Annotated in this window: 40 protein-coding genes, 5 tRNA genes and 1 pseudogene; 27 read left to right on the forward strand and 19 right to left on the reverse strand. The window is 58.2% G+C overall.

The genetic code is table 11. The annotated features are described in order from the left end of the window. The first annotated feature begins 53 nt into the window (after positions 1–53). Both QP934_RS08390 and QP934_RS08395 read left to right on the forward strand, forming a co-directional pair. On the forward strand, positions 54–2,177 hold the full coding sequence (locus QP934_RS08390; RefSeq protein WP_419127294.1) for a S9 family peptidase: 2,124 nt from the start codon (positions 54–56) through the stop codon (positions 2,175–2,177). A 56-nt stretch (positions 2,178–2,233) separates the two neighbouring features. Further along, positions 2,234–2,917 carry a DUF2334 domain-containing protein gene (locus QP934_RS08395; RefSeq protein WP_337888646.1) on the forward strand — a complete coding sequence of 228 codons (684 nt, stop codon included), beginning with the start codon at positions 2,234–2,236 and terminating at the stop codon, positions 2,915–2,917. 184 nt (positions 2,918–3,101) lie between these two features. Here the strand turns inward: QP934_RS08395 and QP934_RS08400 are convergent, their stop codons facing one another. Next, the gene (locus tag QP934_RS08400) at positions 3,102–5,864 is read right to left on the reverse strand and encodes an ExeM/NucH family extracellular endonuclease (RefSeq protein WP_419127295.1); all 2,763 of its coding nucleotides are present in this window, start codon (positions 5,862–5,864) and stop codon (positions 3,102–3,104) included. 232 nt (positions 5,865–6,096) lie between these two features. Between QP934_RS08400 and purS the strand changes: the two genes are divergently transcribed. Genes purS through purL form a run of 3 tightly spaced genes read left to right on the forward strand, consistent with a single transcriptional unit; the run spans position 6,097 to position 9,346 of the window. After that, a complete protein-coding gene (purS, locus tag QP934_RS08405) occupies positions 6,097–6,339 on the forward strand; it encodes a phosphoribosylformylglycinamidine synthase subunit PurS (protein WP_049360085.1) in 243 nt (80 codons plus the stop codon). Further along, positions 6,340–7,023: a phosphoribosylformylglycinamidine synthase subunit PurQ gene (gene purQ / locus QP934_RS08410; RefSeq protein WP_005325791.1), complete on the forward strand. Its 684-nt coding sequence runs from the start codon at positions 6,340–6,342 to the stop codon at positions 7,021–7,023. A 13-nt stretch (positions 7,024–7,036) separates the two neighbouring features. After that, the gene (gene purL / locus QP934_RS08415; RefSeq protein ID WP_419127296.1) at positions 7,037–9,346 is read left to right on the forward strand and encodes a phosphoribosylformylglycinamidine synthase subunit PurL; all 2,310 of its coding nucleotides are present in this window, start codon (positions 7,037–7,039) and stop codon (positions 9,344–9,346) included. An 82-nt stretch (positions 9,347–9,428) separates the two neighbouring features. On the opposite strand, the gene QP934_RS08420 is transcribed toward purL, so the two are convergent. The 7 genes and pseudogenes from QP934_RS08420 to QP934_RS08450 all read right to left on the reverse strand — a co-directional run bounded on the left by QP934_RS08420 (position 9,429) and on the right by QP934_RS08450 (position 23,272). Then, positions 9,429–10,082 (reverse strand): hypothetical protein, encoded by a 654-nt coding sequence (locus QP934_RS08420; RefSeq protein WP_419127297.1) that lies wholly within the window; start codon positions 10,080–10,082, stop codon positions 9,429–9,431. Between the two features lie 121 nt (positions 10,083–10,203). After that, positions 10,204–11,042, reverse strand: a pseudogene (locus QP934_RS08425) (IS256 family transposase); the annotation flags it as partial. Between the two features lie 748 nt (positions 11,043–11,790). Then, the gene (locus tag QP934_RS08430; RefSeq protein ID WP_408926719.1) at positions 11,791–13,563 is read right to left on the reverse strand and encodes a UvrD-helicase domain-containing protein; all 1,773 of its coding nucleotides are present in this window, start codon (positions 13,561–13,563) and stop codon (positions 11,791–11,793) included. Between the two features lie 2 nt (positions 13,564–13,565). Beyond that, complete coding sequence (locus QP934_RS08435) at positions 13,566–15,380, reverse strand: ATP-dependent nuclease (RefSeq protein WP_408926720.1); 1,815 nt, start codon at positions 15,378–15,380, stop codon at positions 13,566–13,568. Between the two features lie 73 nt (positions 15,381–15,453). Beyond that, positions 15,454–18,387: a DEAD/DEAH box helicase family protein gene (locus tag QP934_RS08440; protein ID WP_408926721.1), complete on the reverse strand. Its 2,934-nt coding sequence runs from the start codon at positions 18,385–18,387 to the stop codon at positions 15,454–15,456. A gap of 9 nt (positions 18,388–18,396) precedes the next feature. Further along, entirely contained in the window at positions 18,397–20,304 is a 1,908-nt protein-coding gene (locus QP934_RS08445) for a site-specific DNA-methyltransferase (RefSeq protein ID WP_419127298.1), read from the reverse strand. A gap of 22 nt (positions 20,305–20,326) precedes the next feature. Beyond that, on the reverse strand, positions 20,327–23,272 hold the full coding sequence (locus tag QP934_RS08450; protein ID WP_419127299.1) for an SNF2-related protein: 2,946 nt from the start codon (positions 23,270–23,272) through the stop codon (positions 20,327–20,329). 31 nt (positions 23,273–23,303) lie between these two features. On the opposite strand from QP934_RS08450, the gene QP934_RS08455 reads away from it, so the two are divergent. Together QP934_RS08455 and trhA are read left to right on the forward strand one after the other, a co-directional pair. After that, on the forward strand, positions 23,304–23,693 hold the full coding sequence (locus QP934_RS08455) for a hypothetical protein (RefSeq protein ID WP_408926724.1): 390 nt from the start codon (positions 23,304–23,306) through the stop codon (positions 23,691–23,693). A 381-nt stretch (positions 23,694–24,074) separates the two neighbouring features. After that, a complete protein-coding gene (gene trhA / locus QP934_RS08460) occupies positions 24,075–24,797 on the forward strand; it encodes a PAQR family membrane homeostasis protein TrhA (protein ID WP_419127300.1) in 723 nt (240 codons plus the stop codon). Here the strand turns inward: trhA and QP934_RS08465 are convergent. Together QP934_RS08465 and QP934_RS08470 are read right to left on the reverse strand one after the other, a co-directional pair. After that, positions 24,794–25,957: an asparaginase gene (locus tag QP934_RS08465; RefSeq protein WP_408926726.1), complete on the reverse strand. Its 1,164-nt coding sequence runs from the start codon at positions 25,955–25,957 to the stop codon at positions 24,794–24,796. The genes trhA and QP934_RS08465 overlap by 4 nt on opposite strands. A 136-nt stretch (positions 25,958–26,093) precedes the next feature. After that, on the reverse strand, positions 26,094–27,104 hold the full coding sequence (locus QP934_RS08470) for an acyl-CoA thioesterase (RefSeq protein ID WP_419127301.1): 1,011 nt from the start codon (positions 27,102–27,104) through the stop codon (positions 26,094–26,096). Positions 27,105–27,137: 33 nt separating this feature from the next. On the opposite strand from QP934_RS08470, the gene QP934_RS08475 reads away from it, so the two are divergent. The 3 genes from QP934_RS08475 to purM are packed head-to-tail and all read left to right on the forward strand — an operon-like array spanning position 27,138 to position 30,120. Continuing rightward, the gene (locus QP934_RS08475) at positions 27,138–27,542 is read left to right on the forward strand and encodes a sterol carrier family protein (protein WP_198492024.1); all 405 of its coding nucleotides are present in this window, start codon (positions 27,138–27,140) and stop codon (positions 27,540–27,542) included. 10 nt (positions 27,543–27,552) lie between these two features. Continuing rightward, positions 27,553–29,049: an amidophosphoribosyltransferase gene (gene purF / locus QP934_RS08480; RefSeq protein WP_198492023.1), complete on the forward strand. Its 1,497-nt coding sequence runs from the start codon at positions 27,553–27,555 to the stop codon at positions 29,047–29,049. 18 nt (positions 29,050–29,067) lie between these two features. After that, positions 29,068–30,120, forward strand: coding sequence for a phosphoribosylformylglycinamidine cyclo-ligase (gene purM, locus QP934_RS08485; RefSeq protein ID WP_419127302.1), 1,053 nt, complete (start codon positions 29,068–29,070; stop codon positions 30,118–30,120). Positions 30,121–30,209: 89 nt separating this feature from the next. On the opposite strand, the gene QP934_RS08490 is transcribed toward purM, so the two are convergent. Both QP934_RS08490 and QP934_RS08495 read right to left on the reverse strand, forming a co-directional pair. Further along, positions 30,210–30,407, reverse strand: a complete 198-nt coding sequence (locus QP934_RS08490; RefSeq protein WP_193387586.1) for a DUF3073 domain-containing protein — start codon at positions 30,405–30,407, stop codon at positions 30,210–30,212. A 140-nt stretch (positions 30,408–30,547) separates the two neighbouring features. Continuing rightward, positions 30,548–31,612: a YgfZ/GcvT domain-containing protein gene (locus QP934_RS08495; protein WP_419127303.1), complete on the reverse strand. Its 1,065-nt coding sequence runs from the start codon at positions 31,610–31,612 to the stop codon at positions 30,548–30,550. A 30-nt stretch (positions 31,613–31,642) separates the two neighbouring features. Here QP934_RS08495 and QP934_RS08500 point away from each other — a divergent pair, with 30 nt between their 5' ends. Next, positions 31,643–32,506 (forward strand): aminodeoxychorismate lyase, encoded by an 864-nt coding sequence (locus QP934_RS08500; RefSeq protein ID WP_198492020.1) that lies wholly within the window; start codon positions 31,643–31,645, stop codon positions 32,504–32,506. On the opposite strand, the gene QP934_RS08505 is transcribed toward QP934_RS08500, so the two are convergent. Then, positions 32,503–33,198 (reverse strand): FABP family protein, encoded by a 696-nt coding sequence (locus QP934_RS08505; protein WP_005325810.1) that lies wholly within the window; start codon positions 33,196–33,198, stop codon positions 32,503–32,505. The two genes, QP934_RS08500 and QP934_RS08505, sit on opposite strands and share 4 nt — an antisense overlap. Before the next feature lie 65 nt (positions 33,199–33,263). Here QP934_RS08505 and QP934_RS08510 point away from each other — a divergent pair, with 65 nt between their 5' ends. Then, positions 33,264–34,289, forward strand: a complete 1,026-nt coding sequence (locus tag QP934_RS08510) for a diacylglycerol/lipid kinase family protein (protein WP_419127310.1) — start codon at positions 33,264–33,266, stop codon at positions 34,287–34,289. Here QP934_RS08510 and QP934_RS08515 read toward each other — a convergent pair. Beyond that, on the reverse strand, positions 34,273–35,100 hold the full coding sequence (locus tag QP934_RS08515) for a DUF2993 domain-containing protein (protein ID WP_419127304.1): 828 nt from the start codon (positions 35,098–35,100) through the stop codon (positions 34,273–34,275). The two genes, QP934_RS08510 and QP934_RS08515, sit on opposite strands and share 17 nt — an antisense overlap. Before the next feature lie 33 nt (positions 35,101–35,133). Here QP934_RS08515 and mshD point away from each other — a divergent pair, with 33 nt between their 5' ends. The 5 genes from mshD (at position 35,134) to pstB (ending at position 40,290) form a co-directional block, all read left to right on the forward strand. Beyond that, entirely contained in the window at positions 35,134–36,051 is a 918-nt protein-coding gene (gene mshD, locus QP934_RS08520; RefSeq protein WP_419127305.1) for a mycothiol synthase, read from the forward strand. 212 nt (positions 36,052–36,263) lie between these two features. Then, positions 36,264–37,367: a phosphate ABC transporter substrate-binding protein PstS gene (pstS, locus tag QP934_RS08525; protein ID WP_198492017.1), complete on the forward strand. Its 1,104-nt coding sequence runs from the start codon at positions 36,264–36,266 to the stop codon at positions 37,365–37,367. A 122-nt stretch (positions 37,368–37,489) separates the two neighbouring features. Next, positions 37,490–38,536 carry a phosphate ABC transporter permease subunit PstC gene (pstC, locus tag QP934_RS08530; protein WP_239273291.1) on the forward strand — a complete coding sequence of 349 codons (1,047 nt, stop codon included), beginning with the start codon at positions 37,490–37,492 and terminating at the stop codon, positions 38,534–38,536. Positions 38,537–38,550: 14 nt separating this feature from the next. Then, positions 38,551–39,465: a phosphate ABC transporter permease PstA gene (pstA, locus tag QP934_RS08535; RefSeq protein ID WP_284791266.1), complete on the forward strand. Its 915-nt coding sequence runs from the start codon at positions 38,551–38,553 to the stop codon at positions 39,463–39,465. Between the two features lie 51 nt (positions 39,466–39,516). After that, positions 39,517–40,290 carry a phosphate ABC transporter ATP-binding protein PstB gene (gene pstB, locus QP934_RS08540; protein ID WP_023019857.1) on the forward strand — a complete coding sequence of 258 codons (774 nt, stop codon included), beginning with the start codon at positions 39,517–39,519 and terminating at the stop codon, positions 40,288–40,290. Between the two features lie 75 nt (positions 40,291–40,365). Here the strand turns inward: pstB and phoU are convergent, their stop codons facing one another. Next, positions 40,366–41,094 carry a phosphate signaling complex protein PhoU gene (gene phoU, locus QP934_RS08545; RefSeq protein ID WP_419127306.1) on the reverse strand — a complete coding sequence of 243 codons (729 nt, stop codon included), beginning with the start codon at positions 41,092–41,094 and terminating at the stop codon, positions 40,366–40,368. A gap of 101 nt (positions 41,095–41,195) precedes the next feature. Beyond that, positions 41,196–42,341 (reverse strand): tRNA dihydrouridine synthase DusB, encoded by a 1,146-nt coding sequence (gene dusB / locus QP934_RS08550; RefSeq protein ID WP_239273288.1) that lies wholly within the window; start codon positions 42,339–42,341, stop codon positions 41,196–41,198. A gap of 191 nt (positions 42,342–42,532) precedes the next feature. Here dusB and QP934_RS08555 point away from each other — a divergent pair, with 191 nt between their 5' ends. Further along, entirely contained in the window at positions 42,533–44,035 is a 1,503-nt protein-coding gene (locus QP934_RS08555) for an acetyl-CoA hydrolase/transferase family protein (protein ID WP_419127307.1), read from the forward strand. A 109-nt stretch (positions 44,036–44,144) separates the two neighbouring features. Next, positions 44,145–44,217: transfer RNA gene (locus QP934_RS08560), tRNA-Lys, on the forward strand. 31 nt (positions 44,218–44,248) lie between these two features. Here the strand turns inward: QP934_RS08560 and QP934_RS08565 are convergent. Continuing rightward, the gene (locus QP934_RS08565) at positions 44,249–44,581 is read right to left on the reverse strand and encodes a metal-sensitive transcriptional regulator (RefSeq protein ID WP_005325826.1); all 333 of its coding nucleotides are present in this window, start codon (positions 44,579–44,581) and stop codon (positions 44,249–44,251) included. 82 nt (positions 44,582–44,663) lie between these two features. On the opposite strand from QP934_RS08565, the gene QP934_RS08570 reads away from it, so the two are divergent. The 6 genes from QP934_RS08570 (at position 44,664) to QP934_RS08595 (ending at position 45,811) form a co-directional block, all read left to right on the forward strand. Then, positions 44,664–44,739, forward strand: a tRNA-Glu gene (locus QP934_RS08570). A gap of 35 nt (positions 44,740–44,774) precedes the next feature. Continuing rightward, positions 44,775–44,848, forward strand: a tRNA-Asp gene (locus QP934_RS08575). A gap of 58 nt (positions 44,849–44,906) precedes the next feature. Beyond that, positions 44,907–45,221, forward strand: coding sequence for a DUF4288 domain-containing protein (locus QP934_RS08580; RefSeq protein WP_239273286.1), 315 nt, complete (start codon positions 44,907–44,909; stop codon positions 45,219–45,221). An 85-nt stretch (positions 45,222–45,306) separates the two neighbouring features. Further along, a tRNA-Asp gene (locus tag QP934_RS08585) sits at positions 45,307–45,380 on the forward strand. A 19-nt stretch (positions 45,381–45,399) separates the two neighbouring features. Further along, positions 45,400–45,472, forward strand: a tRNA-Phe gene (locus QP934_RS08590). Between the two features lie 48 nt (positions 45,473–45,520). Then, positions 45,521–45,811 carry a GNAT family N-acetyltransferase gene (locus tag QP934_RS08595; protein WP_419127308.1) on the forward strand — a complete coding sequence of 97 codons (291 nt, stop codon included), beginning with the start codon at positions 45,521–45,523 and terminating at the stop codon, positions 45,809–45,811. Positions 45,812–45,851: 40 nt separating this feature from the next. Here QP934_RS08595 and epsC read toward each other — a convergent pair whose 3' ends face one another. After that, entirely contained in the window at positions 45,852–46,415 is a 564-nt protein-coding gene (gene epsC / locus QP934_RS08600) for a serine O-acetyltransferase EpsC (RefSeq protein ID WP_225746468.1), read from the reverse strand. A gap of 70 nt (positions 46,416–46,485) precedes the next feature. Then, positions 46,486–47,421, reverse strand: coding sequence for a cysteine synthase A (gene cysK / locus QP934_RS08605; protein ID WP_419127309.1), 936 nt, complete (start codon positions 47,419–47,421; stop codon positions 46,486–46,488). A 265-nt stretch (positions 47,422–47,686) separates the two neighbouring features. Between cysK and ramA the strand changes: the two genes are divergently transcribed. Next, complete coding sequence (gene ramA, locus QP934_RS08610) at positions 47,687–48,526, forward strand: acetate metabolism transcriptional regulator RamA (protein WP_005325834.1); 840 nt, start codon at positions 47,687–47,689, stop codon at positions 48,524–48,526. A 21-nt stretch (positions 48,527–48,547) separates the two neighbouring features. Continuing rightward, positions 48,548–49,816, forward strand: coding sequence for a UDP-N-acetylglucosamine 1-carboxyvinyltransferase (gene murA / locus QP934_RS08615; RefSeq protein ID WP_005325837.1), 1,269 nt, complete (start codon positions 48,548–48,550; stop codon positions 49,814–49,816). Positions 49,817–50,127 lie beyond the last annotated feature (311 nt).

Genomic DNA, 50,127 nt, shown 5'->3' on the forward strand with positions numbered 1-50,127 from the left:
GTAGATGTGTATAAGAGACAGGCCCTAGGGCGCCACGCGTACAGTGGGGCGGCATGAGCAACGAGAATCTTTCCGCCCCCGTGGCCGCCGTCCACCCCGTGACCCGTTCCTTCCACGGACGCGAGTTCGTGGACAACTACGAGTGGATGCGCGATAAGGAATCCCAGGAAACCCTGGATTACCTCAACGCAGAAAATGATTACACCAAGGCGAAGACCGCGCACTTGGATGAGATGACGGAGAACATCTTCCAGGAGATTAAGTCCCGCATCAAGCAAACCGATATGTCCGTGCCTTCTCGCCGCGGCGATTACTGGTACTACGGCCGTACCGAGGAGGGCAAGAGCTACGAATACTCTTGCCGGCTCCCGGTAGAGGAGGGGGCTGACCCATGGACTGCCCCGGTTATCCCAGAGGAGGGCACCCCGGAAGGCGAGGAGATTATCCTTGACGCCAACGCGCTGGCGGAGGGCAAGGACTTCTTTGCCCTCGGCGCGGCCTCCATCTCTGATTCCGGCCGCTACCTGGCCTATTCCGTGGACTTCGCCGGCGACGAGCGCTTTGAACTCTATATTAAGGACTTGGAAAGCGGCGCGCTTCTCGACGACCATCTCAAGGGCATCTTCTACGGCGCCACCTGGGCCGGCGACGGCTATATCTTTTACACGACCGTCGACGAGGCATGGCGCCCTGACGCCATCTGGCGCCACAAGGTCGGTACCGCGCAGTCCGAAGACGTGCAGGTGTTCAAGGAAGAAGACGAGCACTTCAACGTCGGCATCGGCAGCGCTCGCTCCGATAAATACCTCTTCCTTGGCGTGAGCTCCAAGGTGACTTCTGAGGTGTGGGTCCTCGAAGAAGACAACCCCGAGGGTGAATTCCGCCTGCTGTGGGAGCGCGAATCTGGCGTGGACTACGACGTCGATCACGCCGTCGTTAAGGGCGAGGATTACTGGATCGTCACCCACAACGCCACCGGCCCCAACTTCGACGTCGGATATACCAAGGCCAAGGATGAGCTGCCCACCCTACGTGACCTGCCGGCGCTCTTGCCGCACGAGGAGACCACCCGCATCGAGGGCGTGGACACCTACCGCGATCAGATTGTGGTGGGCTACCGCCGCGGCGGCATCGGCCGCGCCGCCATCATGCGTGTGAATGACGGCTTTAGCGAATTCGAAGAGCTCAACTTCGACGAAGAACTCTTCACCGTGTCCGTATCCGGCAACCCCGAGTGGGACGCACCGGTGCTGCGCGTGAGCTACGTGTCTTTCACCCAGCCCTCCCAGCTCTTTGATTACCGCGTGGATACCGGCGAATTTACTCTCCTCAAGGAGCAGGAGGTTCCCGGCGGTTATAACCCGGATGACTATGTGGCCTACCGACTGTGGACCACGGCTGCCGACGGCACCGATATCCCCGTATCCATTGTCCACCGCGCCGACCTCGACCGCACTCAGCCGAATCCGACCCTGCTCTATGGTTACGGTTCCTATGAGGTCAGCGTGGATCCGGCATTCTCCGTTACCCGCCTGTCCCTCATGGACCGCGGCATGATCTTCGCCGTGGCCCATGTCCGTGGCGGCGGCGAGATGGGACGCACCTGGTACGACGACGGCAAGATGCTCAAGAAGAAAAACACCTTCACTGACTTCATCGATGTCGCCGATGGCCTCATTGCCCGCGGGGTGACCACCGCTGACCAGATGGTGGCCGAGGGCGGTTCGGCCGGTGGCATGCTCATGGGCGCGATTGCCAATATGGCCCCGGATCGCTTCACCGCCATCCAGGCCGTCGTGCCGTTCGTCGATCCGCTGACCTCTATTCTCATGCCGGAGCTTCCACTTACGGTGCCTGAATGGGAAGAGTGGGGCGACCCGTACCACGACCCAGAGGTTTATGACTACATGAAGTCCTACTCGCCGTACGAAAACATCGAGGCTAAGGACTACCCGGACATCCTGGCCATTACCTCGCTCAATGACACCCGCGTGCTCTATGTTGAGCCGGCCAAGTGGATCGCCCAGCTGCGAACGACGGCCACCGGCGGCGAGTTCTTGCTCAAAACCGAAATGGCCGCAGGCCATGGCGGCGTGTCCGGTCGCTACGAAAAGTGGCGCCAGAATGCCTTCGAGTACGCGTGGACCATCAACAAGGCCACCGGCTTGGAGAAGTAAAACCCGGATAGGGGGCCAACGCGCGAATCCTAAATTCCTGTGCGATAATTTTCCTTATGAATGGCCACCTTCTGGTATCTATCTCCAGCATCTTTGATGACACACGGAAGCAGGCTAGCCGGCTCCTCTCGATCCTTGATCGGGAGGAGATTCCTGTTTCCCTGCTGATTGCCCCGCATATCGACGGCAACTGGCACCTCGCCAAAGACAAAGACACCAAAAAGTGGCTCCAAGACCAAGCCGATGCCGGCCGCGTTCTTATCCTGAACGGTTTCGATCGCTCGGTGCAGGGCCGCCGCGCGGAATTCGCCAACCTCGATTCACACGAGGCGAAGCTACGCCTCACCGGAGCTACCCGCCAGATGGCCAAGATCGGCTTCGAGCCCACCATCTTTGCGCCCCCTCGCTGGCGCATGTCGCCCGGTACCTTGCAGGTCTTGCCGCAGTTCAAGTTTGAGGTAGCCGCCTCCACCCGCGGCATCCTCCAGATTAATTCCGGTAAGTTCCACCAAGCCCGCAACCTTTCTTTCGGTGAAGGCTTTGGTTCCGCCAAGTGGTGGCGCAAGAACATTATTCGCGCTGCTGAGCGCTCCGCCCAGCGTGGCAATACGGTCCGCCTTTCGGTTTCCGGCCGCAACCTGGATGACCGCAAAGTAATCAATGACTTCGTCAAAGCTGCCGACCGGGCCATCAACGCCGGCGCGACCCCTGCCGATTACGGCGCTTATCTTCCAAAATAGACCGCGCATTCCCTCGTCAGAGGCTCCGCGGAGCAATAAGCACAGCTTCGCGATTTTCGTCCATAAAAACTCCCATTTCCGTCGACGGTTGCGGTGGTTTGATGGACGAAAGTCGTGAAATGACCAAAGGCCCCGCCGCTAGGGAGTCTTCCTCCGAAGTTGCGGAGCTAGGGCTAATGGGTGATTAGCGCTGCAGGCTAGTGATGAAGTTCTTCACTTCCTTTGGCAGCATGGCCCAGATGGGGGCCGGGATGGCCTTGTGGAGGTTTCCGGTCACAGCGAGGAAACCAGGGACGGCGACAAGGCCGACGATGGCCGCGATGGCGGCGGCGATGCCTGCGCCGACGGAGCTGGTGCTGGAGCTAGAGCCGGAGGCAGGCTTATTCGGCTTTTCAGAAGGATTATCGGAGGGCTTGTCTTCTGGCTTACCTGGCTCATCGGAAGGCTTGTCCGCCGGATCGTCCGGCTGGCCGGCGGAGTCGTCCGCGCCGAGGGTGAAGCCGACCTTGACCGGGTCGTGGTCAGAGGCGCGGAATGGGGAGTCATCGTAGAAGTCCACAATGTTGTAGTTGCGGCGGGAGTATTCGAAGGCGACGGGTTCGTCGGCGTTGATGTTCCACACTTGGGCGTCGTCAAGCGTGCCGGTGGCAACCTTATTGGCTAGCACGTGGTCGAGGGTGCCAAGCAAGCCCGAGAACTGGTAGGAAGGGTCAGCCTCGTACTTTTCGGCAGGGAGGGTGAAGCCATCGTTGCGGAAGACATCGAGCGCGGTCTCGTGGGTGTAGGTATTGAAATCACCCAGGGCGAATAGCGGCTTATCCTTCCAGTCCTCCTGCTTGTGCAGGGCATCGAGGACAGCCTGGGCCTGCGCGTTGCGGACGTTCGGGTTATTGCCCTGGCCGTCGCCGGAGTCGGCGTCGCCCTTGGCTACCGAGCCCTTGGACTTGAAGTGGTTGGCCACGGCAACGAAGGATTCCTCGCCCTCCTTCAGCGGTTGGAATTCTTGGGCGAGCGGTTCGCGGGCGGTGCCGGTGAAGCGATCATCCTGGAAGATGCGGGATTCGCCGACGGGCTTGACCACATCCTTGTGGTAGATGAACGCGGTACGGATGACATCCGGGGAGCTCGGTACGGCGTCCTGGGAAGGAGAGGGGACGAAGGCCCACTTCTCGGAACCGGCGGCCTCGTTGAGCTTTTCCGTCAGGTGCTTGAGGGCCTTATCGCGCTGGGCGAAGTCACCGGTGACGGCGTAGCCATCTTCGATTTCGGAAAGGCCGATGACGTCGGCATCGAGGCCGTTGATGGCGGCGACGATCTTGCGTTCTTGGTCCTCGAGTGCGGATTGGGTATAGGCGCCGCGGGTCTTACCGCGATTGACGGTGACCTTATTGCCCTCGCGGTCGGTGTAGGCGCTGCCGCCGAATTCCTCGCCCAGGGAGGTGAAGTAGTTCAGCACGTTGAAGGCGCCGATGGTGTACTCGCCCTTGACGTCATCGATGGCGTGGAGCTCGGCCGCGCGGGAATCCTCCCAAGAGATGGGCAGGTCTGCGCCCTTAGTGTTGCCGGTGACTGGGGTGGTGGGCTGGAAGCGCCACTGCTCATGAGAGAAGCCCACGATGACGGGGTGCTGGAAAGTCACGGTATCGGTGGTGCGCAGGGACTTGATGGTCTGGGCATCATCCTGGGCGATGTATGGCAGCGGGGTATTCTGGTCCGTCTTGAGATAGTCGCGGGTGCGGCCATCGTCCAGGGTGACCAGCTTATCGGCGTTGTCCTTGGTTAGCTTCTGGATATCGGAGTTGGGATCCGTGGAGGGGGAAAAGACATCGGAAGGCTGGCGCAGGGCTTCCTTGCCCGGGACGAGGCCGACCTCGCCGTACTGGTTGAGCGAGTAGTTATTGGTCACGGTGTGCTCGCCTGGCTGGATGAGCATGTGCTCGAAGGGTTCGCGGGCCTCGTTGCCATCGGGAAGCTGGTCCACCTTGAGTGGGGTGACCTCCTCCAGCGGGGTATCGAGCTGCGTGACCGTGGAGGCGGTGAGCTGGGTGGAGCCATAGTACTCGGAGACCTTGCCGGTGACCTCGACGGAATCCTCGAGGGCCGGGTACTGGTCGGCCGGCTTATCGCCCATGTAGACAAAGATGGCCTGGGAGGCGTCGGTGGACTCGGCGCCGGTGCCACCGGTCTGGATGGTGAAGCCATTGAGTCCGCCTTCGGTCCACACGCCGGTGACGACGCCCTCGGTGGCAACGGTCTGGTCCTTGAGCGGGGATTCGTCGCCGGTGCCCTGGATATCCGCGATGGCGGTTATTCCCTCGGGAGCAGGTTGCTCGGGCTCGGCCGGATTCTCCGGCTGCGGGGCGGGGGCCCCGTTACCGGAATTGGTTGGGGTAGGGGTGTCGGTGGTGAAGTCGGCGGCGTTGTCATCGGTATCGGTGCCATCGGCGTCGCGAGAGGCGGACTTGGCATTGGACAGCCCCGCGGCGGCGGTGCCTTCCTTGATGGAGGCGGCGCCGTAGCCGATGGCATCGATGGGGGTACCGGTGGCGTCGGCAAGCTGCACGGAGCCCTTAGAACCGGACATGTTGAGGCTGCCCTCGGCATCTGGGGCAGGCAGAACATCGCCCGCGCCATTGCCGGCCGCGCCCTGCACCAGGAAGTAGCCGTGCGGGGCGATGGTGCCGGAAAGCTCCACCTTGCCGCCGGTATTGCCGGAGGCGGAGAAGTACTCCACGGTGTATCCGGTCAGGTCAATTGGGGCATCGGTGGGGTTATAGAGCTCGATGAAGTCATGGGTGAAGGCAGCGCCCTTATTGCCGCCTCCCCCGTAGACCTCGGAGATGACGGCAGCGGAGCCATCGGTTGCGGCCGTGGCAGTAGGAACGGCAAGGGCGGCAGAAGACAAGGCGGTGGCAAGTGCCAGCGCGCCGAGGCGGCGAGAAGACATAGATTCAACCTTAAAAAGAGAGCGACAGTGTGCGTCGTCTATTAGTAGAGTGCCGCGCCGGGCCAGGCTGGAGGGCACGCCGAAGTTTGCCAGAGCGTCGTTTGGGGTTCACGTAGAGTTTGCTCAACCGGGGTGAAACCCACACTGCGGGGGTGAGTCTAGGTAAAAGGCGGGGGTGCCAACTAAACTAAGCCGCGCAGACCAAAGCCCCATACAGTAAGGCAAATATTTCATGGCTCGTGTAGTTGTCAATGTCATGCCCAAGGCGGAGATTCTGGATCCGCAGGGCCAAGCCGTCGTCCGCGCGCTCGGTCGCATCGGGGTATCCGGTGTGAGCGATGTGCGCCAGGGAAAGCGCTTCGAAATCGAGGTCGATGACTCCGTCACCGCAGAGGACCTAGATAAGGTGGCCGCCACGCTGCTGGCCAATACCGTCATCGAGGACTACGAGGTTGTTGGGCTGGAGGTCAAGTAAGTGACCGCCACAATCGGAGTAATCACTTTCCCCGGAACCCTGGATGATGTGGATGCTGCTCGCGCTGCCCGCACCGCCGGCGCAGAGGTAAAAAGCCTCTGGCACGCAGATACCGATCTGCACGGCGTGGATGCGGTAGTAGTGCCGGGCGGTTTTTCTTATGGTGACTACCTGCGCTCGGGCGCGATTTCCGCGCTCGCGCCGGTGATGCAGTCCGTTATCGATCGTGCGAAGCAGGGCATGCCGGTGCTCGGCATCTGCAATGGCTTCCAGATCCTTACCGAGGCGGGCCTGCTGCCAGGCGCGCTGACCCGCAATAAGGGACTGCACTTCCACTGCACCGATACCTACCTCGAGGTGGCCAATTCCACCACCGCATGGACCAGCGAGTTTGAGCAGGGCCAGAAGATCCTGGTGCCGGCCAAGCACGGCGAGGGCCGCTTCCAGGCTGGTGATGATGATATCGCCCGCATCGAGGGTGAGGGCCGCGTGGTCTTCCGCTATACCGATAATTACAACGGTTCCGTCAACGGCATTGCCGGTGTGAGCGACGAGTCCGGCCGCATCGTCGGCCTTATGCCGCACCCCGAGCACGCCATTGACACGCTAACCGGCCCATCCACCGACGGACTGGGACTTTTCGTATCCGCCATCAAGGCCGTCGCCCAGGCGCCGGCGGTTTAAGGAGGCCACTTTTATGACCGTTCATAATGACACCGTAGAAAAGGCGCAGTCCACCCCAGACGAGCAGCAGCCCTACGCGGAGCTCGGCCTGAAGGACGACGAGTACCAGCGCATCCACGACATCCTGGGCCGCCGCCCCACCGATGCGGAGCTGACCATGTACTCCGTCATGTGGTCCGAGCACTGCTCCTATAAGTCTTCCAAGACGCACCTGCGTTACTTTGGCGAGACCATGACCGAGGAGATGGGGGAGAAGATCCTCGCCGGCATCGGTGAGAACGCCGGCGTGGTGGATATCGGAGACGGCAACGCGGTGACCTTCCGCGTGGAGTCCCACAACCACCCCTCCTACGTGGAGCCTTACCAGGGTGCGGCCACCGGCGTGGGCGGCATCGTCCGCGACATTATGGCCATGGGTGCTCGCCCGATTGCCGTGATGGACCAGCTGCGCTTTGGGCCTGCCGACGCCCCCGATACCAAGCGCGTCCTTCCCGGCGTGGTCTCCGGTGTGGGTGGCTACGGCAACTCCCTGGGCCTGCCCAATATTGGAGGCGAGACCGTCTTTGATGAGACCTATGCCGGTAACCCGCTGGTCAATGCCCTGTGCGTGGGTACCCTCAAGGTCGATGACCTGAAGCTGGCCTTTGCATCTGGCAAGGGCAATAAGGTCATGCTCTTCGGCTCCCGCACCGGCCTGGATGGCATCGGCGGCGTGTCCGTGCTGGCCTCCGATACCTTCGAGGACGGCGCCGAGCGCAAGCTGCCGGCCGTGCAGGTGGGCGACCCCTTCGCAGAGAAGGTCCTCATCGAGTGCTGCCTGGACCTCTACCACGCCGGCGTGGTCGTAGGCATTCAGGACTTGGGCGGCGCGGGTCTGGCCTGCGCCACCTCGGAGCTGGCAGCCTCCGGCGATGGTGGCATGGAGGTCAACCTCGATAACGTGCCGCTGCGCGCGCAGAATATGACCGCGGCCGAGATCCTCGCCTCTGAGTCCCAGGAGCGCATGTGCGCCGTTGTGGCTCCGGAGAACGTGGCGAAGTTCCGCGAAATCTGCGAGCACTGGGACGTCACCTGTGCTGAGATTGGCGAGGTCACCGAGGGCAACCACCTGGTCATCCGCCACCAGGGCGAGGTCGTCGTGGATGCCCCGGCCGGCACCATTGCGGATGAGGCTCCGGAGTATGACCGCCCGTATGCCCGCCCGGAGTGGCAGGATGAGCTGCAGAAGTACCAGGGCACCGACAAGCGCGGCCTGGTTGAGGCCTTGCAGAAGCTCGTGTCCTCCCCGGCGCTGTGCTCGCGCGATTTCATCATGAACCAGTATGACCGCTACGTGCGCGGCAATACCGTCCAGTCCCACCATGCGGATGCCGGCGTGTTGCGCATCGATGAGGAGACCGGCCGCGGCGTGGCTGTTTCTGCCGATGCATCCGGCCGCTACACCAAGCTGGATCCGAACATGGGCGCCCGCCTCGCGCTGGCTGAGGCCTACCGCAACGTGGCCGTCACCGGTGCCAAGCCCGTCGCGATTACCAACTGCCTAAACTACGGCTCCCCGGAGAACCCCGACGTTATGTGGCAGTTCCGCGAGTCTGTGCATGGGCTTGCCGACGCCGCCGTGGAGCTTTCCATCCCCGTCTCCGGCGGCAACGTCTCCTTCTACAACCAGACCGGCGAGGAGCCGATCCTGCCTACCCCGGTGGTGGGTGTGCTGGGCGTTATTGATGACGTGCACAAGGCCATCGGCAACGAGCTTGGCACCGTAGACGAAAAGGAAGTGCTCATCGCCCTGGGTGAGACCAAGGACGAATTCGGCGGCTCCATCTGGCAACAGGTAAGCGCCGATACCTCCGGTGCTTCCTCCCTCAATGGTCTGCCGCCGCAGGTAGACATGGCCAACGAGAAGCGTTTGGCTGAGTTCTTCCACGGCAATGAGCTGCTCACCGCCGCACACGATATCTCCGAGGGTGGCCTTGCCGTCACCGCCTTTGAGATGGCTAAGCGCGCCGGTGCGACTGCCGACGGCGCCGGCCTCGGCCTCAACTTGGACCTCACCGCGGTCCACGAGGACGAGTTCGTCGCCGCCTTCTCCGAGTCCGCCTCCCGCGTGCTTGTGGCAACCACCGCCGACCGCGCCGATCAGGTCCTTGCCCGCGCCGGCGAGCTGGGCATCCCAGCCGCCATTGTTGGCGAGACCACCGAAACCGGCGCCCTCACCCTCGGCGGCGAGTCCGTCGCCATCTCTCAGCTGGTCGCCGCCTGGTCCGCCACCCTGCCGGACCTCTTCGACCACGCTGTGGGCGCTAACTCCGTGGTGGAGTAGGCCCTGCGGCATCGCTGAAAACTAATGGCGTAAGTACCGAATAAGCCCAGCTTCGGCTGGGCTTTTCTTCTGCGCAAATCCCTTAGTGCAGGCCTTTATTCTCATTAATCCACTGTTCAATGCGCTTAAAGATGGCGTCTGAGAGCGCATCATTGTGGTACTTCGAAAACATCGTGGTTCCCTTGCGCATCTGGCCCAAAGCAAGCTCGCGTGCCGCGAGCAAGATGGCATCATCCATCAAGAATTCCTTGATGAGGAATTCCTCCATGACTATGGCCTTGACGGGACCAGCTGAGCGATAGCTACCCCGGTAAACAAAATCACGCATATATCGGGGTGGCTGGTAAGAATCGGCCACATTGAGAGTGGCCACGGGCGCCCATTCTCCGTCCTGGTAACCACGCACGAGCCTTAGGTACATCATTTCCACGTTATTGACGCTAAGGGCGGCCACGCGTTTGTCCGTTGGGCGCCGGTTGGTTGAAGGCATGGCGGTGACAGTCCAGGTTTTCTTTTCGGTCAGGTGCGGGTAGGGAATGACATAGGCTACGTACGCAGCAAGGGAATTGAGCGCTTCTTCGAAGTGAGGTTGCTGCTGTAGCTCAGCAAATTTTTTATTGGATAGGGTGCGTCCGCGAGCCACTTCGGCCCTGTCTCCGATGTGGATTTCTTCGTCATCGGTTGCTGCAACGCCGAGCCATGCCGCTTGCTCTTGCTGATCGATGAGATCGTCCAAAGGAGAATCGCCCAAAGGCTGCGCGGGTCAAGTCCGTGGAAGTGGTGTATCTGTTCTTTCTGAATCGAAGGTCCGTGTCATCGGTGATGTTGGGGTCCGGCTCGGGGTTGAGGTCGGTTCATTAGACTGCTTCTTCGGTGGTCTTCGTGTTGCTGGCATTAAAGGTGTTGGCGGCTATGAGGTTTCGGGTTTGTCCAAGCTCGCCAGCGACATGTAGCGCTTTTGTTGGATCCAATCATCATGTTGCTCGGCTAGTACAGAGCCGACCAGGCGGATCACAGACCTGCGGTTAGGGAAGGTCCCTACAACCTCGGTGCGCCGCCGGATTTCACGATTCAATCGTTCTGTCGTATTGTTCGACCACACCTTCGTCCACACAGGCTTAGGCGTTTGTGTAAATGCAAGGATTTCATCTAATGACTCCTCTAGGTAGTCGGCGACCTCAGGGAAACGCTCATGGCAAAACTCAACAACCTCACGTGCTTGGTCCCACGTGGCTTGAGCGTCGGCTTGCTGGAAGATGGAATGAAACATACCAGATAGTGTGGTCCACTGGCGTTTGGACACCTTGGATGAGAGGTTCTTAGCAAAATACGTGCGGCAGCGCTGCCAGCTGGCTATCGGCAGTACTTGGCCAACAGCGGCCTGGATTCCCAAATGCGCATCACTGGTAACTAGATAGACCTGCCCAAGTCCGCGTACTTTAAGATCTTGGAAGAACCCGGTCCGTGATTCCACGGATTCCGATGTGGCGATCTGCATGCCCAACAGTTCTCGGTACCCGTCGTTGTTGACACCGGTAGCGATAAGCACACTGGTTTTGACGACTCTTGCGCCTTCGCGAACTTTCATCGTCAGCGCGTCACACGACAGGTAGAAATAAGGGCCGCTATCTAAAGGGCGGGTGCGGAAGTCAGCGACCATGTCGTCGAGTCCTTTGGCCATATCAGATACCTGTGATGCAGCCTTTCATGGGGCGAAATTCGCTTGACATTGTGGTGATGGCGTATGAGGGCCTTGCGGTGCTGCGCCAGTAGGTTCCTTCATCAGATAGCATTCACGCGATCATCACGAATGGCGGCCCCCGCCATTCGATCATTACTGAGGAATCGGAGATGAAGTTTGAAGCGTCCGTTCCAAGTATTCAGATACGTTGAAGGACCTTTCACAACGTGTTGAGAACGTAGTGTAGGGTGCCGCGCAGATGACCGATTGTGGCGTCGATATCGAATGGGATTACAGCCCTGCAACCCCCGGCGTTCGCGCGAACGATTAACTGGTTTCCCGCTGGGTCGAGGCACAGCGTTGCCGTGAGGCATGCTGCATCAACGGACTTTAGCAACGTGTCGTACCGAGTTCCGGGTATCCATTCGCTAATTAAAATCTCGAATGAGGATTGGGCCCTACATTCCCGCGAGTTCGAGGCATCCGTCGGCGCATACGGCCCGGCTTAAGTCGCCTTGGACTTCATAGCCGACACTGACCTCCGCAAGGCAGTGAAGGACAAATTCTAAGCTTCCAGCGGCTCCATCGTCGTTGAGCACTATTTCGACTAACCGTTAGAACCTCGAAGGGTGACATCCAAGAGATTGGGTGTGACCCTTCTTGTGGTTCGTGGGTGGGGCATTGACTGAAGTTCAATTGCTCTGATGCCGACAGCTAGAGCACTACCTAGAAACCACTTGCATACGGCTTAGTTTTGTCACTACTAGTGGTCAATTGGCAAATTGATATGCTCAAACTCTATGGCGTTGTATGAAAGGAAACTCTCCAAACTTTCTTTCAATCTATGGTCAACAGCGAGAACTAGCTCATTACGCGCACGAGACGCTGCGACGTAGAACAGTCGTTGGGCCGTGGCGTAATCTTCCTTGTCCTTTAATGGCGTGAGCAAGTTTTCTGCACGGGTCTGATAGTTTTTCCTTGCTCTCTTTGTATCTAGGACCAAGATTACGCGGTTGTACTGCATGCCCTTAGAGCCGTGGATAGTCTCTGTACTTGTTTTAGGGGAACTGCGCGTTTGGGAGAACGATCCATCCCAATCATTCGTTCTTGGGACGATTTGGGCCCGCTTCTTTAGGGATATTCCCCACTTTCCTAGCGTCTTTATGATTTGATCCTTTACTGCAACTCGAGGGTTTTCAGTCTTCAAAAGATCTTTTACAGCAAAAGCGATATCAAGTGCGACCAGGTTTAGGGAGCCACCATGAGCTGCGAAATGCTCTTCGAGCATTTGACGATTCTGAATCTCGTTTCCATTATCTAACGTGCAGTTCTCTACGATTCCTCTTTCGATATGATTGACAGCCTTCTTTCTCTGGCTTGGTTCACTGTAGGAATCGAGTAGCATGGCGATTCCTGTAATCATTCGTTTTGTTTTTGTGATCGTTTTTACTGATTTCCTGTTCTCCCCCTGGCTTGCTTCAGCCAATACGGCATGGGTCGAGGCGAGAATGGTTGACTGCTCGCCGGTGTTCGAAGATAAATCCAGAGCGTCACGTAAGTCTGAAACGGTGTCCAATTTCGAATATGAAAAAATCTTCAAGGGCACCCCTGAAGATTCTCGATCCGGCTCATCTTTGATCTTTTTGTCCTGGCGCAAGGCGGACACAAATTCACAAATCTCAGGAGTACTACGAAAATTGCGTGTGATGGCAATCGACGCAAAAGCTCGCTCGTTGCAAAAGTTTCGGACGTTCTCTGCATTCGAACCTCTGAAGCCATAGATGTCCTGATCGAGGTCACCGATTAATGTCAAGCCCACCCCTCTTTTATGCAGTCCATCGAGTAAAAGCAAGTCTGTTGGATTACAATCTTGTACTTCGTCCAGGATTACCTCGCGGAAGCGAGACGCGAGGATATCAATGAGATGGGAGTCATTATCTAGTAGTTGCGAAGCTACTTCACGGGCTGAATCTGCATCGAAGTAGCCCAATCGATTTAGTGCCTTGATTTTCTCTTTGGCTGATGCTGTGAATAGTTTTTTACCATTAGATGATAGGTAACCACCGCATTTCTGTACTAGGTCAAATTTTGGTTTATAGGTGGTGCGTTTAATTTCTGCGAGCGAAGCATATTTGATGCTGTTTCGAAAAACGCCGTTTGGGATCCGAAACTTTGCTAGGTCACCGAAATCGCCCCACTCATCGCGAATGTCTGGAACTACGTCCAACCGCGATTTGATATACGGAATTACGAGAAATCGGCGCAAGAAACTATCGATAGTTCCGATAAAGTTTGGAGATGCCAGGTCCCCTCCGACGTCTCGGGCTTTTTCTTCTATCTCTGTCACGGCTGCGTTTGTGAATGAAAGGACAGCTACTCCGCGTCGATCGTCACAGGACGTCTTGCGCGTTTGCCGAGCAAATCGCTGAGCCATCGTCCTGGTTTTTCCAGCTCCAGGAACTGCAGTTACGAAAAGATTGCTTCCGGAGTGTTCAATCAAGTGTTGCTGTTCAGGCGTAGGTTTGAATGTATTCACGATCAATCACACGTAATAAAATTGATTAGCTGAGCTAGGTGTTCTGGGCACTTGAATTCATTCTTGAATGAGCCATCGGGTTTCCGCTCACGTAAAAGAATCGCTAAATCATGCGCGAACTGTCCTTTTTGAATATTCAGAGATTCATCAGCAATTTGGTCCTGCCCCATCATCATGTACATCGTCCGCTTAGGGGTCTCGCTGTCATTAATCTTGTCCCATTTATCCTTCGACCGTGTGTGTTGTTGCAGGTAAGCCTCTTTCAAGAGATCGATATTCTCATTCGTATCTCCCAGTAGAGACACCTCAAGGGTGAAGGGGGACACCACTCGGCAAAGACGTTCGTTATCTTCATATTCTGAACCACGCGCTGTACTGTTAGCTGCTCCGCCCATGTTGGGGTCCTGATCGGTGAGAAGGACGAGTTTTTCAACAATGCTTTGTTGATTCGGTGAAGAGTAGGTCAGCAGCTTGATGTAAGGCTTAAAGTCAACTGAGCCCACGATGATGGTGGTGCAAGCTTTGAATTTGCGGAGTCGTTGTGGGTCGTTCTCAAGAAAGCGTTCAGCGATCGCGGGTAGTAAAACTGCCTCTGAAATGCCCTCCACAAGGATTACCTGTCGTGCAAACAGCAGTTCAGATCTCGTCGCATCTAGGTATTGATTAATTTTCCTAATGCTATTTTCTCGCGTTTTTCCTGTTCCGAAGTCTACGGATTGAAGATCGAGGGCGTGGGTACCCGACTCATTGTCGGACTTAATGACCACAATGTCGTTCACTCCCACCGCACTGGCGATCGATGGAGAGTGCGTAGTGGCGATAACCTGTAGACGGCCTCTAATACTCACACCGGTATCGTCATCGAATTTTCCTTTTGCAGCGCTTCGTAAGAAATCCAGAAGGACGCCTTGTAGTTGCGGGTGTAAGTGAGCTTCGGGCTCTTCTATGAGAAGAATGGTCAGCTCTGATTCACGTACAACCGATAGCTCAAGCAACACTGTTGAGAGGAAGAGTAAGTTTGCGTAGCCGAGACCAGAAGAAGCTAAGTCCCGGGGCTCGATACCTTTTTCGGCCATCTTCATACGGAGGGCCCGAGCTAGTTTTTCGAGTTTTGGGGTCTCAAAATCTACTTTGACCGTCTGGCTTCGAATAGGGTCTGTGAGGGTAGCCAGATGCGACTGGATTTTGCTGTTTACCGTAGAAATAGGGCCTTCGGAGGACAGTCTGTCGAACGCGTCTTTCGCGTTCTGCTCAAAATCACGTTTTTCTTCTTCGCTCAGAAGTGCGTTAAGTACTGTTCCCAGTCGTCTACCGTTGCCGGACGCAAGTTGGTATTTGGCATCGCGAAGGGGCTCCACGTATACGCAGTTAATCTTTGCACGTGCTTCGAAATCTGAGTCCGTACCACGGGGTTTGCCAGCGGTACGAAGTCGCTTACCTCGTGGCATTTCTCGCGTAGCTGGCAAATACGATGTCTGATATTGAATAGTTCCGGTCTCTAGATCCAGACCGTTGATGAATAATGCCTTCTGGAAATCTGTTGCATCCTTGAACTCTAGGGCTATGTCGATGGGGCCAGTAGCATTCTCGGTTAGATCGTCGGCTTCAAAATAGCGGGTTGCTCGACCACTGAGGGGATCGAGTCCCAGGCGGATTGCATCAACAATGTTGGATTTTCCTGCATTGTTTTCACCTACAAGTAGAGTGACTCCTGGTTGGAACTTCACTTCAGTTTCCTTGCAGGACCTGAAATTATGAATTGTCAGGTGAGATAACCAGATGGATTTAGGGGTTGCCTCTGACATGTCAGTGCTCATCACATCACCTTGCATTATTTGAGTTGTATCTCTACAGGTTGCACTTGCCAATAATCATCGAGTTTTCATCATCCTAAATATTCCAATTCGCCGGGGCTGCCTTCGCGTAGTCAACCCCGATTGTCTTGAAGTGCTCGTGAGCGGCATCGATTTTAGCCTGCTCGGTTGTGCGCAGGAGATGCTCGATCATCGTGCTCTTTGTTTCGCGGATCATGTACAGCTTGTCTTCGCCGTCCACCTGTTTCACGATTGCCCAGTCGGGGTTGTATGGCCCGACCGGGGTATCAATCTTGAATTTCGGCGGCAGCTTCAGGAACAGTTTGATGTCCTCGCGGTCGTCGAGAAGCTCGGCGAATCGGCGCTCGGCTTCCGAGTCGTAGACGACGAAGTCGTAGTCGGTTTTCTCGCGGTTCTTGACCTTGTACAAGTTATCCAGGAAGTATTGCTTTTCTTCGATGCCGTCTTGCTGAAGTTCGGTGAGCGAGTACACGCTGCCGCCGATCTTTTCGTATTGGACGCCCTCGGTGACGATTGCTGCGAGTTCGGCCTCGATGATGCCTTTGACCATCTTGATGTAGTCGTTTGGGTTGGCGATGAACTCGGCAAGCCGGTCACTCTGGATGAGGATGTCGATGATGGTCTTGCGGGTGAGTGACGTTGCTTCTTGAAGCTCGGCCACGATGTCCGGCAGCTTGTACCCGCCCCGCAATTCGGCAGTGCGACTGCTGGTCTCGGAACCCTTGGTGCCGCCGCGAGCGACAGTCAGTCGGGCTTTCTTCACTTCGATTCGAAGGGGTTCGATCTCTTCAGCCTTCTTGATCTTTTGTACTGCATTCTTGATCAGTACATCGCGATCAACGGAAACGCTGTAGGTTGTGCGTTGGCTGATCTTCTCCCAAAAATCTTCGAACTCGCGCGACTGAAAGTACAGCTGTTTGTTCAGCTTGCGAGTAGTTCGATCACGCTTTGGTTTTACGTAATGCTCAATATTCGCGCGGCGCAGTACCTCGATGACCGCCTCTTCCACCGGGCTGTACTCTGCTGCCAGGCCTAGGGAGAAGCCGTCGGCGTCCGGAGCGAAGGACGCTGTGACGAAACCGTCTTTGTTAAGAAAGCCACGGTGTTTCAGGTGGTCCCAGATCTCGGCGGATGTAGTGAATCCTAAGTTTTCATGCTCTTCCGTGTCGGGTTTCGGTAGCTTGGCAAAGTCGCCTTTGCGAATGTACCCAATCGCCACACCTGCCTTCTTATATTCTTTCTGAAGGTTAGTGGCGAACTCTTGGTAGGACTCATTAGCGACGACGGTCAGTTGGGCAACGGAACGGTCCGCTACACGCTCGCCGTTCTGGTTCACAGGAAGTCGCAGGCCACGACCGATTGTTTGTCGGCGCTCGGTCTCGGATCCCATTTCGCGCAGGGTACAAATCTGAAATACGTTCGGGTTGTCCCAACCTTCGCGCAGCGCGGAGTGGGAAAAGATGAACCGTACGGGTTCGTCTTCGCTTAGCAGGCGGGCCTTGTCCTTCATGATGAGGTCGTAGGAGTCATCATCTTTGGCTGTTACACCTGACGTGTCTCCGTAGACACCCTTTTTGATCTGCGAGAAGTATGCGCGCCGCAGCTCAATCGGATCTTGTGGGAGTAGGTCCTTATACTGCGGGAATCGGTTTCGTTCTTCGATGAAGAGCTCGTCGAACCACTGGGCGAACTTGCCGTCGGCGGTGGTGTTGTCGGCGCCGTCTCCGAGGTAGCTGGCCACTTTATCCACGAAGAAGAGGCTCAGCACCTTGATGCCGAGCGGTCGCATCAGCGATTCTTTGCGGAAGTGCTCGCGGATGGTTTCGCGGATCATTTCGCGGTACACGGTCTCGTCATTGCCACCGATCGTTTCGCCGACTTGGAGAATGCCGTGGTTGGTCAGCTCGATAAACCCGGGACCGTCGAGGTTGATCTCATTGATTCGCCAGTTGTTCTCGTAGGCAGGATTACCCGTGATCTTCTCGAGGTCTTGATTCTGCTTCACCTTCTTTACCTGGCGGTCCAGCGATCCATCCTTCTTGCGGCACACGAGTTCGAGGCTCGCCTGCCACGGATTGCTATCGATGGAAAGAAGTTTGATGTACGGCTTGGCGTCGCCGCCATGTTCCGTCGCTTCAGCCACAACGATCTGTTTCACCAGGCCCAGCTCATGAGCATCTACCGGGTCCAGACGGTAGGTAAGGTTTCGTGCTTCGCGGTGCGTCGCACTGTAGCGAAGGATGAACGCCGGGTCCATGCCCGCTAAAGCCGTCTTGGACAGCTCAGACTCCATGTTCTGCGGCTCGTCCATGATCAGAATTGGCCGTGTCGCACGCAGGAAATCGATCGGCCGCAACCCGTTGAGCTTGTCGCGGGTTTGATTCATGATCAAGTTGCTTCCGCGGCCACGCACGGAGCCGATCGTCATGATCATGATCTGAATGCTTGTCGACGTCGCAAAGGATTGCACTTCCTCAGCGTTCTTACCGCTGTACACCATGTAGTCAAACGGCGATTCAGGGTATAGCTGGCGGAAGTGGTCGTGCATCAGCTCGATGCTTGTCTTCACACCTTCACGGATCGCAACGCTGGGAACGAGAATGACAAACTTGGTGAAGTTGTACTTCTCCGCCAGCTCAAAAATCGTGCGAAGGTAAACATAGGTTTTGCCGGTGCCGGTCTCCATCTCGATGTCGAACTGGAGGCCGTCGATAAGCTCCTTTGCAGGTTCAAGCCCCTGCTCGTTCTGCACCACCTTGAGGTTCTCGAGCACAGTTTCTTCATCGAGCAAGAAGTTGTTGCCGACGGCCCCAACCTCTTCACTGAGATCTATGTCAAGCGCCTGGTTGCTGGTCTCTGGCAGCACTCGTTCGGTGTGGAACGTTGTGAGAAAATCGCCGGCGTCGTTCGGCTGACCTTCGAACAAGTCGGTGACGGAATCAATCGCTTGAACCTGGTACTCCTGCTTGGCATCAAACTTGAATTTCATGTTGATCCTTTACGCCGTCCAGAGCTCGATGCCGTTGGTCTTGCAGATTTGGGCCAGGTTGGTTTTCAGCTCGTCGTCGCCTTGGAACGCATCCTCGAGCATGATGAACTGGGCTGGCTTGACCTCCATAGGTTCACGAAGCTGTGTCAGGGTCGGCTTGGTGTGTTCGTCAAGGTACGCGAGCACCAGGGTGTCTTCTTCGCCGTCTTCGTCATCGACTCGGACCACCGCTTTATACGGCAGACCGTCGATATCGCGGTCACGGATCTGCTCGACCAACGAGTGGCCCTGCTTGATCAGGATCTCTGTGAGAAGATCGTCAGGGGTGGCGTTGTCGTCGGCGCTTTCACGGAGATCCAGCAGGTGTTGTTCGAGCGCAGTCGCGTCGGTGTCAGAATCGCTGCGCCACTTGGTGAAGTTTGTATCGGCGAGCTTGTAGGAACGGAAGCCGATATCCAACGCTTTCTCACGGTTTTCGATTTCAGCTGAGTAGTCTTCGGATACCTTGGCCCCTGCGAGGCGGATTCGTTCACGTGATACATCGGCGATTGTCTCGTACCCAGCTATATCACGGGGTAGAGGCTCATCGAGTTGGACCGAGATCATTCGGCGATTTTTATGGTCCTCCGCATTTTGCCGAATAACAGCATGAGCGGTTGTGCCTGATCCAGCGAAGAAATCTAGAATCAAGTCGTCTTCACCATTAGAAATCACTTGCACCAAACGCTGCATGAGCAGCGAGTTCTTCGGAGTGTCGAATACAGCTGAAGTCCCGAAAAGGGACTTGATTTCCTTTCGGGCTGCGTCGGTGTGCCCGGCAAATTCCCAATCCCAAAGCGTCATAGGCACCGAACCTTGCTGGACCTCGGAAAGATACCGCTTCAGCTGAGGCGCCCCGGTGCCGTCCTTGCCCCAATAGATACGATTTTCAGAGATAAGTTTGGCCATTGACTCTTTGGGATAACGCCAACATCCGCCTGCAGGGGGCTTGTATTCGGCACCGGTATTCGGGTTCTTAATTGGATAATCTGAACTTTTTGAGTAGGTGCGGACTGATAGATTATCCATACGGTACTTTCCACGACCATCGCCATCATCATGCTTATATGGTTTGTTCATCGATTCTGTTCTTGGGAATAGATTTCGATGAAACTTCGACGAGCGCGAGAAAATCACGATGTAGTCATGGACATCCGAGAAGCGTTTGGCGTCATTTGCCGGCGAGTATTTTTTCTGCCAGATGACTGTGGTGTAGAAATTAGCCTCACCGAAAATTTCAACCATCATTAACTGCAAGTGGCGGAGCTCAGAGTCGTCAATTGATACAGCAATCGCGCCATCTTGGCGGAGGAGATTCCGCGCAAGCTTCAGCCGCGGGTACATCATGTTGAGCCAGTTGGAGTGGTACCGCCCCTCGGTCTCTGAGTTGGACGAAAGCTTCTTGCCGTCTTTGTTGACCTGCTTGGACCACTCGAGGTAGGTCTCGAGTCCCTCTTTGTAGTTATCGGGGTACACGAAGTCTTTGCCGGTGTTGTACGGCGGATCGATGTAAATCATCTTGATCTTGCCGTGGTAGTGCTTCTGCAGAATCTTCAGCACTTCGAGGTTGTCGCCCTCAATAAACACGTTCTTTGTCGTGTCCCAGTCTTTGGAGTTTTCCTTATCCGGGCGAAGCGTTGCAGTCGTCGGGGTCTGCGCTGCCCGCATCGCACGCTTTTTACCTGGCCAAAACAGACCGAAGCGTTCGCTGGTGTCTGAGGCGTCGCCCTCGAGAAGCTCCTTGAGTTTCTCTACGTCGATCTTGCCGTCAGCAATCGCTTCAGGTGCCAATTCGGCGAGCTGCTCGGCCAGCTCGGTACGGAACTCGGGGCTGCTGCCAGGAACTTCGTTGATCATGTCTCGCTCTTCGTTCATCATTCTTCCTTTTGACTACCTTCGTTTACGCCTTGATCTGCCACCGGATAGTGAACAGCTCTTTTTCAGCTCTCTTGCCTTGAAGCGACTGCCTAATCAGAATAAGCAACTCGTCGACATTATCGCGCAGGTTTCGTTTCTCTTTTCGGTATTGGTCCTCGATCGAATCGATTTCATCGTCAAGATTTCGGGCCTTCTTCTTGAACCTCAGCTGCTCCATCGGGTCGTCGGCGTGAGTAGCTTTCCTGCGCAGATCTTTTCGCTTCTTCTCAAGCTCTCGGACAGCTTTCCTGCGCTCCGTGTCGAGGTCAAGGATCTGACTTTCAAGCAGTTCTTCTTGCTGGTTGTAGTAGCTCGAGTTGCGGTGCTGAACTTCCTTTTCCAGAGACTCCCGCTGCTGCTCGATCGCTGCCGCAAACAGATCCGTGTTGAGCGGCCCAGTTATATCCAACGTGTCGACGACGCGCAGATCCATCATCTCTGCAGCATCTTCTTGGTTCAGTACCTCGCCAGAATCGGTAATGCCTGCAGCGAGCAAGTAACTCTCGGAAATATCGCTGTCGTTTGCTTTCATCTTGAACGTTAACCCCCGGATAGTGAGGGATCCAGACTGTCCAGCCAATTGTTTCATGCGGGAGCTCACGCGATCGGACTTGCTGATGTCGAACACGAGCGTCTGGCTCGGCGTGTCCGCTCTCAGAGCACCATCGATGACGAACTTCGCTAGATCACTGTGATAGCGGTACTGCTTGGAATTGCCTCTCGGCGAGGACTTGAAGTGATAACGGCCAGCTGTGATACCGGTAGACGGTGGCGCGTTTAGAACGAAGTTGCGGCCGTCGCCTTCAAACGTGGCCCTGCCTTGTAAGCCGCTAATGGTCAGGAGGAGAAGCAGTCGCTCAAACTTGTTCAGTACCTCACCAGACTGCTCGTCGTAGGACTTCAAGCGGTCACGCACTGAGGGATCAAGGTTGTCGAAAACCTTCGCCTTCGCCTCAGCCATGTCCTTGCTTACAGCGGCGGCGTATTTCTTCTCAAGCTCCTTGAACGCCTGGTTGATCTCGTCAGCAGTGCGGTAGCTGTCGTAGATCTTCGCAATCTCCTGAGCGAAGTCGAAACCACTCTCAATACGGCCCAGCACCTCGTCACTAGTGCCAAAGACGCTATCGAAGAGGTGGAATTTGTTCTCCAATAGCTCCAAGATGCGAGCCTCAGCCGCATTGCCCTCATTGAAGAAGTTGACGATGACAACGTCGTGCTTCTGGCCATAACGGTGAATGCGGCCTATACGCTGCTCCACCCGCTGCGGGTTCCACGGCAGATCGTAGTTGATCAGCATTGAGCAAAACTGGAGGTTGATGCCCTCTGATGCCGCTTCCGTTGCGATCATGATCGAGCCGGATTCGCGGAAGTAGTCAACAAGAGCTTTTCGCCGATCCGCCGACGGGTTGCCGGTAATAACGTCGCTACCATCATTCTTTGTGAGCCACTCTTGATAGATCGCAGTCGCCTCAGGCGAATCGTTTTGGCCATTAAACAGTACCAGCCCTTCGGCGTAGCCCGCTTGGCGCAGGGTTTCCGCGATGAAGTTCTGGGTGTCGCTGTACTCGGTGAAGATGATGGCCTTTTCAGGGGCACCGACCTCCCGCAGTTTCGCGAAGCCACGTTCAATGGCCTCCCCGAGTTTCAGTGACTTCTGATTTTGGTGGATCGATTCGGCGAGCGTCGCATACTCTCTGAGCTCGTCAATCTCGCTCTGCACTTTCTTGCGGACTTCCGGGTCCGACCAGTCCTCGTGCTGCTCTACTAGATCCCCGAATGCCTCGTATGCTGCCTGCTCCTCTTCAAGCATGTCGTTATCGAAATCGAACAGTGGCATACGAACAACGTGCGGCTGACCTGCTGCCAGCTCCTCTGCCAGCCGATTCGCAGTTCTACGCAACGTGATCCCGACGGCGTACGTCGAGGAACCCAACCGCTTGCGCATCACCTGCGAAGAAAGCGCTCGCTGCGACTCTTTGAACGCGTACAAAGTATCGCGCTGGAGGTAGGCATTAACCAGGTCATAAAGATCCAGTTCCGCCTGTGAAGGTTGGAACTTCACGGTCAAGGGGTCACGCTTGGTGAACCGGATGTACTTCTCGGCATCACGCCGCAAGGTGCGCTTGGTCAACTGGCCGACGCGCTCCGCTAAGTCATCGGGGCTGAATTCGGTGCTTCCTGCTTTCACATACCGTTCGCGGAAAACATCGATAGATCGAAAATACTCTGGGTCGAAAATAGAGACCAGACCGTAGATCTCTTCAAGGCGGTTCTGTAGTGGGGTTGCGGTGAGCAGCACTACCTTGTTTGCGCCATCAAAAACGTCACCGACCGAATGCGCTACTTTGGCATGTTTTTTGCCCTTATAGAAGTTACGTAGCCGGTGGGCTTCGTCGGCAACGACTAAATCCCACGGACGCATCAGATCCGCCTTGTTTTGTTGGACAAACTCGTAGGAAGCGATCAAAACCTGACCAGGCGCCTTTTTAACCAGGAGCGTTGCCTTCGATTTTGAGTCAAGCAGCTCGGATGGGATCAAGAACTTCTCGTAAAGCTCCTGCTTCCACTGCTGACGGAGGCTAGCAGGAGCAACGATCAGGATGCGGCGTTTACGCTCTGCCCAAAACTGCGTAATAACAATGCCTGCCTCGATCGTCTTACCGAGGCCGACCTCATCAGCCAACACGACGCCTTTTGTCGCGTTCCCCTTCAGCGCGAATAATGCTGCCTCAATCTGGTGAGGCTTGGGTTCCACCTGGGCGTCGAAAAGCAGTCCTGCAAGCTTGCCGACATGGTCATTGGCATAACTCCGCTCAAGCTCGTGCGCGAAATACTTCGCTTGATATTTGGAGAGGTGAAGTCCGAAGGAGATTCCGGGGTTCTCACGGCGTGTGGTCTTCGGTACAGACTGGTCTGGGCTCTGAATCATAATTTTCCCGATATAGTGAAACTGCTTGCATGTGTCAGCGTCATTCAACTTTAGCGGGCGGGGCGTGGTGGGTGAGACACTTCCAGTAGATTTTGAAGTGTCCCGAGTTTTGTTCCTAGGCATTTGCCTTGATTTCTATTTTTACTTGGGGCGGGTTCTGCTTCCAGAATTCGGTTTCGTCATCGACCGGGAATCGGTATCTCAAGCTTTGGTGGAGCCTTGCCTTGGACTGGCGATACCCACGCGAGGTGATAAACCCAATAGCCCGGCTATTTTTCAACATCTTACAAATGAACTCGACAGAGAAACGATTCCGGTGTTCATCGATGAACCGGATCATTTCTTAACGTTGTGTGCCTGGTTTCGACGTGAAAAAGCTGAGGCAGCCTTCAGCAGCTCATTAGTATCGCGCGGTTCTTGATTTTCACGGCGTAGCATCGCGTTTTCGGCGACCAAATCTTCAGGCACAGATTCTGGTATGTTCCCGGCACGGCGGGCCCATCAAAGTTCATAGATGAACTGTGTACCATGAAACCCCAGCTGTGGGCCTACTCCTCAGCGCACGGCTTGCATCGATATGTTTTCCGCCACGATGCGATCTTCCACGAAACGGACCACGCGGTTCTTCGTATGCTGGTCAAATTTCCTCGGCATCTTCCAGATTTTCCCGTCTACTCAAACAGAACAAAACCTGGGGCACTTCAGTTTCCAAGTATCTTCTCTTGATGCCTTCCGCCTCCGCTCGTACACTTACGGTATCGTAAGTTGTCCGTTGCCGGGTCATTAGAAAGGGTATATCGCCATGACACAGTTACCTGGCGATTGCGCGCCGCGGCCGGGCCTTGTCCAGCGCACGTACTGGATGGCCGACCGCGGTCCGAGGCCGCTTAGTCGTGGCTGGGGGCATGCAATAGCGGCGCTATTGTCGGTGATTGCCTCCACCGTGCTCATTACCTATGCATGGATGACGCTGCACTGGTGGCAAGGGCTTGGCGTGACCGTCTACGGCGTGGGGCTGGTGGGGCTTTTTGGAGTCTCCGCGCTCTATCACCGCTACCCGTGGGCGAGCGCGCGTGCGGTGCAATGGTGGCGGCGGGCGGACCACGCCACCATTGCAGTATTTATCGCCGCGACCTACACGCCGCTGTGCCTCATCGTGTTATCGCCGTTACAGGCGGCATGGATGCTAGGCGTTGCCTGGGCAGGGGCGATTCTAGGCGTGATTTTGAACCTGGTGTGGATTAGCCACCCGCGCTGGTTGGATGTGGTGGTCTACCTAGCGCTGGGCTGGCTGGTGCTGCCGCTTCTCCCCACGTTGTGGACGCGGGCCGGCGCGGCCGTCGTCTGGCTGCTCTTTGTCGGCGGCGTGGTCTACTCGCTAGGCGCGCTGGTCTATGGCTTTAAGTGGCCAGGGCGCAACGCGCGTTACTACGGCTACCACGAGCATTTCCATACCGCGACGATTGCGGCGGCGGTGGTGCACCTGGTTGCGGTGTGGATGGTCGTGGTTCAGGGGGCTGCTTAGTCGGCGTCGGGGAAGAGCTCCGCGGGATCGGTGTCGGTGCTGATCGCAGCGGCTAGCAGCATACGGGCTTGGGGAGCGCGTAAGGTGCCGGAGGAGATAACGCCGGCGTCGGCAAGCGTGGCACCGCCACCGGCCCCGCCGTAGATGCCCTCCACCGGGCCGTGATCCACGCGGGTGGTGAGCACGACCGGAACCTTCTTGGCCGCGGCCTTAGCGGCTTGGGCTAGCTCGTCGCCGATGTTACCGGCGCCCATTCCCTCAATCACGATGCCTTCGGCGCCGCTGTCCAAGGAGCGCTGGATAAGGTCGGCCGGCGCGCCGGGGTAGGCGGCGATGATATCGACGCGGGTATTGCCCAGCGGCTGATGCTTCAGGGCCTTCGGGCGCTGAGGCTGCTTCTTGCCATTGTTATTGGCAAAGCCATCGGCCTTGGCCGTATCGGACTTAAAAGCGCCGCGGGCCGGGATGACGTGATCCGCGAAGGCGATGAAGGTACCGCGGCCCTTGTTGGAGGGGTCAGTTACGGTCTTGACCGCGAGCGCCAAGTTCTCCGGGCCATCCGGATCCGGGTCATCAAAGGGGCGCATCGCTCCGGTAAGGGCTACCGGCTTATCGCTGTCCTGGAAGGTATCGACGGCGATGGCGGTTTCTTCCATGGAATCGGTGCCGTGGGTAACCACTACGCCATCGACATCATCGCGCTGTAGCTCCTTATTTACGGCCTCGATGATGGTGTCGGTATCGTCCAAGGTCATCGCGGAAGAATCCAGCTTGGCAATGTCTTTGACCTCTAACGTGAGCTTGTCCCTGTCAAAGGTGCCGGAAAGGGGCTCCACCAGCTTGGAGCCGGTAACGGTGGGAACCACCGCACCTTTCTTATCGTGCGTGCTGGCGATAGTGCCCCCGGTAGAAAGGACCACCACGTGGCCCTCGGCGGTGGCGCGTGGGCCCTCGCTTTCCGTTGTGGCGGTTTCGGTGGTTTCCTCTGAGGCTGCTGGCGCGGAACTGGTGGCGCTGTGCGGCGCGGAAGACTCGGGCGCCGCGGCCGAAGTCTCCTCTTCCGGGCGGCTATCCGGATTTTGGCAGGACGCCAAGAGGAATGCGGAAGCGACTAGAGCAAGGCCGGCGCGGGCCGAGCGACGCATTGTTGAGGTGTGCATATTCCCTCGTTTCTGTGTGTGGGAGGCGAAAGCGGGCGGCGGGAATCGTCGGCCGCATATACGTCTATCTAACGCAGAAAGACGGGGAGCCCGCTGCCACTATGGACTTGCTAACACCGAAACGAGGGGAGAGCGGCTAGTCGATGTGCTGGTTCCACGGCGCCACCACCAAAGGCTTTGGCGAGTACTTGGCACGCAGCTCGCGCAGCACGGTCGCGTGCTCGGCCAGGCGCTTGTCTTCCTCGGTATGGGGATTGAAGGGCCGGGCCACCTGCGGCTGGCCATCGTGATCGAGGGCGATATAGGCCACGGTGGCGTGAATGGCGGTTTGCAGGTGTTCGCGGCCGCCGCGGGGGTTGCCGGAGCGGACGTGGATAGACATCTGCATCGAGCGGGTATCGGTGCGCATCATGCGGGCGTCGACCTCGATGAGGTCACCGATGGAAATCGGGCGGTAGAAGCGGATGCCGCCGGCGTACACCGCAACGGTGCGCTCCGCGGACCACTCCATGGTGCAAGCGGCGCCGGCCTCATCGATCCACTGCATGGCCGTGCCGCCGTGGACCTTGCCGCCCCAGTTGACGTCAGTGGGCTTGGCCAGGAAGCGGTTGACCATGCGCGGGGCATCGGAAGGCCCGTCATAGGTTTGTTTTTCCATCTCTTCCTCGATGGCCTTGCGCAGCTCGATGCGGGACTTGGCGGCCTCTTCCACGCGGCACTGCTCATCGGTCGCGGGGACGAAGGGCGGCACCGGGGTGGACTTGCCGGTGGCCGGGTCCTTGGCTACGAAGATGACCAGGCAATCGCAGGCGCGGGTAAAAATGCCTTCGCGCGGGTCGGCAGAGAGCACCTCGTTGACGATGTGCATGGAGGAACGCCCGGTCATAGCGATGCGCGAGCGGACCTCCACGATGTGCCCGGAAGGGATAGGCCGGGTGAAGTGGATATGGCCCACGTATGCGGTCACGCAGTATTGGCCGGACCACTGCACGGCGCAGGCATAGGCGGCCTTATCAATCCATTCCAAGACGCGTCCGCCGCTGATGCCGGGGGCGCCGGCCATGGTGACGTCGGTTGGCGATGCCATAAAGCGCAGCGTCAGCGCCGGCGATTTCTGGTTTTCCGCAACGGAAGGCGTAGGTGACATAAACAACAAGATAACAGTAGTTATGATGTAGCTATGAAAAAGCCCGTCGATCCCGCAGCCACCCGCGCGGCCGTCATGGCCATCAAAGACTGGATTGCCGCCCCGGCGGAGCACGATAAGCCGGGTAGGGCCCTGCTTGCCGACGCCGTCCGTCGCACCGCCCGCACCCTCGAGGCCGACGCGCCGGGCCATTCCGTGGAGCTGCGCGTACCCCCATTTGTTGCGGTGCAATGCATTGAAGGGCCCCGCCATACTCGCGGCACCCCACCCAATGTGGTGGAGACCGACCCGGAAACCTGGCTGCGCCTCGCCACCGGATTGGCGGACTGGGAAGAGGTCGTAAGCACTGGTCGCGTCGATGCTTCCGGCTCCCGCGCGGGCGAAATTGCGCAGTGGTTGCCGCTTATTCCGTTAGTTTCCGGCGGCGTGACAGGCTAATATAAACGCCGTGGTAGAAGTACATACTCCTAGTATCACCAATCTTGACGATCATAATGAGCAGGAGCCCCGCGAAGAGTGCGGCGTCTATGGCGTGTGGGCTCCCGGGGAGGAAGTCTCCAAGCTGACCTACTTTGGTCTCTTCGCCCTGCAGCACCGTGGCCAGGAGGCTGCCGGCATTGCGGTGGGCGATGATGACCGCATCGTCGTCTTCAAGGACATGGGCCTCGTGGCCAATATCTTTGATGAGTCCACCCTGTCTGCCCTCCAAGGAAACGTTGCGGTGGGCCACACGCGCTATTCCACCGCCGGCGGGAAGGAATGGTCCAATGTCCAGCCGATGTTTTCTACCTCCTCCACCGGGGTAGACATCGCCCTCGGACACAACGGCAACCTGGTCAACTACTTAGAGCTGCGCGAGGAGGCCGTGCAGCGCGGCCTGATTAAGCCCCATGAGGAGTCCGTTTCTGACTCCATGTGCTTGTCTATGCTGCTTGCCGACGGCGTAGATGAAGACACCTCCGTCTTCGACTCCGCCCGTGACTTGCTCCCGCGCGTTAAGGGCGCGTTTTGCCTGACCTTTACCGATGGTCACACCATGTACGCCGCGCGCGACCCGCACGGCGTGCGCCCGCTGGTCCTCGGCCGCTTGGCCAAGGGCTGGGTGGTGGCCTCCGAGACCTGTGCGCTCGATATCTGCGGCGCTCAGTTCATCCGCGAGATTGAGCCCGGTGAGCTCGTCGCCATCGACGAGGCTGGCATCCGTTCCGTGAATTTCGCGCCGGCCAAGCGCCACGGCTGTGTCTTCGAATACGTCTACTTGGCTCGCCCGGATAGCGATATCAAGGGCCGTTCCGTCAACGCCTCCCGTGTGGACATTGGCCGCCGCTTGGCCCGCGAATACCCGGCCGAGGGCGCGGACCTGGTCATCCCGGTTCCCGAATCCGGCAACCCAGCCGCCGTGGGCTATGCCCGCGAATCCGGCATCACCTTCGCCCACGGCTTGGTCAAAAACGCTTATGTGGGACGCACCTTCATCCAGCCCACCCAGACCCTGCGCCAGCTGGGCATCCGCTTGAAGCTCAACCCGCTGCGCGAGGTCATCAACGGCAAGAAGCTCGTCGTGGTGGATGATTCCATCGTCCGCGGCAATACCCAGCGCGCGCTCATCCGCATGCTGCGCGAGGCCGGCGCGGCCGAGGTGCACGTGCGCATCGCCTCCCCGCCAGTGAAGTGGCCATGTTTCTACGGCATCGACTTCGCCTCCCCGGGGGAGCTGATCGCCAACGCCAGCCCCTCCGATGATCCGGAAACCGTCTGCGCCACTATCTGTGACACCATCGGCGCCGATTCCTTGGGCTTTGTCTCCATTGAGGAGATGGTGGCCGCCACCGAACAGCCGCGTTCCGAGCTGTGTACCGCCTGCTTCTCGGGTGAGTACCCACTTGGCCTGCCCGCCGGAAACTCCAATGCAGAAGCCGTGCGCACCCTGCTCGGCACCGAATAACAAAGGACACCTGAAACCATGAGTGACAATACTTACGCAGCAGCCGGCGTCAGCATCGAAGAGGGCGACCGTGCCGTAGAACTTTTCGCCCCGCACGCTAAGCGTGCCACCCGCCCTGAGGTTCTGGGCGGTCTTGGCGGCTTTGCTGGCCTATTCAAGCTCGGCGATTACAAGGAGCCCATCCTCGCCGCCGGTTCCGACGGCGTCGGCACCAAGCTGGCCGTGGCCCAGGCCATGGACAAGCACGACACCATCGGTATCGACCTCGTTGCGATGTGTGTGGACGATCTCGTTGTCTGCGGCGCGGAGCCGCTCTTTTTGCAGGATTACATCGCCGTAGGCAAGGTCGTGCCGGAAAAGGTGGCCGAGGTAGTCAAGGGCATCGCCGAGGGCTGTGTGCAGGCCGGTGCCGCGCTGCTGGGTGGTGAGACCGCCGAGCACCCCGGCATGATGGAAGAAAACGAATACGATGTCTCCGCCACCGCGGTAGGCGTCGTTGAGGCCGATGGTGTACTTGGCCCAGACAAGGTCCGTGATGGTGACGTGCTCATCGCCATGGGCTCTTCCGGCCTACACTCCAATGGTTACTCCTTGGCCCGCTACGTCCTGCTGGAGCAGGCTGGCATGCCTCTCGACGGCCACGTGGAAGAGCTCGGTCGTCCCCTCGGCGAGGAGCTGCTGGAGCCCACCCGCATTTACGCTAAGGACTGCCTGGCTTTGGCCAGCGAATGCTCCGTATCCACCTTCTGCCACGTCACCGGTGGTGGACTGGCAGGCAACCTCGAGCGCGTCATTCCAGAGGGGCTCGCAGCCGATATCAACCGCGCCACCTGGACTCCAGGCCAGGTCTTCAAGCTCATCTCCTCGGTGGGCAAGGTGGATCTGGCGGAAATGGAGAAGACCTTCAACATGGGCGTCGGCATGATTGCCGTAGTCAATCCCGAAGACCGTGACCGTGCCCTGGCAATGCTTACCGCACGCCATATTGATGCGTGGGAGCTGGGCACTGTCCGCACCGCCTCCGGCGAGGAACCGCGCGTGGTCATGCACGGCGAGCACCCAAACTTCTAGCAGGGCCCTGCCCCTGCCAGGGGAGGGTATGAGGAAGGGCCCTAGGAGATTTCCTAGGGCCCTTGAGCTATCCGGCGGCGAGCGGAAGATTAGCGTTCGTCGCGGTCGGCATCATCCCATTCGTCGACGTAGTCGGCGTATGGGTCATCCTCTTCATAATCGCGGGAGTCACCCTCTTGCTGTGCGGCGAGTTCCCGTTGTAGGGACTCGATATCCATCTCGGGTGAGTTGTACTTGAGCTGGCGTGCAACTTTGGTCTGCTTTGCCTTTGCGCGTCCGCGTCCCATGTGCATGACCCCCTTGGGTTAGTAGGGCGCGCCAGGGATTCTTGGGCGCCCCATCGACTTGTCTATTGAGTATCTTCCTGTAAGACACAATAGCCTGTGTGACGAAAAAATTCCGCACCGCCCCCTAGCTAGTGGGAGATCTAGCGCCCTCGCAGCCGGTTTACTGCCTCACGCCCAGCCTTGGGGCCCTCATCCTCGGGGATGGAGGAAGGATCGATAGACGCCGCGGTATCGCCCACTTCTAGGGCGCCGGCGTCCAGCGCAGAGCGCTTCACTAGGCCTAGGGCGATGGGGCCGAAATCGCAGTCATCCACAATCGTGCCGATGCGGCCTACCTTACGTCCATTGAAAGTAATGTTATCGCCCACATTTGGCCGCTGTGGCGCGGAGCCGTCGAGGTGCAGCTGCACCAATAGGCGAGGGGAGCGGCCCAGATTTTCTACGCGCGCCACCGTTTCCTGGCCGCGGTAGCAGCCTTTATTGAGGTGGACGTGGGCCGGATTAGCGGCGCTGCGGCTGATCCACTGCGGCACCTCGTGGGGGATGGATTTATTATCCAGATCCGCTGCCAGCTCCGGCTCGCGGGCACGCACACGCTCGGCGGTAAACGCCATGAGCCCCGCTAGCCGTGCACCGGATTCCTCCAGGTATTTCGTTGCCTCGACCAAGGATTCGCGAGGAATGCCAAGGTCAACGCGCTTAATTCCTGGCCACTGGACGTGGCGGGAAAACTCCACCATGGGCGGAAGTGAAACATCGGCCTCACCCAGGAGGGTAAGGATGGCGATATCGGCTTCCTCTACGGTGACCTCGGACCAAAAGACCATCATGGTGAGGAACTTAAAGAGGGAGTCGAATTGCGCCCCGGGGACGTCAATAAGAAAGGCATCGTCGGTCCGCACGATATCCATGTGGTGGAGGATGTGGCCTTGGATGTCCAGGTCGAGGGCGCCGGCGGTGAAACCCACGGGGGCGTCGTCAAGCTTCTGTGAAAGCAGATTATTCAGAAACTCGGCGGCGTCCTTGCCGCTCACGCGAATGACGCGGCGCTGGGAGCGGTCAATGACGATGGTGCCGCCATCGGCGGCCCGTTGCTCGCCCAGCGGATTGCCATAGTGCCAGGCCACACCCTGGGCATCGAGTACGGTCGCGTCCTGGTGCTCCGCGGCACCGGCGCGCTGCAGAAGAGGCGAAGAATAACTCACAACTACCGATGGTAGGGCATAATCAAAAGTATGAAGTTTTCGCCGCGAAAAGAGCCGGTCATCTACGTTGTGGAGCCCTTTGGAGGGTCGGTACGCAGGCACATGCCCGCGCTGCCTCTCGTCTACGCGGACGATGCCGCGGTCACCCGCGGCGATGGCATCTTTGAATCCCTGCTCGTGCGCGGAGGAAAAGCCGCTAACCTGCAGCGTCACGCGCAGCGCTTCTGCGATTCAGCCCGCACGATGAACCTGCCGGAGCCGCCCATGGACAAGTGGGAAGAAGCCACCCGGCTCGCCATCGCGGACTTCTGCGGGGACGAGCAAGGCGATGCTAAATGCACGTGGACCTATACCCGCGGGCGCGCCTCCACGGGGCGGCCGAGCGCGTGGGTTGTTGTGCAGCCGATTGAGGACAAGGTGCTAGAGCAGCGCGCCCACGGCGTCGCCGTCATGACAAGCCCCCGCTTGTGGCACGTGGCGGAGGAATTGCCCGCCAAGACGCTCAATTACGCGGCCACCATGGCGATGCTGCGCATGGCGCGGGAGAAAGGCTTTGAGGATCTCATCCTCACCGACCCAGACACCGGAGAAATTCTCGAGGGGGCGACCTCAACCGTGGTGGCCGTCAAGGGCGAGAAACTGCGCACTGCGGCCGGCCGCGGCATCCTGCCCGGCACCACGCAAGCGGCGCTCTTCGCGCACGCGAAAGAGAAAGGCTATCGCTGCAAGGCCAAGCCGCTGACCGTGGAGTACCTAGAAAAGGCGGATTCGGTGTGGCTAGTGTCCTCCGTGCGCGTTGCGGCGCGTGTCACCCGGTTGAATGACAAAAAATTAAAGGCCCCGGACAACGTGGACGTCATCCGAGACCTTATTGATGCCGCGCTAGGGTCCTAGCCAGCGATGCGGGTGAGCTCCGCAGACATGTAGGGGCGCATTTCGCCATCGACCATGCGCTCGTCTACCCAGCCCAGGTTGTTATTGGGCATCAGGCCGTACATGCGCTTGCCTGGGCCTAGGTTCTTCGGGCCGGTTTCCGTGACCATGGTGGAGGCGGATTCCAGCTGCCATGCGCGGTCATTGAAGGGTTCGCCGTAGAAGATTTCCACGATGCCGGTAGAAGAGGTGTAGGTGACCTCGATTTCATCCTTTTCCGAGATACGCCAGAAGCCGGTCTCGCGCACAGACGGGCCTTCCGGCTTGCCTTCGGTATCGATCTTCCAGGTACGGGAGCTAAAGGTCAGGTAGTTTTCGCCATCGTGGGCGATCACCAGCTGCTGGCCAAAGGTGTACTCCTGGCCCTTCGTATCGTGGGCCTGGCCCTCGCCCTGCCAGACACCAACAAGGGGGAGTAGCCCCAGCAGGCCGTCGTGCAGCGACGGGCCCTGGCGCAGGTTCGCGGTATCGTCCGGTACTGGGGTATCGCCCAGCTCGAGAGCGGGGATATTGCGGCTAGCGGCGTCTTTCCACTGCTCGGCAGCCTGGTTCACGGCATCGTTGCCATTGAGCTTTCCAGGATCGTTTTCCGGGTGAGAAGCCGCGGTAGTTTCGATGTTTTCAGGGGTGGTTTCATTATTATTTTCGCTCATGGCCGTCCAGCCTAGTCGTGCACCCGCCTATTTAACTACTAGACTTGGACCTCGTGCATGCATTGATGATCTCGAATCCAAACTCGACCTCACAAACAAATGCCCTCTTCCGCCAAATCGTTCCCGCCCTCCAAGCGGTAGAGGGGCCACACCTCAAGGTGCAATTTACGCATTACCCTGGCCACGCCGAAGAGATGGTCAAAGGAATGACCAGGGATGACTATGACGTCATAATTGCTGTGGGCGGAGACGGAACCGTCAACGAGGTGGTAAACGGGCTACTCGGCCCGGCCGATGGGCAGCGCCCCGATCCTCAGTCCATCCCGGCGCTGGCTGTCATTCCTACCGGCTCCGCGAATGTCTTTGTGCGTGCCCTAGGCTTTCCCAGCACTCCGGTGGAGGCCACCCATGTGCTGGCTCGCATGCTCGACCGGGATCTGCGCCGCACCATCTACCTAGGAACGTGGAACGAGCGGTGGTTTGCCGTCAACGCCGGCTTTGGTTTGGACGCGGATGTCTTGGCGCGCGTGGATCGCGCTCGTGAGCAGGGATTTTCGGCCACCCCGCTGCGTTACCTCAACGTCGCCATTCGGGCCTGGAGCCGGGCGCGGAAGAACCCACCGCATATTGCGGTGACGGCCGAGTCCAGCAGCGGCGAGCAGCTGCGCAAGGACGATGTGCCACTGTTGTTTACCTCGAATACCAACCCATGGACATTCCTGGGCCCGCTGCCGGTAGTGACTAACCCGCGCAATTCCTTTGATGAGGGCCTTGCTCTCTTTGGGCTGGAGGAGTTTAGCGGGCTCGGCGGCGTCGTCGGCCTGCTGCACCTCTTCGGTGCCGATAAGCGCGGATGGCTCAATAGGCTCACCAAAGAAAAGACGGTGGCCTTCGACGACGCCATGCGGGTTGAGCTGGTCTGCCGCGAACCGCAGCGCTTCCAAGCTGATGGAGAATCGGAGGGGCGCTTTGATGCAGTTACCTTGGCCTCCGTGAAGGATGCCATCGAGGTATTCGCCCCGCAGGGTAGGCGGGAGGTCCATCAGCGCACGATGAAGGAAGTTCTCCGGGACTTTATTCGCCTGCGCTAGTCCGCGGCGCGGGGCCGACACGGTGCTTGGTATCGGCGGCCTTCTTTTCCGCCTCTTCCACGGCCTTTTGCTCCGAGCCGTCAATCTCCAGCGGGGAGAGCTGGGCCAGCTGCACCTTAATATTGCGGCGCTGTACCTCGAAGGAAATGGTGCCTCCCTGCATTTTTACCGCGGTCGCTTGGGCCGGAAGCGGCAGCTGGCGGGTATCGAAGTTGAGGGAAAAGGCCTTTTGCAGGCGCTCGTCGTCCGTGTCATAGACCTGCATGCGAAACTCCGGCCCAACCAGGCGGAGGGTGACCTTGGCGGTGGACTTGTGGGCGTCGCCAGGCAGGGTGCCCGTTAGCTCTGCTTCTGCAGAGGTGCCACCGGAGGGGGAAATATCGTCCGGGTTAGCAATCGAGAGATCGGTAATCCCCAACAGGCGGCCCAGCGCCACACCATCCAAGGAAATGCCGCGCGAGTAGGTGGAGACGGGCGCGCCCTCAATATCTCCATTCACCACCTGCTCTGGGGTGACGGTGATATCGCGCAGCACGGTCGAAGCATTGACCATGCCCAGCTTGGGCACCTCCACATCCAGCGCCTTGACCTCGAGATAAGGGATTTCCTTCGAAGCCGCCGCCCACAGGTAGGGGGTGCCGCCGATGAAAACATCCGGCGTATTATCCAGCCGCGAATTGGCTTTCACGGCTTGCGCCACCTTGTGTTCCGTGTGCATAGCCACGCAGGCATCCGCCACCCAGGCTGCAATGAGCACGCACACCACGAGGAGGACGTGCACGATGCGCCGGTCAATCTTAAGAACACTCACCCTTTTATTCTTACCCTACGTATTCTGGGGCCTATGACTAGCAATGCCTTTAAGATTACGGAAGAAAACCTACCGGACGCACCGGAGCTGGCTCGCCGCGTAGGAGCGTTGGCTGAGCAGGCCGAACGTGCCGATGGAATGGCGCCGCTGTCGGAGCAATTTCTCAACGGTCTTAGCGATTCCCGCTTGGAGCACCGCCACCTGGTGGCCTGGGTAGGGGAGGAGCCGTGCGGTGTAGCCGGTCTGGACGGGTCCACCGCCGAGCTATTCATTTCCCCCGACTTCCGCGGTCAGGGCTTTGGTGCCGCGCTTTACGACGCCGCCGCTAAGACCCCCAACCTCCACGCCTGGGCCCACGGGAACCTACCGGCGGCACAGGCGCTGGCGCACTCCCGCGACCTGCAGGTCACCCGCAAGCTGGTGGTCATGGGTATCGGGGGAGAAGAGCTTGCAGCGGCCGCCCGTCCCGAAGGCGTGCCACTGACCGCCCTGAATTACACCGAGGCGGTGGATAAGTGGGGCAAGGACTTTGTGGAAAAGCAGTGGCTCAAGGTCAATAACGAGGCCTTTTCTTGGCATCCCGAACAAGGTGGCTGGGATCTTGATCGCCTGCACCGCGGCATGGAGGCGGACTGGTTCGACCCCGCAGACCTGCTCTTCCTGTGGGATACGGCAGATGAGCCGGCACTGGCCGGCTTCCACTGGACCAAGTGGCATGCGGAGGAAACTCCGGGCTTTGGTGAGGTCTACGTGGTGGGCTTGGCGGAAGATTACCGCGGCAAGAAGTTGGGCGGTCCGCTACTGCAAATTGGCCTGCGCCGCATGGTGGAAAAGGGAGCTCAGCGGGTAATTCTTTATGTAGAAGCGGATAATGATCCGGCGCTGAAGGCGTACGAGCGCCTAGGCTTTGAGGTTGATGAAGAACACGTCGTGTGGGGCGTGTGTGACTAACGTCATGGGGTGCACGATGTTTGTTCACCCATTGTTTACCTCTTGGCACCCTTTTGGTCAGATCCTGCGGATAGCTTTACACCCTGTGAGTTAACCGCACCTGTGCGCCTGCATCTCGCCCCAGAAGGCGGAGCGGGATGCAGGATATCTCTCTAGGAGATGCGGTTTCCTCGGACAATCAATCTCTGATCTGCACCGGAAAGGGTTTTCCCGTGATTCGCAACTTCAAGCGCACTGCCGCAATCTTCGGCATCGTAGCTGCAACCTCCACCGCTCTCGTAGCTTGCTCTGAGGAGTCTGGCTCCTCCTCTGATTCCGCTGGCGGCGAGGACGTCTCCGGCGAGCTCGTCGGTGACGGTGCATCCTCCCAGCAGAACGCAATGTCTTACTTCCAGACCGCGTTCTCCGAGGATCACCCAGACGCTTCCCTGTCCTACAACGCTTCCGGTTCCGGCGCCGGCGTTGAGGCCTTCACCAACGGCCAAGCTGACTTCGCTGGTTCTGACTCCGCTCTGAAAGATGACGAGGGCGAGGTTGAGGCTGCCGCTGAGCGTTGCGATGGCAACGAGGCATGGCACCTGCCAACCACCATCGGTCCGGTTGCAATCGCCTACAACCTGGGTGACACCGAGATCAACCTCTCCACTGAGACCCTGGGCAAGATCTTCAAGGGCGAAATCAAGAAGTGGAACGACAAGGCCATCGCTGCTGACAACGAGGGCACCGACCTGCCGGACAAGGACATCACCGTCATCTTCCGTTCCGACGAGTCCGGTACCTCCGCAAACTTCCAGAAGTTCCTGAAGGCCGCTACCGGTGACTGGGACTCCGAGGGCAAGCAGTTCCCAGACGCTGTTGGTGAGGGTGCTAACGGCTCCTCCGGTGTTGCTGACCAGGTTGCAAGCATCGATGGTGCTATCACGTACGTCGAGGCTGGCTTCGCAGACCAGAAGGAGGGCGAGGGCGTCAAGAAGGCCAAGATCGATTTCGGCCACGGCCCAGTCGAGCTGTCCACCGAGTCCGTCAACAAGGCTCTGGAGAACCTGGAGTTCAAGGAGACCGACTCCGAACACAACATGGTTGTTGATTCCGAGGCACTGTTCTCCTCCGACAATGAGGGTGCATACCCGCTCATCCTGACCACCTACAACATCGTCTGCTCCAAGGGCTACGATGAGGAGACCTCTAAGCTGGTCAAGTCCTTCTTCACCACCGTCCTGGATCACCAGGACGACCAGCTGGCTGAGCAGGGCTTCATCCCGGTTGAGGGTGCACACCTGGACAAGCTGAAGGCTGCTGTTGACGCTCTGCAGTAAGCGCTAAAGCTGCAAAAGCTTAATACCTCCCCGCCCCCACTGCCGCACACAATTCGCGCTTTGGGGGCGCAGGTATGTAACGATATTTTCCATTTTTAACGCTGAAAAGGATTAACAGTCTCATGGCAGACAATAATCTCACCACGGCTCCAGAGCAGACGGATGCAAACGCCACCTCTGCCGAGCGAGTCTCCAACAGCGGACACGACGAGGTAGCTACCACCAGCTCCAATAGCGGCGTAAAGCGCCCAGGCGACCGTGTCTTTGAGTTCTTTTCCACTGCTTCGGCAACGCTTATCACCGTCATGATTGCGGCCATTGCTGCCTTCCTGCTCTGGCGAGCGGTGCCCGCATTGGCGGTCAACGACGGCGGCATCATGGGCTTTTTCACCTACGGTGGCCGCTGGGAGACCTCCGATACCTCCGCGATGAAGTTCGGTATTCCGACCATGTTCGGAACCACCGTTCTCATTTCGGTCTTCGCCCTTCTGCTGGCCATGCCGGTGGCCTTGGCCATCGCCATCTTCCTGTCCAACTACGCGCCTGCCCGCTTGGTTAAGCCGCTCGGCTTCCTCGTGGACATGCTCGCTGCGGTTCCTTCCATTGTTTATGGTCTGTGGGGCTGGCAGGTTCTCGGCCCGGCCCTATCCGGCTTCTACTCCTGGATGGAATCCTGGGCGGGTGGCTTCTTCCTATTCCACGTCTTCGATAACTCGCCGTCTTTCGCTACTGGCCGCAACCTGTTTACCGGTGGCATCGTGCTTGCCGTGATGATTCTGCCGATCATCGCCGCTACCGCACGCGAGGTCTTCGTGCAGACCCCTCCGGGCCAGGTGGAATCCGCCCTGGCTCTGGGTGCTACCCGCTGGGAAGTTATCCGCATGACCGTTCTGCCATTCGGCATGTCCGGCTACATCGCCGGCTCCATGCTCGGCTTGGGCCGTGCGTTGGGTGAGACCATGGCGCTGTACATGGTTGTCTCCCCGCTGATTGACTTCCGCTTCTCGCTTTTCGACGGCGGCACGACCTTCGCCACGGCCATCGCCCTGGCATCTGCCGAGTTCGGTAACGAGATGCGCGCTGGTGCCTACATCGCCGCCGGCCTCATGCTGTTCTTGCTGACCTTCGTGGTCAACGCAATTGCCCGCGCCATCGTGAAGAATAAGTAAGGAGGGGAGGATCAATGACTACGACTACTAATGCCAAGCCTGCCTCCCAAGGCGGCGCGACCTTCCTGGACATCTCCGGCTCCCGCAAGATGACCAATAACATCGCCACCGCGGTGGTCTGGGGCGCAATGATTCTGGCCATGGTTCCGCTGGTGTGGGTTCTGTGGGAACTCATCGCCCGCGGCAGCGGCGTCATCCTCAACCCTGAGTGGTGGACCACCTCCCAGCGCGGCATCATGAATAGCTCTTCCGGCGGCGGTGCCGCTCACGCCATCGTTGGTACCTTCGTCCAGACCATTCTGGCCTCCATTATCTCTATCCCGATCGGTATCTTTACCGCCATCTACTTGGTGGAGTACTCCAAGGGCGGCTGGCTCGGCCGCATCACCACCTTCATGGTGGACATCCTGTCCGGTGTGCCTTCCATCGTTGCGGCTCTGTTCATCTTCGCCATGTGGATCACCCTGTTCGGCTTCGGCCGCTCCGGCTTCGCCGTGGCGCTGTCCCTGGTGCTGCTGATGATCCCGATTGTGGTGCGTAATACCGAAGAGATGCTACGCGTGGTCCCAATGGATCTGCGTGAGGCATCCTACGCACTCGGCGTTCCGAAGTGGAAGACCATCGCCCGCATCGTTCTGCCTACCGCACTGTCCGGCATCGTCACCGGCATCATGCTGGCGATTGCCCGCGTGATGGGTGAGTCCTCGCCGGTGCTGGTCTTGGTTGGTTCCTCCTCCGTCATCAACTGGGATGCCTTCAAGGGCTCTCAGTCCTCGCTCCCGCTGATGATGCTGGATATGTACAAGGCCGGCGCACAGCCCGCCGTACTGGACAAGCTCTGGGGAGCAGCGTTGACGCTGGTTATCCTCATCGCCGTCCTCAACATTGCGGCCCGCATCGTTTCCGCGAAGTTCTCGGTTAAGAAGTAAACGCCGTACCACTCGATTCCGCCATACACTTGCTAGAGGAGAAACTCCCAAATGTCTAAGCTCGCGCTCAATGACGTGAACATTTTTTACGGCGACTTCCACGCCGTGCAGAACGTGAATATGCAGATTCCGGCCCAGGCCGTGACCGCATTCATCGGCCCTTCCGGCTGTGGTAAGTCCACCGTGCTGCGCACCATCAACCGCATGCACGAGGTTATCCCCGGCGCCTCCGTGAAGGGCGAAATCCTGCTCGATGGCACCAATATTTACGGACCGAAGGTCGACCCGGTATCCGTACGCAACACCATCGGCATGGTCTTCCAGAAGGCTAACCCGTTCCCCACGATGTCCATCGAGGACAACGTCGTGGCAGGCCTGAAGCTGTCCGGTGAAAAGAACAAGAAGAAGCTCAAGGAAGTCGCGGAGAAGTCCCTGCGCGGCGCCAACTTGTGGGACGAGGTTAAGGATCGCTTGGACAAGCCAGGCGGCGGCCTCTCCGGTGGTCAGCAGCAGCGTCTGTGCATCGCCCGCGCTATCGCCGTGGAGCCAGAGGTGCTACTCATGGACGAGCCTTGCTCCGCGCTGGACCCGATTTCCACCCTCGCCGTGGAGGACCTCATCCACGAGCTGAAGGAAAACTTCACCATCGTTATTGTGACCCACAACATGCAGCAGGCAGCCCGCGTGTCCGATAAGACCGGCTTCTTCTCCCTAGAAGCAACCGGTAAGCCAGGCCACCTGGTGGAGTTCGATGACACCACCAAGATCTTCGAGAATCCTTCTCAGAAGGAGACCGAGGATTACATTTCTGGCCGCTTTGGCTAAAGAGTAGAGAGATTGTCCGAGAGAAAGGGGACCGGTTCGAAAGAACCGGTCCCCTTCTTTGGTGCTTAGATTCGTCTAACGGCGAAACTGACGCTCGAGATCTGCCATCCGTGCTTCAAATTCGGCGTCCTTTTTGTCCTCCTCTAGCTTCTTGGCATAGTCATTGGGCAAAAGACCCGTGGTCAGATAGATGATGTGGCCGGCCACGGAGACGCAGTGGTCCGCATAGCGCTCGTAGTAACGCGTAATTTGTGAGGTCTCAACGGCTTCGCGCACGCTGCCTTCCCATTCGCGCTGAGTCAGGATGCGCAGAATATGGGAGTTGATATCATCCACTGCATCATCGTCGGCACGGAGGTTGACGGACAAATCCGCATCAGGGGTGACGAGGATATCGTGCAGGACCGACCCCATTTCTTCAGTAAGACGGTACATCTCCTCGAAGTAGCCGATGTAATTCGCCGGTACCACGGGGGCAGGGTGGCGGCGGCGCGCGGAGGCCGCGATGTGCTGGGAAAGCCGGCCCATTCGGTAGAGATCCTCCACGATATAAATCGAGGAGACCACCTGACGGAGGTCCTGTGCCATGGGGTTTTCCAAGGCCAAGAGTTTTACGGCACGCTCAGAGCACCTAGCGCGGATCTCATCTAGCTCCTCAGTCATCGTGAGGGCATCTTCCGCGGAGTCCAAGGCGCCTTGCAGCAGCGCCAAGGAGGCCTTATCCATGATGTCGCGAACGGTATCGCACATCACGATGAGGTCGTGGGAGAAATTGTCTAGGTGTTCCCTGTAAGCGGCACGCATGCCAAAGATAATAGCGAAAAATTTCGGCGCTTGCGCAACTTAAGTAGAGCATAAATGCAAGTTTCCTGTGCGTTCCTAGCTGCTCTTATACCTTTGTTAGGTTATCCGCCGGAGTTCATAATGTCAGCGGCAACCGGAACGCAGTCGTCTTCTGGATCGTCGAGCCAGCCATCCGGCAAAGCCACCTTGGAGGGTGAGCCTTGGCGGCCGCGGGCTCCGTCGGCGTCGGCAGCCAGGGCATCGGAATCCGCCCAAGGGGCTAGAAGCTCACGCAAGGCATCGAGGGAATTGACCTTGGCTAAGCCCGCGCGGACCTGGCCACCAACCGGGAAACCACGCAGGTACCAACCGATGTGCTTGCGGATATCGCGTGAAGCATTGTCCTCGCCATCGTGCTCCGCCAGTAGCTCCGCGTGGCGGAGGATTACCTGGGTGACCTCGCCCAGGGTGGGCTCTGCCGGAATGGACTCGCCGCGCAGTGCGGCGCCGAGCTCGGCAAAAAGCCACGGGCGGCCGAGGCAGCCGCGGCCTACCTGCACGCCGTCGCAGCCGGTTTGTTCCATCATGCGGCGGGCATCCTCGGCACGGAAGATATCGCCATTGCCCAGCACCGGCACGCCAGTATCTGCCAGATGCTCTTTGAGGCGCGCGATTTCGTCCCATCGTGCTTCGCCGGAGTAGCGCTGAGCGGCGGTGCGGCCGTGCAGGGTAACGGCGGCGGCACCGGACTCGACGGCGATACGCCCGGCGTCGAGATGCGTATGGTGCTCGTCGTCAATGCCCACGCGCATCTTCACCGTGACCGGGATATTGGTTCCCTCGGTGGCCTTGACTGCGGCGGAGACGATATTGCCAAAGAGACGTCGCTTATAAGGAAGCGCGGAACCGCCGCCGCGGCGGGTCACCTTGGGAACTGGACAACCAAAGTTCATATCGATGTGGTCCGCCAGGTTTTCGTCGACGATCATCTTCGCGGCTTTATAGGTATATTCCGGATCCACCGTATAGATCTGTAGGGAACGGGGATCCTCCTGCGGCGCGAAGGTGGTCATGTGCAGCGTCTTTTCATTGCGCTCAACCAAGGCGCGGGCCGTGACCATTTCGCAAACGTAGAGGCCCGACACCGTGCCGGTGCGCTCCAGCTCTTGCTCGCGGCACAACGTGCGGAAGGCAACGTTGGTTACCCCCGCCATCGGGGCGAGGATGACGGGGGAGGAGAGATCGTAGTGTCCAATGCGCAAATTCACGCCCCAATTGTGCTAGTTAACGGGGGAAAATAGCAACCGGGCCCACAGTGGCGACGTACCCTATTTTTGCTTTATGGGGTAGGGGTCACACAAAAGTGGTGGAAATCTTGCAAAGATTCGCTAATGTGGGCTGTGTAACTATTTAGGACGGCCGTTATTTTGGCTGGCCCCTTAATGAAGGAGGATTACCCATGTCCGAAAGAATCGCGTATGCCCCATTCGAGAAGCTCGTAGTTTCCGCAGAAGAGGCTGCTCAGCACGTCAACCACGGTGATCGTGTAGGAATTTCCGGCTTCACCGGCGCTGGCTACCCCAAGGGTCTGCCCACCGCCATTGCAGAGAAGGCCAAGGCTCTACATGAAAAGGGCGAGGAATTTAAGATCGACGTCTTCTCCGGCGCTTCCACCGCCCCAGACTGCGATGGCGTTCTGGCGGAAGCTGAGGCGATTCGCTTCCGCTCTCCTTATAACTCCGATCCCACCCTGCGTAAGCAGTTCAATGATGGCACCGCGCTTTACCAGGATATCCACCTGTCTCACTCGGGCCAGCAGGTAGAAGAGGGCTTCTACGGTGACTTCCAGGTAGCCATTATTGAGGCCGTGCGCATTACCGAAGAAGGCCACGTGGTGCCGTCCTCTGCAGTGGGCAATAACCTCGAGTTCATCGAGGCTGCCGATAAGATCATCATCGAGATCAATGAGTGGCAGTCCGTCAACCTCGAGGGCATGCACGATATCTACCGCATTGAAAAGCTGCCTAACCGCCAGCCAATCCCTATCACTAAGCCGGGCGACCGCATCGGCACCACCTACATGGAGGTGCCGGAGGACAAGGTTGTCGCAGTGGTTAAGACCGATGCCCCGGACCGCAACGCGCCGTTCAAGGAACCGGACGAGATTTCCGAGAAGATCGCCGCCAACTTCATTGAGTTCCTCGAAGGGGAGGTCGCCGCTGGTCGCCTCGAGTATGACAAGTTCATCATGCAGTCCGGCGTGGGCAACGTCCCCAACGCCGTGATGGCCGGACTTTTGGATTCCAAGTTTGAGAATATTCAGGCCTATACCGAGGTCATTCAGGACGGCATGCTCGATCTCATCGATGCGGGCAAGATGACCATGGCTTCCGCCACCTCTTTCGCGTTGTCCCCAGACTACGCGGAGAAGATGAATGAGGACGCAGAGCGCTACCGCAAGCACATCATCCTCCGCCCGCAGCAGGTTTCCAACCACCCAGAGGTCATCCGCCGCGTCGGCCTGATTTCCTCCAATGGCATGATTGAGGCCGATATCTACGGCAACATCAACTCCACCAACGTGTCTGGCTCCCGCATTATGAACGGCACCGGCGGCTCGGGTGACTTCACCCGCAACGCTTATATCTCCACCTTCGTTTCCCCGTCTGTGGCTAAGGATGGCGCAATTTCCGCGCTGGTTCCGTTCGTGTCCCACACGGACCACACCGAGCACGACACCATGGTCATCATTACCGAGTACGGCGTAGCCGACCTGCGCGGCCTGGCGCCGAAGGAGCGCGTGGAGAAGGTCATCTCCGTGGCACATCCGGACTACCGTCCGTTGCTCGAGGAATACTTCAACCGTGCCAAGGAAAACAAGTTCCAGCACACTCCGCACGACCTGAAGACCGCCTTTGACTTCCAGGTCCGCTTCATGGAGAAGGGCGATATGCGCGGCTAATGTAGCCACGCTCCGGCAGGCGCTCAGCGGCGAGCTGGGCGCCTTTCGCTTGCCGACGCCCCCCTAATTAGGACTTTGCAAATACCGCACGCTAAAATGTAGCGACGTTGGGCCTTTAGCTCAGTTGGTAGAGCTACGGACTTTTAATCCGCAGGTCGTGGGTTCGATCCCCACAGGGCCCACAACTGGAGCCACCTTTTTGGGTGGCTCCTTTTAGTTTTTGACCATCTTCTTAATGGCGCGCATGGCCTCTTCTAGCTTCTCGGTGGCTACCTCACCGTCCTCGGCGGCGGCACCAGCCACACAGTGCTCAATATGGTCTTCTAGGAGCGCCAGTGAGACATTCTCCAGCGCCGACTTCACCGCCGAAATCTGGGTAATGATGTCGATGCAGTATTGGTCTTCCTCAACCATGCGGTGGATGCCGCGTGCCTGCCCCTCAATGCGCTTGAGTCGGGCAAGGTAGCGATCCTTGCTCTTAGAATCCGCGTTATATCCGTGCACGTGCGGCTCGTGGCAGGAGCACGTTTGATGCTGGTCAGACATGGTTCCTAATCTTTCTTGGGGAGCGATTTTGTAACTAGGTGAGGTCTCCAGTATATTTCTAGAGGTCGCCTTAGCGCGACGGGCCCCCATCGTCTAGCGGCCTAGGACACTGCCCTTTCACGGCAGCGGCACGGGTTCGAATCCCGTTGGGGGTACCAACACGAAAGTGTTGGCTCGAATTGGATATTCGATTGGCCTTGTGGCGCAGTTGGTTAGCGCGCCGCCCTGTCACGGCGGAGGTCGCGGGTTCAAGTCCCGTCAAGGTCGCAGAATGAGCAGCAATCGCTTCGGCGGTTGCTGCTTTTTGTTTTGTTAGGCTGGCGCTATGGAGCCATACGTCGGAATCGCTGTCTTTGAACTTGCCTCCGAAAGCTCGGAGCATTCTAACTTCTTCCGAGAGGACTTCTTTCTCGTCTATGCAGGCTCGGATGAGGAGGCGCACCGGAAGGTCGAGGCACGGGCCCATGAGCAAGAATATGAGGGCCTGTGGCTGCGCCACATTGTCGACGTCGCTCCGGCCCTTTATGGCTATGTGGACCGAGATTGTGACCTTTACTCGCGGCACTTTGCAGCAATGGAAGACTATGAGCGCTTTGAGATGAACTTGGGCGGAAAAGATCCGCTGGAGAGCTCTAAATAGCTTTCTGACGTGCTGATTTGGTGAGTATTGGGAGTCTTCTGTAAAGTAACTATCCGTGCCCAAGAGGGCACGCATAATTAAAAATGGCCCTGTGGCGCAGTTGGTTAGCGCGCCGCCCTGTCACGGCGGAGGTCGCGGGTTCAAGTCCCGTCAGGGTCGCGGAAACCTTCGGGTTTCTGGCCAGATAGCTCAGTCGGTAGAGCACACGCCTGAAAAGTGTGGGGTCGCCAGTTCGATCCTGGCTCTGGCCACAATAATGGCTCCTCGTAAGAGGGGCCATTTTTGCTTAGTATGGGCACATGGAACATGCTATTGCACACCAGACAGATAAGTCCCGCTACGTCCTTACCGTGGACGGCGTCGAGGCGGGCGCGTGCCACTACGTAGATGCCGGCACGACGCGCGAGTTCAACCACACGGTCATCAAGGATGCTTTCCGCGGCCAAGGATTGTCAGCGCCGCTGATTAAGGCCGCGCTTGACGACGCCCGGGGCGTCGGCAAGCAAGTCATTGCTTCCTGCTCCGCCGTGGCGCATTTTATAGATAAGAACCCCGAATACCGCGATCTGCTGCGCGCAGAAGGCATATAAAAAGCGGCCCACAGTAGCCTGTGAGTCGCCGGGAGAGAATTTAGATGTAGTAGTCAGGGTCGACCAGTTTAATGCGCTCATTCGGGTTGCGCGGACGGTTCTTGGCCGGAATGCCCACCGCGATATTTTCAGCCGGAACGTCCTTCGTCACCACGGCATTGGCGCCAATGGCCGATCCTTCACCGATCGTAATGGGACCGAGCACCTTGGCGCCCGCACCGATGGTGACATTGTCTTCAACAGTGGGGTGGCGTTTGGTTTGGGTAAGGACCTGGCCGCCGAGGGTGACACCGTGGTAGAGCATGACACCATCGCCAATCTCTGCGGTTTCACCAATGACAATGCCCATGCCATGGTCAATAAAGAAGCGGCGGCCGATAGTTGCGCCTGGGTGGATTTCCACGCCGGTAAAGAAGCGGTTAATCTGCGCCAAGATGCGCGCGGGCCCGCGCAGGCCACGCTTCCACATCCAGTGCGAAATGCGGTGAGACCACACCGCGTGGAGGCCGGAGTACACTACTGCATTTTCGATGTCGCCACGCGCGGCCGGATCGTGATCTCTTGCATTTGCTAAGTCTTCACGGATGTAGCTCATAATGTTCATGCACACATAGTACTGGCATAAAAAAGGCACCCGCCAAGGTTGGCGGGTGCTTTTATTCAAGCGAAGTAATTTAAGCTTCGCGGATGTCCTCGAAGAGGATGGTGGAGACGTAGCGCTCACCGAAGTCCGGCAGGACAACCACGATAGTCTTGCCCTCGAACTCTGGGCGCTCCGCCAGCTTCAGAGCTGCGGAAACGTTAGCGCCGGCGGAGATACCAACCAGCAGGCCTTCCTGGGTAGCCAGGTCGCGGGATGTCTTGATGGACTCCTCGGTGGTGGCCGTAAAGACTTCGTCGAGAAGCTCGCGGTCAAGTACCTCAGGAACGAAGTTAGCGCCAAGGCCCTGGATCTTGTGCGGGCCAGCGTGGCCTTCAGACAGGACAGGGGAGTCGGACGGCTCAACGGCTACCAGGTGCAGGTCTGGGTTCTTGGACTTCAGGAAGCGGCCTGCACCGGTAACGGTGCCGCCGGTGCCTACGCCAGCAACGAAGGCGTCAACCTTGCCCTCTGCGTCTTCCCAAATCTCCGGGCCGGTGGTTTCCTCGTGAATCTTCGGGTTCGCCTCGTTAGCGAACTGTGCAGCCAGGATGGCGTTATCGGTCTCGGCGACAATTTCATTCGCCTTGTCGACGGCGCCCTTCATGCCCGCCGCACCCGGGGTCAGCACGATTTCTGCGCCGTAAGCACGCAGCAGCACCTTGCGCTCGTTGGACATGGTCTCCGGCATGGTCAGGATGACCTTGTAGCCCAAGGTGGCGCCAGCCAGGGCCAGGGCGATGCCGGTGTTGCCGGAGGTGGCCTCCACGATGGTGCCGCCTGGCTTGAGCTGGCCGGACTTCTCGGCCGCTGCGACGATGGCCTTGCCGATGCGGTCCTTCACGGAGTTAGCCGGGTTAAAGGACTCAACCTTGGCAAGCACGGTGGCGCCCTTGCCCTCGGTGAGACGGTTCAGGCGGACCAGCGGGGTGCCGCCGATGGTTTCCATAATGTTGTTGTAGACAGCCATTCTGTGGACTCCTTTGGGAATCAGATTTGGGTTCAAATCGCGTACAACGCAAGCGTACACTACACAAGTAGACCAGTCAGTATATAAATTCTAGACCGGGCATTCGGGCATTCCATGTGGGATTGCAGCGCCGGATAAGCCGAGGGCGATTTCGAATTACCCCCACATGCTGTCTATACTTCCACTCAGTTGCCCGCTGATCCCCAAATTCCCGGGGGGAGGACGGGTACACCTACTTGGTTACCCCCGACGAGGAAAGAGTCTCATGGAGTCGCATCGCCTCAAAGATGATGAAGAATCCGTACGCGCGGCCCTGTCGTCCCTGAAGACCGCTACAGGTATTCCGGTGACGATGTACGCCACGCTGCTGCCCGATAATCGCCTGCAGATCACACAGTGGGTGGGGCTACGCACCCCAGCGCTGCAGAATCTGATCATTGACTCCGGCGTCGGTGTAGGTGGGCGAGTGGTCAGCACTCGCCGTGCGGTAGGTGTATCCGACTACACGCGTGCCACCACCATCTCGCACGAGAACGACCGCGTAATCCAGGACGAGGGTCTGCATTCCATTGTGGCCGTGCCCGTTACTGTGCAGCGCGAAATTCGCGGTGTTCTCTACGTCGGCGTGCACTCCCCAGTTCGTTTGGGCGACAAGGTCATTGAAGAAGTGACGATGACCGCGCGCACCCTCGAGCAAGACTTGGCCGTTAATTCCGCCATGCGACGTGCCGATGGGTCCAAGGGCGGAGCCGCCCGCGGCCACGTCATGAACGGTGCCGAGTGGGAGCAGGTCCGTTCCACTCACTCCAAGCTGCGTATGCTGGCCAACCGCGTAGAAGACGAGGAGCTGCGCAAGGAGCTAGAGACGTTGTGTGACCAGATGGTCTCGCCGGTGCGCGTGAAGCAATCCACCAAGCTCTCCGCCCGCGAACTCGACGTTCTCTCTTGTGTGGCCCTAGGCCATACCAACGTAGAAGCAGCTGAGGAAATGGGAATCGGCGCAGAAACCGTTAAGTCTTATTTGCGCTCGGTAATGCGCAAACTCGGTGCGCACACCCGCTACGAGGCGGTTAATGCCGCCCGTCGTATCGGCGCATTGCCCTAAGAACCGGTAGCGTAGGCAGTTGTGAAAGATCAGTTTATTGTTTCCGGCGGTGCCCGCCTAGAGGGCACCGTTAAAGTAGATGGCGCGAAAAATAGCGTCTTGAAGCTCATGGCCGCATCCTTGCTGGCGGAGGGCACTACGACGCTGACGAACTGCCCAGAAATTCTGGACGTCCCCCTCATGAAGAAGGTTCTCGAGGGGCTCGGCTGCGAGGTAGTCATCGAGGGCTCTGAAGTCCGGATTACTACCCCTGCACAGCCGCAATCCAACGCGGATTTTGACGCGGTCCGCCAATTCCGCGCATCCGTCTGCGTGCTCGGGCCTTTGACCTCCCGCTGTGGCCACGCGAAGGTAGCGTTGCCTGGTGGTGACGCGATTGGTTCCCGCCCGCTCGATATGCACCAAACTGGCCTAGAAAAGCTCGGCGCCACCACCCGTATTGAACACGGTGCCGTCGTGGCAGAGGCTACGCACCTGCGAGGTGCAAATATCCGCCTGGACTTCCCGTCCGTAGGCGCAACCGAAAATATTCTTACCGCTGCGGTCCTCGCCGAAGGTGAAACCGTTCTCCATAACGCAGCTCGCGAGCCGGAAATCGTCGACCTGTGCACCATGCTCAAGTCCATGGGCGCCGATATCGAGGGCGAGGGAAGCTCGGTGGTAACCATCCGCGGCGTCGATAAGCTGCAGCCCACCCAGCATGAGGTTATTGGTGACCGAATTGTGGCCGGCACGTGGGCGTACGCCGCTGCCATGACCCAGGGCGATATCACCGTGGGTGGAATTTCCCCGCGCCACCTGCATCTACCACTCGAAAAGCTGAAGTCCGCCGGCGCGGAACTAGAGACCTATGAGAATGGCTTTCGCGTGCGCATGGATCAGCGTCCGCAAGCTGTGGACTACCAGACCCTGCCATTTCCGGGATTTCCCACTGACCTGCAGCCGATGGCTATTGGCATCTCTGCCATTGCGGACGGAACGACCGTCATTACGGAGAATGTCTTTGAATCCCGCTTCCGCTTTGTAGATGAAATGCTGCGCTTGGGTGCCGACGCCCAGGTTGACGGTCACCATGTAGTAGTCCGCGGTAAAGAACGACTCTCTTCTACTCACGTATGGAGTTCCGATATTCGCGCGGGTGCGGGTCTTGTACTTTCTGCACTGTGTGCGGATGAAACCACCACCGTCCACGATGTCTTCCACATCGACCGCGGATATCCCAACTTTGTAGAAAACCTGCAGCGCCTCGGCGCCACAATTGAAAGAACTCAAGAAGAAGAGCTCTTTTAACGTCGCCCCCAGCACACCGTTTTCCGTTGTGTGCTGGGGATTTGTCATTGTTGGAGGGGTTGGACTACATTAATCCAAGTCGCCGCGAGGTAGCCGGTTGGTTACTTTTAAGCGAATTTTGTACGGACTTGGTTCGATGATTTGACTTGGTTCATTTGGTTGAGTAAGTTTGTACGAGCCGCCGACGAGAGGTTAACGGGAAGTTAATTTTTTGTGGTGTGTGGATGATGTTTGAGAACTCAATAGTGTGCCAATGTACTTTTTATTTTTTGTGTGCATGGTTGTGTGTTGATTGGTTTGTCTGCCAGCAG

It is taken from the genome of Corynebacterium sp. MSK122 (assembly GCF_030229435.2).
Taxonomy (GTDB): Bacteria; Actinomycetota; Actinomycetes; order Mycobacteriales; family Mycobacteriaceae; genus Corynebacterium; species Corynebacterium marquesiae.

Excerpts from the sequence above, each read along its gene's own strand:
- QP934_RS08390 (WP_419127294.1), top strand. The coding sequence starts at position 54 with ATGAGCAACGAGAATCTTTCCGCCCCCGTGGCCGCCGTCCACCCCGTG.
- QP934_RS08395 (WP_337888646.1), top strand. The coding sequence starts at position 2,234 with ATGAATGGCCACCTTCTGGTATCTATCTCCAGCATCTTTGATGACACA.
- QP934_RS08400 (WP_419127295.1), bottom strand. The coding sequence starts at position 5,864 with ATGTCTTCTCGCCGCCTCGGCGCGCTGGCACTTGCCACCGCCTTGTCT.
- purS (WP_049360085.1), top strand. The coding sequence starts at position 6,097 with ATGGCTCGTGTAGTTGTCAATGTCATGCCCAAGGCGGAGATTCTGGAT.
- purL (WP_419127296.1), top strand. The coding sequence starts at position 7,037 with ATGACCGTTCATAATGACACCGTAGAAAAGGCGCAGTCCACCCCAGAC.
- QP934_RS08435 (WP_408926720.1), bottom strand. The coding sequence starts at position 15,380 with ATGAGCACTGACATGTCAGAGGCAACCCCTAAATCCATCTGGTTATCT.
- QP934_RS08440 (WP_408926721.1), bottom strand. The coding sequence starts at position 18,387 with ATGAAATTCAAGTTTGATGCCAAGCAGGAGTACCAGGTTCAAGCGATT.
- QP934_RS08445 (WP_419127298.1), bottom strand. The coding sequence starts at position 20,304 with ATGATGAACGAAGAGCGAGACATGATCAACGAAGTTCCTGGCAGCAGC.
- QP934_RS08450 (WP_419127299.1), bottom strand. The coding sequence starts at position 23,272 with ATGATTCAGAGCCCAGACCAGTCTGTACCGAAGACCACACGCCGTGAG.
- trhA (WP_419127300.1), top strand. The coding sequence starts at position 24,075 with ATGACACAGTTACCTGGCGATTGCGCGCCGCGGCCGGGCCTTGTCCAG.
- QP934_RS08465 (WP_408926726.1), bottom strand. The coding sequence starts at position 25,957 with ATGCACACCTCAACAATGCGTCGCTCGGCCCGCGCCGGCCTTGCTCTA.
- QP934_RS08470 (WP_419127301.1), bottom strand. The coding sequence starts at position 27,104 with ATGTCACCTACGCCTTCCGTTGCGGAAAACCAGAAATCGCCGGCGCTG.
- QP934_RS08475 (WP_198492024.1), top strand. The coding sequence starts at position 27,138 with ATGAAAAAGCCCGTCGATCCCGCAGCCACCCGCGCGGCCGTCATGGCC.
- purM (WP_419127302.1), top strand. The coding sequence starts at position 29,068 with ATGAGTGACAATACTTACGCAGCAGCCGGCGTCAGCATCGAAGAGGGC.
- QP934_RS08490 (WP_193387586.1), bottom strand. The coding sequence starts at position 30,407 with ATGGGACGCGGACGCGCAAAGGCAAAGCAGACCAAAGTTGCACGCCAG.
- QP934_RS08500 (WP_198492020.1), top strand. The coding sequence starts at position 31,643 with ATGAAGTTTTCGCCGCGAAAAGAGCCGGTCATCTACGTTGTGGAGCCC.
- QP934_RS08505 (WP_005325810.1), bottom strand. The coding sequence starts at position 33,198 with ATGAGCGAAAATAATAATGAAACCACCCCTGAAAACATCGAAACTACC.
- QP934_RS08510 (WP_419127310.1), top strand. The coding sequence starts at position 33,264 with ATGATCTCGAATCCAAACTCGACCTCACAAACAAATGCCCTCTTCCGC.
- mshD (WP_419127305.1), top strand. The coding sequence starts at position 35,134 with ATGACTAGCAATGCCTTTAAGATTACGGAAGAAAACCTACCGGACGCA.
- pstC (WP_239273291.1), top strand. The coding sequence starts at position 37,490 with ATGGCAGACAATAATCTCACCACGGCTCCAGAGCAGACGGATGCAAAC.
- pstA (WP_284791266.1), top strand. The coding sequence starts at position 38,551 with ATGACTACGACTACTAATGCCAAGCCTGCCTCCCAAGGCGGCGCGACC.
- pstB (WP_023019857.1), top strand. The coding sequence starts at position 39,517 with ATGTCTAAGCTCGCGCTCAATGACGTGAACATTTTTTACGGCGACTTC.
- phoU (WP_419127306.1), bottom strand. The coding sequence starts at position 41,094 with ATGCGTGCCGCTTACAGGGAACACCTAGACAATTTCTCCCACGACCTC.
- QP934_RS08555 (WP_419127307.1), top strand. The coding sequence starts at position 42,533 with ATGTCCGAAAGAATCGCGTATGCCCCATTCGAGAAGCTCGTAGTTTCC.
- QP934_RS08565 (WP_005325826.1), bottom strand. The coding sequence starts at position 44,581 with ATGTCTGACCAGCATCAAACGTGCTCCTGCCACGAGCCGCACGTGCAC.
- QP934_RS08580 (WP_239273286.1), top strand. The coding sequence starts at position 44,907 with ATGGAGCCATACGTCGGAATCGCTGTCTTTGAACTTGCCTCCGAAAGC.
- QP934_RS08595 (WP_419127308.1), top strand. The coding sequence starts at position 45,521 with ATGGAACATGCTATTGCACACCAGACAGATAAGTCCCGCTACGTCCTT.
- epsC (WP_225746468.1), bottom strand. The coding sequence starts at position 46,415 with ATGAACATTATGAGCTACATCCGTGAAGACTTAGCAAATGCAAGAGAT.
- cysK (WP_419127309.1), bottom strand. The coding sequence starts at position 47,421 with ATGGCTGTCTACAACAACATTATGGAAACCATCGGCGGCACCCCGCTG.
- ramA (WP_005325834.1), top strand. The coding sequence starts at position 47,687 with ATGGAGTCGCATCGCCTCAAAGATGATGAAGAATCCGTACGCGCGGCC.